Source organism: Microcoleus sp. F4-D5, from assembly GCF_036704885.1.
Taxonomy (GTDB): Bacteria; Cyanobacteriota; Cyanobacteriia; order Cyanobacteriales; family Microcoleaceae; genus Microcoleus.
Genome location: NZ_JAUBSX010000014.1, coordinates 1 through 57671 on the forward strand (window position 1 = coordinate 1; position 57671 = coordinate 57671).

General features: G+C 44.9%; 42 protein-coding genes and 1 pseudogene (1 of these 43 running past the window's edge). 27 read left to right on the forward strand and 16 right to left on the reverse strand.

Translation table 11 applies throughout. From position 1 onward, the window contains the following. Positions 1-74: 74 nt before the first annotated feature. A complete protein-coding gene (locus QUA80_RS09145) occupies positions 75-377 on the reverse strand; it encodes a transposase family protein (protein WP_333423430.1) in 303 nt (100 codons plus the stop codon). 60 nt (positions 378-437) lie between these two features. Between QUA80_RS09145 and QUA80_RS09150 the strand changes: the two genes are divergently transcribed. From QUA80_RS09150 to QUA80_RS09160, 3 genes are read left to right on the forward strand one after another with little or no spacing between them, the layout of a single operon-like run. After that, positions 438-749: a hypothetical protein gene (locus QUA80_RS09150; RefSeq protein ID WP_333423432.1), complete on the forward strand. Its 312-nt coding sequence runs from the start codon at positions 438-440 to the stop codon at positions 747-749. Positions 750-762: 13 nt separating this feature from the next. Further along, the gene (locus QUA80_RS09155; protein ID WP_333423434.1) at positions 763-984 is read left to right on the forward strand and encodes a hypothetical protein; all 222 of its coding nucleotides are present in this window, start codon (positions 763-765) and stop codon (positions 982-984) included. 2 nt (positions 985-986) lie between these two features. Beyond that, positions 987-1172 carry a hypothetical protein gene (locus QUA80_RS09160; RefSeq protein WP_333423436.1) on the forward strand — a complete coding sequence of 62 codons (186 nt, stop codon included), beginning with the start codon at positions 987-989 and terminating at the stop codon, positions 1170-1172. 520 nt (positions 1173-1692) lie between these two features. Here the strand turns inward: QUA80_RS09160 and QUA80_RS33755 are convergent. Beyond that, a pseudogene (locus QUA80_RS33755) lies at positions 1693-1842 on the reverse strand (hypothetical protein); the annotation flags it as partial. Here QUA80_RS33755 and QUA80_RS09165 point away from each other — a divergent pair. The 3 genes from QUA80_RS09165 (at position 1817) to QUA80_RS09175 (ending at position 3337) form a co-directional block, all read left to right on the forward strand. Continuing rightward, positions 1817-2251: a hypothetical protein gene (locus QUA80_RS09165; protein WP_333423438.1), complete on the forward strand. Its 435-nt coding sequence runs from the start codon at positions 1817-1819 to the stop codon at positions 2249-2251. The pseudogene QUA80_RS33755 and the gene QUA80_RS09165 sit on opposite strands and share 26 nt — an antisense overlap. Before the next feature lie 356 nt (positions 2252-2607). Beyond that, positions 2608-2781: a hypothetical protein gene (locus QUA80_RS09170; protein ID WP_333423440.1), complete on the forward strand. Its 174-nt coding sequence runs from the start codon at positions 2608-2610 to the stop codon at positions 2779-2781. A gap of 175 nt (positions 2782-2956) precedes the next feature. Next, a complete protein-coding gene (locus tag QUA80_RS09175) occupies positions 2957-3337 on the forward strand; it encodes a hypothetical protein (protein WP_333423442.1) in 381 nt (126 codons plus the stop codon). 241 nt (positions 3338-3578) lie between these two features. Here QUA80_RS09175 and QUA80_RS09180 read toward each other — a convergent pair whose 3' ends face one another. The 5 genes from QUA80_RS09180 to QUA80_RS09200 all read right to left on the reverse strand — a co-directional run bounded on the left by QUA80_RS09180 (position 3579) and on the right by QUA80_RS09200 (position 7443). After that, positions 3579-4592, reverse strand: a complete 1014-nt coding sequence (locus QUA80_RS09180; protein WP_333423598.1) for a glycosyltransferase — start codon at positions 4590-4592, stop codon at positions 3579-3581. Positions 4593-4621: 29 nt separating this feature from the next. Then, positions 4622-5203, reverse strand: coding sequence for a serine acetyltransferase (locus QUA80_RS09185; protein WP_333423444.1), 582 nt, complete (start codon positions 5201-5203; stop codon positions 4622-4624). 197 nt (positions 5204-5400) lie between these two features. After that, positions 5401-6411 (reverse strand): glycosyltransferase family 2 protein, encoded by a 1011-nt coding sequence (locus tag QUA80_RS09190; RefSeq protein WP_333423446.1) that lies wholly within the window; start codon positions 6409-6411, stop codon positions 5401-5403. Between the two features lie 269 nt (positions 6412-6680). Next, positions 6681-7109, reverse strand: a complete 429-nt coding sequence (locus tag QUA80_RS09195; RefSeq protein ID WP_333423448.1) for a hypothetical protein — start codon at positions 7107-7109, stop codon at positions 6681-6683. Positions 7110-7224: 115 nt separating this feature from the next. After that, positions 7225-7443 (reverse strand): hypothetical protein, encoded by a 219-nt coding sequence (locus QUA80_RS09200; RefSeq protein ID WP_333423450.1) that lies wholly within the window; start codon positions 7441-7443, stop codon positions 7225-7227. A gap of 847 nt (positions 7444-8290) precedes the next feature. Between QUA80_RS09200 and QUA80_RS09205 the strand changes: the two genes are divergently transcribed. Next, a complete protein-coding gene (locus tag QUA80_RS09205; protein WP_333423452.1) occupies positions 8291-8533 on the forward strand; it encodes a hypothetical protein in 243 nt (80 codons plus the stop codon). Between the two features lie 312 nt (positions 8534-8845). Here QUA80_RS09205 and QUA80_RS09210 read toward each other — a convergent pair whose 3' ends face one another. Next, positions 8846-9763, reverse strand: coding sequence for a histone deacetylase (locus QUA80_RS09210; RefSeq protein WP_333423454.1), 918 nt, complete (start codon positions 9761-9763; stop codon positions 8846-8848). Positions 9764-9840: 77 nt separating this feature from the next. On the opposite strand from QUA80_RS09210, the gene QUA80_RS09215 reads away from it, so the two are divergent. The 4 genes from QUA80_RS09215 to QUA80_RS09230 all read left to right on the forward strand — a co-directional run bounded on the left by QUA80_RS09215 (position 9841) and on the right by QUA80_RS09230 (position 18803). After that, positions 9841-10350, forward strand: coding sequence for a hypothetical protein (locus QUA80_RS09215; protein WP_333423456.1), 510 nt, complete (start codon positions 9841-9843; stop codon positions 10348-10350). 677 nt (positions 10351-11027) lie between these two features. Continuing rightward, complete coding sequence (locus QUA80_RS09220; protein WP_333423458.1) at positions 11028-15764, forward strand: response regulator; 4737 nt, start codon at positions 11028-11030, stop codon at positions 15762-15764. After that, complete coding sequence (locus QUA80_RS09225; RefSeq protein WP_333423460.1) at positions 15712-17739, forward strand: adenylate/guanylate cyclase domain-containing protein; 2028 nt, start codon at positions 15712-15714, stop codon at positions 17737-17739. Before QUA80_RS09220 ends, QUA80_RS09225 begins: the two co-directional genes overlap by 53 nt. Before the next feature lie 173 nt (positions 17740-17912). Next, the gene (locus tag QUA80_RS09230; RefSeq protein ID WP_333423462.1) at positions 17913-18803 is read left to right on the forward strand and encodes an alpha/beta fold hydrolase; all 891 of its coding nucleotides are present in this window, start codon (positions 17913-17915) and stop codon (positions 18801-18803) included. Positions 18804-19368: 565 nt separating this feature from the next. Here QUA80_RS09230 and QUA80_RS09235 read toward each other — a convergent pair. After that, positions 19369-20250, reverse strand: coding sequence for a Cof-type HAD-IIB family hydrolase (locus QUA80_RS09235; protein ID WP_333423464.1), 882 nt, complete (start codon positions 20248-20250; stop codon positions 19369-19371). A 356-nt stretch (positions 20251-20606) separates the two neighbouring features. On the opposite strand from QUA80_RS09235, the gene QUA80_RS09240 reads away from it, so the two are divergent. From QUA80_RS09240 to clpP, 7 genes are all read left to right on the forward strand, one after another. Then, positions 20607-26126, forward strand: a complete 5520-nt coding sequence (locus QUA80_RS09240; RefSeq protein ID WP_333423466.1) for an ATP-binding sensor histidine kinase — start codon at positions 20607-20609, stop codon at positions 26124-26126. A gap of 60 nt (positions 26127-26186) precedes the next feature. Next, positions 26187-27599 (forward strand): adenylate/guanylate cyclase domain-containing protein, encoded by a 1413-nt coding sequence (locus tag QUA80_RS09245; protein ID WP_333423467.1) that lies wholly within the window; start codon positions 26187-26189, stop codon positions 27597-27599. Positions 27600-27682: 83 nt separating this feature from the next. Further along, the gene (locus QUA80_RS09250; RefSeq protein WP_333423469.1) at positions 27683-28897 is read left to right on the forward strand and encodes a heparan-alpha-glucosaminide N-acetyltransferase domain-containing protein; all 1215 of its coding nucleotides are present in this window, start codon (positions 27683-27685) and stop codon (positions 28895-28897) included. A 777-nt stretch (positions 28898-29674) separates the two neighbouring features. After that, positions 29675-33565 carry an adenylate/guanylate cyclase domain-containing protein gene (locus tag QUA80_RS09255; protein ID WP_333423471.1) on the forward strand — a complete coding sequence of 1297 codons (3891 nt, stop codon included), beginning with the start codon at positions 29675-29677 and terminating at the stop codon, positions 33563-33565. Between the two features lie 479 nt (positions 33566-34044). Beyond that, positions 34045-36207 carry a carotenoid oxygenase family protein gene (locus QUA80_RS09260; RefSeq protein ID WP_333423473.1) on the forward strand — a complete coding sequence of 721 codons (2163 nt, stop codon included), beginning with the start codon at positions 34045-34047 and terminating at the stop codon, positions 36205-36207. Positions 36208-36249: 42 nt separating this feature from the next. After that, a complete protein-coding gene (locus QUA80_RS09265) occupies positions 36250-36432 on the forward strand; it encodes a hypothetical protein (protein ID WP_333423474.1) in 183 nt (60 codons plus the stop codon). 19 nt (positions 36433-36451) lie between these two features. Continuing rightward, on the forward strand, positions 36452-37084 hold the full coding sequence (gene clpP / locus QUA80_RS09270; RefSeq protein ID WP_333423599.1) for an ATP-dependent Clp endopeptidase proteolytic subunit ClpP: 633 nt from the start codon (positions 36452-36454) through the stop codon (positions 37082-37084). A gap of 214 nt (positions 37085-37298) precedes the next feature. Here clpP and QUA80_RS09275 read toward each other — a convergent pair whose 3' ends face one another. Next, the gene (locus QUA80_RS09275; RefSeq protein ID WP_333423476.1) at positions 37299-38252 is read right to left on the reverse strand and encodes a hypothetical protein; all 954 of its coding nucleotides are present in this window, start codon (positions 38250-38252) and stop codon (positions 37299-37301) included. 643 nt (positions 38253-38895) lie between these two features. Between QUA80_RS09275 and QUA80_RS09280 the strand changes: the two genes are divergently transcribed. From QUA80_RS09280 to QUA80_RS09300, 5 genes are all read left to right on the forward strand, one after another. Further along, entirely contained in the window at positions 38896-39036 is a 141-nt protein-coding gene (locus QUA80_RS09280; RefSeq protein ID WP_333423478.1) for a hypothetical protein, read from the forward strand. Between the two features lie 104 nt (positions 39037-39140). After that, the gene (locus tag QUA80_RS09285) at positions 39141-41507 is read left to right on the forward strand and encodes a ribonuclease R family protein (RefSeq protein WP_333423480.1); all 2367 of its coding nucleotides are present in this window, start codon (positions 39141-39143) and stop codon (positions 41505-41507) included. A 404-nt stretch (positions 41508-41911) separates the two neighbouring features. Then, positions 41912-42535 carry a flavin prenyltransferase UbiX gene (locus tag QUA80_RS09290; protein ID WP_333423482.1) on the forward strand — a complete coding sequence of 208 codons (624 nt, stop codon included), beginning with the start codon at positions 41912-41914 and terminating at the stop codon, positions 42533-42535. Positions 42536-42542: 7 nt separating this feature from the next. Next, positions 42543-43559, forward strand: a complete 1017-nt coding sequence (locus tag QUA80_RS09295) for a LapA family protein (protein WP_333423484.1) — start codon at positions 42543-42545, stop codon at positions 43557-43559. Positions 43560-43581: 22 nt separating this feature from the next. After that, positions 43582-44133, forward strand: a complete 552-nt coding sequence (locus QUA80_RS09300) for a shikimate kinase (RefSeq protein ID WP_333423486.1) — start codon at positions 43582-43584, stop codon at positions 44131-44133. Positions 44134-45048: 915 nt separating this feature from the next. Here the strand turns inward: QUA80_RS09300 and QUA80_RS09305 are convergent. Both QUA80_RS09305 and QUA80_RS09310 read right to left on the reverse strand, forming a co-directional pair. Continuing rightward, positions 45049-45492, reverse strand: a complete 444-nt coding sequence (locus QUA80_RS09305; protein WP_333423488.1) for a hypothetical protein — start codon at positions 45490-45492, stop codon at positions 45049-45051. 67 nt (positions 45493-45559) lie between these two features. Then, positions 45560-45964: an NIL domain-containing protein gene (locus QUA80_RS09310; RefSeq protein WP_006635751.1), complete on the reverse strand. Its 405-nt coding sequence runs from the start codon at positions 45962-45964 to the stop codon at positions 45560-45562. A gap of 179 nt (positions 45965-46143) precedes the next feature. Here QUA80_RS09310 and QUA80_RS09315 point away from each other — a divergent pair, with 179 nt between their 5' ends. From QUA80_RS09315 to QUA80_RS09330, 4 genes are all read left to right on the forward strand, one after another. Then, complete coding sequence (locus QUA80_RS09315) at positions 46144-46746, forward strand: thioredoxin family protein (protein WP_333423490.1); 603 nt, start codon at positions 46144-46146, stop codon at positions 46744-46746. Positions 46747-47147: 401 nt separating this feature from the next. Then, a complete protein-coding gene (locus tag QUA80_RS09320) occupies positions 47148-50375 on the forward strand; it encodes an efflux RND transporter permease subunit (RefSeq protein ID WP_333423492.1) in 3228 nt (1075 codons plus the stop codon). Between the two features lie 470 nt (positions 50376-50845). After that, entirely contained in the window at positions 50846-51970 is a 1125-nt protein-coding gene (locus QUA80_RS09325; RefSeq protein ID WP_333423494.1) for a hypothetical protein, read from the forward strand. A 342-nt stretch (positions 51971-52312) separates the two neighbouring features. After that, a complete protein-coding gene (locus QUA80_RS09330) occupies positions 52313-53494 on the forward strand; it encodes an RtcB family protein (protein ID WP_333423496.1) in 1182 nt (393 codons plus the stop codon). 117 nt (positions 53495-53611) lie between these two features. Here the strand turns inward: QUA80_RS09330 and QUA80_RS09335 are convergent, their stop codons facing one another. The 4 genes from QUA80_RS09335 to lpxB form a co-directional block, all read right to left on the reverse strand. Beyond that, complete coding sequence (locus QUA80_RS09335; RefSeq protein WP_333423498.1) at positions 53612-53983, reverse strand: DUF4278 domain-containing protein; 372 nt, start codon at positions 53981-53983, stop codon at positions 53612-53614. Between the two features lie 243 nt (positions 53984-54226). After that, positions 54227-54571: a BON domain-containing protein gene (locus tag QUA80_RS09340; protein ID WP_333423500.1), complete on the reverse strand. Its 345-nt coding sequence runs from the start codon at positions 54569-54571 to the stop codon at positions 54227-54229. 635 nt (positions 54572-55206) lie between these two features. Further along, entirely contained in the window at positions 55207-56469 is a 1263-nt protein-coding gene (locus QUA80_RS09345; protein WP_333423502.1) for a DNA cytosine methyltransferase, read from the reverse strand. Between the two features lie 136 nt (positions 56470-56605). Then, on the reverse strand, positions 56606-57671 hold the 3' portion of the coding sequence (gene lpxB / locus QUA80_RS09350) for a lipid-A-disaccharide synthase (protein ID WP_333423504.1). The gene runs 107 nt beyond the window's last position; only the last 1066 of its 1173 coding nucleotides appear in the window; its start codon lies off the right edge, out of view; its stop codon occupies positions 56606-56608.

A 57671-nucleotide genomic window follows, 5' to 3' on the forward strand; every position in this document is an offset into this window, starting at 1 on the left:
GTTGCACTTACCACCCGTGCGATCGCGATCGAAACCCTCAGATGGTGAACCTTTCAGCACTTATTCAGCAAGCCCTAGTTAAATGTATCATTAGCTGTAGACTCACTTACTCCAAACTGGATGCCCAGAAGTTGAAATGTTGTCATATGCCTCAGATAGACCAAGGTTAAAATTATTTGTTCGGGAAGAGATAGTTTCGGTTTTCGACCTCCTCCACCCGCAATAATTCTCACTTTCTTTGCTTCTAGTAAAGCTTGTTTTTCATGATGTAATCGTTCGGCATTTTGGAGCAATTGTTGTAACTCTTCATAGGCCAGACCAATTAATCGCTGTGTTTCTTTATGATTTTCTTCAATATGATTCAGGATGTCGCTCATTTTTCTGTGTAAAAAAAGGTCTCTTATGTTCTTTTACCACATAATGTTACTATTTTTGAGATGTCTATTGAAGGACTGCGAGTTTTACTCAAAGGCGGCACAGCTATTCAAAGTTTAGAATCCGCCTTTGACATCCAACGTTCCCTACCTCACGGTCATGTCGCGGCAGTGTTGGGAACGCTCAAAAATCTCGGACTCGAATCACTGATTGACAATCGTTCAAGTCGCCAACGAGATTTAGTTACCGCGATGATAGTTGCCAGAATTATCGACCCAAGCTCCAAATTAGCCACTGCACGCGGGCTATCCACAGATACACTCAGCAGCACTCGCTTGAGAAATTTTAGGAGTCGAAGACGCAGACTCCGATGAGCTGTATGAAGCAATGGATTGGCTGGGCGAACGACAAGAGAAAATCGAACAAAATTTAGCGGCCAAACATCTTAGTGAAGTTCCGTTTAATTCTCAGGAGATGTCACTTCCACTTATTTTGAGGGAACCACCTGTCCCCTGGCTCAATACGGCTATTCGCGGGACAAAAAGAAAGGAAAATTACAAATTATCTTTGGTTTACTCTGTAACGCCGCCGGATGTCCCATCGCCGTAGAAGTGTTTGAAGGCAACATCAATGATGCTTCAACCTTAAGTCCACTCCTGGAAAAAGTGCGTCATCGATTTGGCATTCAACAGGTAATATTAGTGGGCGTTCGAGGTGTATTAACCAGCGCTCGTATTGAAGAAGAACTCAAGGGGGTTAAAGGTTTAGACTCGATTACAGAATTAAGAGCACCGTAAATCAGAGAATTGGTAGAACAAGAAGCGATACAACTGTCACTGTTTGACGAGAAAGATTTAGCGTCGATTCAATCGCCAGATGATCCAGGAGAAAGGTTAATCGCCTGTCACAACCCGTTTTTAGCCCAAGAGAGAGCCGAAACAAGCTGACGGGGTGACAACCCCGTCAGAACTCAGAGCAGGTGAGGCGTTGACCAACTTGTGATAAAAAAAGATAGGTCAGACGAAAGTTACCCATGACCTATCAAAAAATATGCTCCCTCAATTTTATCAGACGCATCTCCAGCAACAGTTAACTCGGACTCAGTTTTTAATATTAGGTCTCTTGCTCCATGTCCTGCAATCAGAAAGGCAAGTTAAGTTGGAACGGTTAGCCCGAATGTTTCCACACCCGATTACGATCGAAAGTCGGCGTAGGAAATTACAAAGATTTTTGGAGCTACCCCAATTAACACTCAACCTTCTTTGGTATCCTCTGATTACTTATTGGTTAACTACCTATTGTCAAGCAGGGCAAAGGTTAACAATTGTGATCGATCGCACGTTTCGGGGGTGTTATCAACATACTGATGGTAAGCCTGGTGTGGGAGCAAAGAGCCATTCCCTTATTTTGGACTTTGTTGCCCAAATTAGGAAGTAGTAACGTGACAGAGCAAATGGACGCGATTGCCCAAGTTTTGCCACTCTTAAAAAATTATCAAGTAGTGGTTCTAGGAGCTCGAGAATTTTGCTCAGTCGATCTGGCTAACTGGCTCAGGACAGAGAACTTGCATTTTTGTTTGAGGCTTAAATGCTCTCATTGTATCGAAACAGAGCCTCAAAAATGGCAATCCTTAAAAAAAGTAGGATTAGTTCTCGGAATTTCTCTCTATTTTCCAAGTATCAAAGTCCGAAAAACTCAACCAATAGCAGGGTTTGATGTGGCTGGTAAATGGAAAAGGAAATATCGGGGGGTGTCAGTTAAGGAAGGTTGGTTTATCCTGACAAATCTGGGCAATCTGTCCGACGCGTTCGCAGAATATAAAAAGCGGATGGGCCTTGAAGAAATGTTCCGAGATTTCACTCATTGGAGGCTATGATTTAGAGGGAACTGGTTTAAAAGGCAAACGCCTTATAGCGCTGATTCTGTTGATAGCGATCGCCTATAGTAGTGCTGTCATACAAGGTACAACTCTCAAAAAGAAACCAGCTAAAGAGTATATTGTTCGCCCTAAAGAGTCAAAAAGAAAGTATCCTCGCCGGAGTACATGGGGCAGTGGTCTAGATAGCCAACAATGGGTTATATATCTGGACAAATACGTTGCAGAAGTTCAAGAGTTAATGGCATTAACCCCTCAGAAACGCTGTTTTTATCAACGGGGGATGAGGGCCGCAACTCTCATCCGGTCTAGTTCCTAGCTATCTTTGTCACCCCCCCAGCGAAACAAGAGAAGCTTTGCTACAAGCAACTCAGAAAGAGTTAGACAAAATTGTCACCGCCACAACTCGCTCTAATCGTCCGCTTCGGGGAGGTGAAAAAATTGGGGTGAGGGTGGGAAAAGTCATCAATCGCTATCAGGTTGCAAAGCATTTTGAGTTGAAGATTACCGACAACAGCTTCAGCTACTAACGCCACCACCAAAAAATTCAAGCGGAAGCGAATTTAGATGGCATCTATGTGATTCGCACTTCAGTCCTTGAGTCGGTATTAGGTGATTCCTCAACAGTAAAGGCTTACAAAAGTCTGTCTCAGGTCGAACAAGCATTTCGCTGTTATAAAACTATTGATTTGAAGCTGCGTCCGATTGATCACCGCGCAAGCCGATCGAGTTCGAGCGCACGTATTTTTATGTTTGTTAGCTTATTATGTGGAATGGCAGATGCGTCAAAGGTTAGCACCCTTGTTATTCTTTGATGAGGAGTGGTTAGAACCCGACTCCGAGGATTCTGTGGTTGTCCCGATTAAATCTGACACTCCGGCTACACGGAAAGCTGCCACCAAACGTACCCAAGAAGGTTGGACGGTTCAAAGTTTTCGGACATTACTGACGAATTTATCGACGATTTGTAAAAATCGAGTGCAGCCGAAATTAACGGGGGTTTCAGTTAGTTTTGATAAGCTGACGACGCCTAGCGCCTTGCAACAAAGAGCGTTAGATTTACTGGGGGTCGCGCTCACTTTGTAGTCATGTAAAATCTCAGGCGATCGCCCAATTGCCCGCAGTATCAGGGGCTGGTTACGGAACTCCCCCGCATACGGGGGAAGTTCCGTATAAAGCTTATAGGGCAACCATTATAGCCTCATTGTCGCCCCCTGAAGATGCCCACTCAGGATTTCACTGTTCTACAATTAGTAAAACTTTTAATTTTCGCTCGCTCCTTTGTTTGCTACTCAGGGGTGGAGTTTCTGGGAGGTTAACTGTAATTCTAGCTGGCTGAATTAATAGAGTTGGTGGTTTTGTATTCGATCAGCTTGCTCTGCTGCCCCAGCAATCGGCGCTGGTGAAACTGGATTTGACCTTGTAGCTGGGGAAATTTGGCTAATACACATGACAAAGCGTAGATGGCTGCGTCTTTAGTTGTGAGATGCCGATGCTTTATATAATAGTTATAGGTGCGATAGGTTGCTAAGGGGTAGCCACTCAATAGTAACAAGCTCCAGCCTTTTGTCGGCCATGTTATTGCCAAGGCTAAGGCTGGCAAGACTAAGCCCCAAAACCAAGTGCTGCGCGTTTCTTTGACCCAATGGCGCTCTGGTTCGCTGCCGTGCATCCAGGAACCTTCGGCGTAGGCGTAACCCGCTCTTTGAGCCCGCTTCCACCACTGAACAAAACTGGTCATTTGCGCGTCGTGCAGGGTCATTTCTGCGTCTAAGCGAAGAATTTTCCAACCTTTTTGGCGAAGTCGCAAGCACAGTTCGGGTTCTTCGCCGGCTATTAGTGCGGGATTGAAACCTTCGACTTGCTGAAAAGCTGTGGCGCGCATCATGGAGTCGCCACCGCAGGCTTTGGTTTCGCCGATGGGGGTATCCCACTCGATGTCGCACAATTGGTTGTAAATGGTTGCTTTGGGGTATCGTTCGCGCCTCCGCCCGCATACTGCTGCTAAGTCGGGTTTGGCTGCGAGTTCGCTGTAGGCTCGATCGATCCATCCATCAACTACTTCGCAGTCACCGTCCACAAATTGGACAAATTCGATGTCTGGCGCTAGTTCCAGCAAGCGGGCAAAGCCTTCGTTTCTGGCGCGTGCTGCGGTAAACGGTATAGATAAGTCTAGTTCTACTGTATCGGCTCCGCTCGATCGGGCTAATTCCAAGCTACCGTCTGTTGAGCCAGAATCGACATAAACCACCAGAACTACTTGGACCTTCGCTGATAGCAAGCACGCCCGGAGGCGATCGCCTTCATTGCGTCCGATCGCCACCAATCCAACTTTGTGCAATTGAGACATAATCAATGCTATCTAATAATTTAAGTATTTTTGTCTTGAATTTGTTTGGTTGCAATCATCTTCGCCGGAATGCCAACGGCCGTTTGACCGGCAGGAATGTCTGATAAAACTACGGCGTTTGCTCCGATATTTACGTCGTCTCCCAGGTTTACTTTTCCGAGGATTTTTGCACCAGCGCCGACGTTAACCCGATCGCCCAATTGAGGAGATTCTAGCGGCTTGTCCAAGTAGCGATTTCCCAGGGTTACGCCTTGGCGGATAATGCAGTCGTCGCCGATCGTGCAATATCCGTGAATAATAATAGCACCTTGATGTTCGATCACCACGCGGCGACCGAGCTTTACAGTGTAAGGCAAATCTATGCCGTAGGTGTTGCGAACTTTTCGGTATAGCGATCGGTAAAGAATGCTCAAAGGAGCGCGAAGTAATTTCGGTTCAACTTGCATTCTCCATACACCAAAGCGCTGAACAGCTACCGCCCTAAATCCCGGCTTCGTCCAATCGCGACCGTGAGCGATCCAATCTTCTTGAATCTGTTGCCACAATCCTAGTGCAGGAGCTTCTACTTGATTTTCACTTATTAAGTCCGTCTGAGTTACCATAAGCTTTACTCAACACTCTATCTGATTTTAGCTGTTTGTTGATACAACAATAATCTGCTGTTTTTGAGATTTTCAATGTTGTCGGATGCACCGAGTTTATTTTATGAGGAATACCAAGCTTTTTGCTTTCTCAGGGAATGATTGACTGGCCATATTTAACACATTTGAGCGAGCTGATACTTGTTTGCAAAAATACTTTAAAAATTTTTCGATTCTTCTATCGAACCTCCTTTGAAAAATACACTATTGAGCAAGAAATCCTGGAGGTAGTTTGGCGGGTCGTTGTCTGGCTTGCCTTGTACGGCGCGGCGCACCCGGAACGCAGCAAAACCCGAAGCCCAGCACAGATCGGTTAAGGCGGCGTAGAGAAAGCCATAGTTTTTGATAAAGTAGCGGCGCCGGGAATCAAACCAATACTGGGGCATTCGCTTGCGGGCGGCTTTGGTGTCGGTGACGCCCGAGCTTTGACCGACTAAGTGGACAACGCGACTTTCAGGTACATACCAGCAACTCCAGCCAGCTTTGTTTGCTTGCAGGCAAAAGTCCATTTCTTCGCAGTACATGAAATAAGCTTCATCCATCAAGCCAACCTGTTCAAATACTTCGCGGCGGACGATCATGCTGGCTCCAGCCACCCAATCAGTTTGGCAGATTTCTTGAGAAATCGGAGGGACGGCGACCCTGTTTTTCAATAACTTCGACACAGGGCCAAGACGCCAGCCGAAATCGAGTTCGGTCAAAATGTTGTGAAACCGAAAAGCTGACTCTTGGGGCGTGCCGTCGGGGTTCTCTAAACGGCTGCCGGCGATTCCTGCTTCGGGATGAGAGTCCATGAAATCGACAAGAGCTTTCAATGCGCCGGGGCGAACTACAGTGTCTGGGTTGAGCAGCAGGAAGTAAGGGGGAGGATTGGCCGATTGCAGTACGGGACGGATCAAGGCATTGTTGCCGAAGGCGAAGCCGCCGTTGCGGTCTAGGGGCACGAAGGATGCCCATTCGCTCCAGCCTTCTGCGGCGATGGCGGAGGCAATGTCTGCGACTGAGGTATCGCCTGAAGCGTTGTCGGCAATTGCAACGCGGGTATTTGGGAGCGATCTAATTTCGCCGACTAAAGAGTGCAAGCAGTCGATTGTCAGGCGGGGCGTCCTGTAATTAACAATGACTACGAGTAAGGAGTACGGCTGACTAGACGCACTTGCATTCGACATAAGGGCAATACTCTTTATAAACTTTTTTAGCTCAGCTTGTGGTTTTTGACAAGTCTAGGGCGATCGCTATTTTTAGCTCCGCCTCCTACTTTAGCACCTGTAAAGGGACGTGCAGTAGATTGTGAAGTTTCGCATCAAAACTCTCAGCCCGGAGTCGAACACCCGGCCACGAAAGGCTCCGAGAGCAAGAGACAACAACTCAAATTGAAAGTTGCACTCCCCAAAGCCACGAGCTAAATTCAAACTTTGGATGACTGCAACATCTTCAATCAAAGCTGCCACCGTTGGCGGTGCATTTCTTGGTGCGTCATACTGTGAGCCTGCAGGAGAGATGCCTTGCCCATACTTTGAAGCTGAGGCAAGTTTTGCCCCGACCATTCGATCGAACCTGCTAAGGCTACAGGGTCGTTAGAATTAACTATTACACCAGTTTTATGGTTGTGGATGCGCCCAGTCCGTGAAGAAGCGTGGATAACGTGACCTCGTGCTTGTCGCTTTGTCAGTAAACTCTGCTGGTATTCCGATTGTGTGAATATAGTCAGACCGGCATTATTTACGCACCAGCGATTCACTATTTCCGATACGTAAGCGATGATTCTGTCTTTTATTTTTATGGTTGTGCCTGGTTCCAGACACCACGGTGCGGACTCGACTACGAGTACGTAAAATTTTCCCTGAATCAGGGCTATTGGTGTCACTAATCACCCCATAGGAATGGGCCAGCCTGCTACGCAACTATGTACAATAATCTGCTTTGCCGATCGCACCCCAAAGTTTAGCAACTGTCGCAGGCAGCGTCAATATTGCCTCGGCCTAGCTGTTTGGGGAGGGAAGGTCGATGAATTCAACGTTAGAAAACGATGGTTCGCGGGTGACGACAATTGCATTTCCTGGGGCTGTTTCTTGTTGGCAGGGACTTGCTAAGGTGAAGTTTTTAAGATATCTGAAGTGTTCCGTTAGGTCTTTTGCCCGCATCGGTTCGAGATACCTGTCACCTTTTTCATCGCAGGTGGAGCTGACATTAATCACCATCAAATAACGCTTGGTAATATGTTCTATAAATTATAAATCCTGTGTTTTTCCTAGTTGTTCTGAGTTGTTTGAATTAACTTGCATACGTGACATCATATTTATTGATTAAACGCTCGTCTATAATGAACTATAAATTGTCTGGCTCCAAAATTTGTGCGACCGCTCGCGCTGTCTGCCGTTCATTTATGTGGTATTATACCAATTTCCTAAAAGAGTGCTAAAGTTACTAGGTGTCCTTTTTGTGAATTAGTACCGAAATATAAGGAATAAAAATGTCAGTCCTGTGCCAAAATTGAAATTCGGGAAACAGAATCAGAACTGAAAGCTCTTCTGAGGAAAGAGAAAGATGCGACTCGCCACGAAAAACTGCAAGTCCTGTATTGGCTCAAGACCCAAACGGTAAAAACCGTATTATCGGCTGCTGTGCAGCGCGCGGGAAGCATCGTAGCACAATACAAAAATGGTTGTCTAGCTACCCTTGCGGGGGGAATAGAAGAATTATTATTTCAGAAACCCCGTTCACGAAGACTAAGAATAATGAATCCTGAAATTGTAGAGAGATTATCAAATCAATTGCAAGAGCCAGAAGGATTCAGTAGCTACAAAGAAGTACATCAATGGTTGACAAGCTGCTGTGAAGTAAAAGTGGCATATCGGACAGTACATAAGCGGGCAACATATAGGCGATGGAGGAAAATTCAAAGTCCCGCATCCCCTGAGTGAAAAACAGAAAAGTTGCGGGCAGTAGAAGAATTTAAAAAAAACTGTCATCTCTAATTAAAAGCAGTATGAGCAAGAGTGAGAGCTTTTTTAAAACAGTGGAAACAAGTGCGATTTTGTAGTAAAAATGAAAGTGAAATGGTTGCATACAATTCAAATAAGCAAGTTAGCTGGTATCGGAAGAAGACCGCAAGAAAAAGTGCAAGTTAATTTTATTTATTTGTGGTTATATGTCGCACTAGAGCCGCTAACAGGAGAGGGATTTTTTTACGATTTTACACATCTAGATACAGTTTGGTTTGAGAAATTAGTAGAGCTATTTGTCAGTAAGTATCCTCTCTCTGGATTTACATATAAAACAAGTAGATAATGTCGGTTTTCATAACTCTTTAAATCTGATTACCTCTCTTAATGTGATTTTATTGTTTCAACTTGCCTACAGCCCGGAAGTAAACCCAATAGCCAAACTCTGGGGCAGATAAAATAACAATTGAAATGGTTGAGATTTGAACAAATAGAAGAGTTGAGAGCTACGCTGCAAAAAGAGTTAAAAAAGTAGACGTTGGAAGTCATTGCTTCTTTAACGGGATGTCAATTTATTTTAGAAACCATATCTGTAGAACGACTTTAGGAAACTGATACTAACTAAATTTATCTAGATTTTTGTCGTAATTTACAAATCTTAAAGTTTATATTGCCTGTAGGCTTGACTTGCGGCTCGGTGCAGCAGCGAATGCCGGTAAACTAACGCATTCATATCGTCGGAATAGCCACCGCCAATCACGCAGGCAACGGGATAGCCACCAGCCAAACACGCCATCAAAACTTGCATTTCCCGGCGAAATAACCCCGTATCAGTTAAAGCTAATTTTCCCAGTTTGTCGCCGTGATGAGGGTCTACTCCGGCATCGTACAAAACTAAATCAGGCTTGACATTTGAAAGCAAATCTGGTAAAAAATTATCCAATGTTTGTAAATATTCGTCGTCCTCCATGCCGACAGGTAAAGATACATCTAAATCGCCCTTTTGTTTAGTGCCGGGAAAATTGACTTCGCAGTGCATCGAGAAAGTAAAAACGCTGCTGTCATCTTGGAAAATTACTGCGGTTCCGTCTCCTTGATGTACATCTAAATCGACAATTAAAACTTTGCGAACTAAACCCAATTGTTGGAGGACGCGGGAGGCGATCGCCAAATCATTAAAAATACAAAAACCAGACCCAAAAGCAGGGAAGGCATGATGAGTTCCGCCTGCTGTATTGCAAGCCAAACCGCACTCTAAGGCGAGCTTTGCAGTTAGTACCGTCCCTGCAACAGCAGTGCAAGTGCGGTTAGCCAGGGCCAAACTCCAAGGCAGACCAACTCGCCTCAGAGCTTTGTTCTCAAGCGTGCCGTTGCAGTAAGCTTGAACGTAGTGTTGGTCGTGGACTAATTCAATCCATTCTTGAGGGGGAAGTTCGGGAGCGTGAAATTGCGATTTATCTGCTACCCCGTCCGCCAGCAGCATCTGGTAAAGCATCCGGAACTTTGCCATCGGGAAGCGGTGATCCGGCGGCAGGGGTGCAACGTAATTTTCGTGGTAGATAATTGGTAAGTCCATTAAAATTATTGTATAACAAATGAATCTTCCATTGAAAGCCTGCAATTTCAAATTTAAAGTCGCTGGAGAACCTGTATATGCAACAACTAAAAACAGTCTGGCAGTCCGGCAGCACCGACCCCGAAAATGCTGACAATCTCGATAATATCAGTCAGTGGTGGGGAAACCTCAACGGCAAAGAAATTAGCTGGGTAGAGCGACTGATTCCGCAAATCGGCGGTCTGAGCGAAATTCACTGGCCCCCCCAGCGTTTTGACGAAACATTTGTGATAGTCAATCCCCAAATTCGTGAGGATACTCTCTATTGGTACAAACGCGGTTCTCCTGTCCAACGTCACAACACTGTTCAAAAATTAGAACTAGACAACTTGCAACAGCACTTGTACATCTATCCTCAGTTAGAATCGGAACTTGTAATTCGCATAGGAAGTGTCAACGTCAAATATCAAACACTTGAATTAAACAATCCAGAAATCGCCTTAGGAGAAGATAATATTCTTCTGCTGTGGGAGGCTGACCAAGAACTAGAAATTAAAATTAACTTCAGCAATGAAAATATTGCTAAGCTTAAGGAATTGCTGGGTTAGAAAATACTGCAAAAAGAGTTGAGACGGCAGGCTTTGGGTGCGGGATGAGCGATCTATACTCTTAGTTACCTATAAAGATATTAAGACTTATGCGCGGGTGCGTCAAAACCAGATTTTTTTCACGAAAAGATGCGTTGCAGCCCGGGGCAACAGTAAACAACTCGGTGGTCGATCGCAGCCAAAGCCCAGTTTATTCGCCTTGGGGCGCGTCCAGGTGCATATTTCTGCTAAAACCCTTTGAAGGTAGCAGCAGAATGTCAAGAAGCTTGCGTTATCCTCCTGGGACTTTTAATGCTAAAGTCAAGCACAAAACTGTCTCGGGTGCATCAACCGGGTTGTACGAAAATACTTCGTCGCAGCCTTGGAACAGAGGTAAAAAATCCGGTTTCTTTGGTCGGGATTGCCTAAGTCATGATATTTTTTGGCAAACTTAATTTTTACAGCAAATCCGGGGATTTTTTACAGTCATAAAATATGGCTAACAGCGGTTAATTTGAGTTGCTAACTTAAGATAAGCATCAAAAAAAAATGAATAGAAGGTGCGTTATTCGCGAGCTAATACCTTAAATTAATCCTCTTTTTGCGTAAGTTAAAAAAGTTGGATGAATAAGTTTTGCTGGAATACAAGTGCTAGATTTATTAAACCATTGATCGCTGCTAACACTAGAAAATTGAGAATGGCAATACAAAAGATGGTGATCGAAAAAGAAAATATTCACATTTTAATTATTGATAACCAGCCCAACCACCTCCGGTTTCTATCAAATATCTTGACGAAAGAAGGGTATAAGGTTCAGCGGGCAATTTCGGGAGAAATGGCGGTAAATGCTAAGTTTACTGTTCTCCCCGATTTGATTTTGCTAGATATTGCCATGCCCAAAATGAACGGCTACGAAGTCTGTGAAAGACTGAAAGCTAACAAAAAGACTCGGGAAATTCCGGTAATTTTCTTAAGCATCTTTAATGAAACTTTTCACAAAGTCAGAGCTTTTGAAGTCGGTGGTGTTGACTACATTACTAAACCTTTTCAAGTAGAAGAAGTTTTAGTGCGTATCGAAAGTCAATTGACTATCCAACAGCTATCGAAACAATTAAAACAGCAGAATACCCAACTGCAACGAGAGGTAGAATTTCGCAAGCAGACAGAAAAAGCACTCCGGGAAAGCAAAGAGCAGTTGCAAAAATTAGCGCTAAATATACCAGGAGTTATTTATCAATTTGTGAAGAGTTCAGAGGGGAGCTTTCAATTTGAATATATTAGTTATGCTTGTCGGGATATTTACGAATTAGAGAGTGAGGATATTTTGAAAAGTCCTGAGTTGTGCTTCGATCAAAATCATCCGGATGACCAACACTATCTGGTAAAACAAATTGCTATTAGCGCTAAAACTTTAGAACCTTTTGCCTTTGAATGGCGGATTGTTACACCGTCGGGGAAACTCAAATGGCTGCAATCTAATTCTCGACCAGAAATGCGCAATAATGGCGATATTGTTTGGTATGGCGTACTTTTTGATATCAGCGATCGCAAGCAAGCAGAAATAGAAATGATAGGAGCTAAGGCTGCTTTAGAACGGCAAGTGCAGCGAGAACTGCTGATTGCAAAAATAACTCAAGAAATTCGATCGAGCTTGCAGCCAGAACAAATATTTCAAATAGCTGCAACTCAAATCGGTTTGGCATTCTGCGTCAATCGCTGTTTGATTCATACTTACGTTACTACCCCCCAAGTCGATATACCTCTGGCGGCCGAGTATCGCGAACCCGAGTGCGAATCTATTCGGAACGTACCCATTCCAATTTGGGGCAATCCTCACGTCGTACAAATGATGATACAAGATCTGGCGATCGCCTCCAACAATGTTTATTCAGACCCTCTTTTGCAAGCTGTTCAACCACTTTGCCACAAGGTTGGGTTGAAATCGATGCTGGCAATTCGCACTTCCTACCAAGGCAGGGCAAACGGCGCTATCTGCTTGCACCAGTGCGATCGCTACCGGGAATGGACGTGCGATGAAATCGACTTGTTAGAAGCTGTGGCGGCTCAAGTAGGAATTGCGATCGCTCAAGCTAAACTGATCGATCGAGAAAAAAACCGGCTGGTGCAGCTCGATCGGCAAAATAAACTGCTGCAAGCAGAAATTCGCACCCGCATCTGCGCTGAGCAAGCTCTGCAAGAATCTGAAGCAGAATTACGGGCTATTTTTGCCGCCATGACTGACACAGTTTTAGTGAGAAATGCAGAAGGGCGCTGCATCAAAATCGCCCCGACAGCAACGGCAAATTTGGTGAAACCTCCAAGCGAAATGATTAACAGAACTGCTCACGAAGTCTTGCCGGAACCTGTGGCAGATTTGGTATTAAATGCCATCCAACAAGTTCTGAAAACGAAGCAAAGTATCAATGTTGAATATAGCTTTACAGTTGGAGATCGCGAAGTTTGCCTCGACGCTAAAGTTTCTCCGCTTTCTCCAGAATCAGTGATTATCGTAGCGCGAGATATTAGCGACCGCAAACAAACAGAATCTGCACTCCGAGAAAGCCAGCACTTCATTCAGGCGATCGCCGATTCCAATCCTAACCTATTGTACGTTTACGATTTAATTGAACAGCGCAATGTCTACAGCAACCGACAAATTGCGGCCATACTAGGGTACAGCGCCCAAGAAATACAAGATATGGGCACAGAAATGACGCCAACGCTGCTCAACCCGGACGATTTGCCGGAGTATTTTCAAAGCGTCCAAAAAGTGGAGCGAGCCAAAGACGGCGATGTCATTGAATGTCAATACCGGATGAGGCACAAAAACGGTGAATGGCGCTGGATGCACAGTTGGGATACAGTATTTCTCAGAACAAGTGATGGTAAACCCAAACAAGTTCTCGGCACCGCTAATGACATCACAGACCGCAAATTAGCCGAAGAGAAACTGCTAGCATCGCAGCAAAGAATCTCATTTTTATTGCAGCAAACACCGATCGCAGTTATCGAGTTAAACCTCAATTTAGAAATTATCACTTGGAATCCCGCGGCCGTTGCTATTTTTGGCTACAGTGAGCAAGAAGCGAAAGGGAGAGTCGCCTCCGATTTGATCGTACCTGAAAGCTACCACGAGCAAGTATCTGAGATTTTCAATCACGGCTGGAACGCCAAATCCAGCGTCACTTCCAAAAATCTGACCAAAGACGGCAGAATTATCATCTGCGAGTGGTACAATACTCAGCTAATTGATGATAACGGTACAGCGATCGGCATTGCTTTAATGGCTCTAGATATTACCGAACGCAAGCAAGCAGAAACCGAACTGCAAGAAAGTGCTTTACGACAAAGAGCGATCGCCCGCATCATTGAAAGAATGCGGCAGACTTTAGATATCCGAGAAATTTTTCACGCCACAACCCGAGAATTGCGCGAAACCATGAAGTGCGATCGAGTCGCCATTTACCGTTTCAATCCAGACTGGAGCGGCGAATTTGTAGCCGAATCCCTTGACCGCAAGTGGGTTTCTTTCATCCAATCACAAGAGAGCGATTCTAAGCTTACTGAAGACACTTTAGATAGCGAAGTTTGCGTCGTCCAAAAGTTATATAGCACTTCACAAGAAGTCCACGATACCTATTTGCAAGAAACCCAAGGCGGAGCCTACAGCCGAGGTATAACTTACCTTTGTGTTCCAGACATTTACAAGCAAGGCTTTGATAATTGTTACATCGAATTGCTAGAAAAATTTCAAGCTAAGTCCTACATTATTGTGCCAATCTTCTGCGGCAAAAAGCTCTGGGGGCTACTAGCATCCTATCAAAATTCAGCTCCCCGCCAGTGGAGCGAATCTGAAATCAACGTTGCAGTTGATGTAGGCACTCAGCTAGGAGTAGCATTGCAGCAAGCCGAATTGTTCGCCCGGACTCAAAGGCAGTCAATGGAACTGATTAAAGCCAAAGAAAACGCCGAAGTTGCTAACCGCGCCAAAAGTCAATTTCTCGCTTCCATGAGCCACGAACTCCGCACGCCTCTCAACGCGATACTCGGTTTTTCCCAAGTAATGGCTCGCAACAGTTCCATAACAGAAGAACAAAAAGAATACATAAAAATTATCAACCGCAGCGGCGAACATTTGCTCGATCTCATCAATGATGTTTTGTCCATGTCTAAAATAGAAGCAGGTCAAATTACCCTCAATAAAAGCCGCTTCAACCTATACAACCTTCTCAACAGCCTCAAAGAAATGCTGCAACTAAAAGCCAACTCAAAAGGCTTGCACCTAATCTTTGAACCTACTGGCGATTTGCCGCTTTATATTCAAACAGACGAAGCTAAATTGCGGCAAGTTTTAATTAACCTACTCGGGAATGCCATTAAATTCACTCAAAAAGGAACAGTTACTTTACGTGTCAGCAGCCAAGTAGAAAAGAACACCACAGTCGTCGAAAAAAACTCCCAATTATATTTTGAAATTATCGACACAGGCCCCGGCATTTCTCCGTCGGAAATTTCCACATTATTCAAGCCCTTCGTTCAAACCGAAACCGGTCTGAAATCAATGCAGGGAACTGGTCTCGGATTGCCGATCAGTCAACAGTTTGTCCGGATTATGGGAGGTGATATTGCTGTTAAAAGTCAACTCGATCGAGGCACAACTTTCACCTTTAATATCCAGGTTAACTTAGCAACAGAAAGCGACGAACAAGAAAAAACAGCGGTCAAACAAGTTATTGGTTTAGAAGCGGGGCAACAAACTTATCGGATATTAATAGTTGAAGATGTAGCGGAAAATCGCCAACTGCTGGTTCAGCTCCTCGTACCGCTGGGATTTGAAGTCCGCGAAGCAACTAACGGTCAAGAAGGAATTGCTTTGCATTCAACTTGGAAGCCGCACCTGATCTTAATGGATATGCTAATGCCAGTGATGGACGGGTACGAAGCGACAAGACAGATCAAGCAAACTCCAGAAGGTCAACAAACAATAATTATTGCTCTGACTGCCAGTGCCTTTGACGAGCAGCGGCAGATGATTTTGTCTGCTGGTTGTAACGATTTGATTTGTAAACCATTTCGGGAAGATATACTCTTTAAAAAGATAGCGGATCATCTGAACGTGCGTTATATTTATCAGGAAGAAAACTCATCTACTTCTTTTTCAGCACCGACACTGCTCCAAAGTTTGACTACCGAGGATTTGAGTGTAATGCCCACAGACTGGGTGGTAGAATTGTACCGAGCAGCACTTTGCGTTGACGACAAGCGTATCCTCGAACTGATCGAGGAAATTCCCGAAACTGAGGCAAATCTCGCTAAGACTTTAACAGATTTAGTCGATAATTTTCGGATAGATATCATTATCGATTTAACTCAATTATATTATGATGAACGACCATCCATTACCAGCAACTCCGAGAGACATTCTGATTGTTGATGATATGCCGGACAACTTGCGGCTGTTAGCCACTATGCTGACAGCTTACGGCTATCAAGTCAGGAAAGCTATTAACGGACAACTGGCTCTGCAAGGGGCGCAAATATCTCCTCCGGATCTAATTTTACTAGATATTAATATGCCGAAAATGAACGGGTATGAAGTTTGTGAGAATTTAAAGTTAAGTGAAAAAACTAAAGATATTCCGATAATTTTTATTAGCGCGCTAGATGACGTGCTGGAAAAAGTTAAAGCTTTTCAAGTAGGAGGAGTAGATTATATTACTAAGCCGTTTCAAGTAGAAGAAGTCTTGGCCCGCGTCGAAAACCAACTTTCCCTTCGTTCGCTGCAATCGAAACTGCAACAGCAAGCTAGAGAACTGCACGATCGCAATTCTAGATTGCAGGAAGAAATCGCAGAACGGCAGCGGGCTGAAGAATCAATCCGGTTTTTGCTGGAAACTACGCGGGCGATCGGCGAAGCTGTAGATTTCCACTCAGCTTTAGAAGTAATTCTGCACCAAGTTGGCGAAACAATCGGATGGGATGTAGGAGAAGCTTGGATTCCCGATGCAGAAGGAACTGTCCTGCAATCTGCCCGGGGCTGGTATGCTAGCAACCCCAGCATGGAATCGTTCCGCCGCCAAAGCGAACAACTGACATTTGCCAGGAATATAGGGCTGCCGGGACGAGTTTGGACATCCAAGCAACCGGAATGGGTAGAAGATATTTCCCGGGGCTACCCGCATTTTCTCAGAAGTAAAATAGCACTAGAACTCGGATTCAAAGCGGGTTTTGGGATACCGATTTTGGTAGGCGATGAAGTATTAGCAGTGCTAGTTTTCTTTAAAATTTCATCTTGCCGTAAAGACGCGCAATTTATAGACGTTTTTAATGCTGTCGGCACTCAATTAGGTTCTTTAATTCAGCGCAAACAAGCAGAAGAATTGCTGCGTATTGCTGAAGAAAGATATCACAGTATTGTAGAAAATGCGATGGAAGGCATTTTTCAAAGCACGCCTTTAGGAGGCTATATCAGCGCTAATCCAGCCTTGGCAAAATTGTACGGTTATGACTCGCCAGAAGAACTGATGTCCTGCATTAAAAATATTTCTCAGCAACTGTACGTTAACCCGGAACGCCGCCTCGAATTCGTGGCTGCTATGGAGGCTGAAAATGCTGTTTTGGGCTTTGAATCTATGGTATATCGCAAAGATGGGCGTCGGATTTGGGTGTCAGAAAATGTTCGGGCTGTTCGAGATTCAAAAGGTGAGCTACTCTACTATGAGGGTACTGTTTCTGACATTACAGAGCGGAAATTAGCGCAAGAAGCGCTAAAAGTTCAACAAGAACAAAGCGAGAAGTTGCTGTTAAATATTTTACCTAAACCAATAGCCGAACGCTTGAAGGCGGAGCAAACTACAATTGCTGACAGTTTTGCCGAAGTAAGTGTTCTATTTGCAGATATTGTTGGCTTTACTGAGCTCTCGGCGAGAATGTCTCCCACTGAGTTGGTAAAGCGCTTGAACGTGATTTTTTCCCACTTCGACCAGTTAGCTGAAAAGTACGGTGTGGAGAAAATAAAGACTATTGGCGATGCTTACATGGTAGTTGGGGGATTGCCGACGCCCAGAGATGACCACGCCGAGGCGATCGCCCAAATGGCCCTGGGAATGCAGGCAAAAATAGCAAAATTGTCCGCCGAGACAGGGGAAAAACTGGCAATTCGCGTCGGCATCAATTCCGGGCCGGTAGTTGCGGGAGTAATTGGTGTGAGCAAGTTCACCTATGATTTGTGGGGAGATACGGTGAATGTAGCAGCGAGGATGGAAGCTACGGGTTTTGCAGGCAGCATTCAAGTTACTGATGTTACTTATAAGCTTTTGAAAAATAAGTATCTGTTTGAGAAGCGAGGCGTGATTCCAGTAAAAGGTAAGGGGGATATGATGACTTATTGGTTGCTACAAAACAAGTAAAATTTGGAAATTGGGATTTTGAAGGAAGAAGGAAGTATGTTTATTTATTTAACCTGATATCTCGCACCCTTATCAAGAGTTGAATGTTCTTGTGGGGCGTTGCTCCGACGCCGCCGAGAGAGGGATTGTGCTAGTATGATGAAATAAGTTAACGAAAATTTACATTAAGAGTCGTGACAGCACAACAGCTAGTATCTGCAACGAGTTTTGAAAAGCTAATTTGGACTTGGAAAGGTCACAAAATCCAATATACCGTCCAAGGAACCGGTCGCCCTCTGATCTTGATTCACGGATTTGGGGCTTCGATCGGACATTGGCGGCAAAATATCCCCGCACTCGCGGCAGGCGGTTATCGCGTATTTGCTGTGGACTTGCTGGGATTCGGCGCTTCCGCCAAACCGGCCCTCGATTACACTCTGGAACTGTGGGAAGAATTGCTGACAGATTTCTGGGCTGATCTGGTACAGGAACCGGCTGTATTTGTCGGGAATTCGATCGGCGCTTTGCTGAGTTTGATGGTAGTCGCCAACCATCCAGAAATATCAGCAGGCGCAGTCTTAATCAACTGTGCCGGCGGGCTCAACCACCGGCCCGACGAACTGAATTTCCCGCTGCGAGTAGTGATGGCGACTTTTACTAAATTAGTTCGATCGCCCCTGATCGGCCCGTTTGTCTTCAACAACATCCGCCAAAAACACCGCATCCGCAACACCCTGCGCCAAGTCTACAGAAACCCCGAAGCCATCACCGACGAACTCGTAGAACTCCTCCACGCCCCCTCCTGCGATCCCGGAGCTCAACAGGTGTTTGCGTCGATTCTCACGGCCCCAGCAGGCCCCCAACCGTCAGAACTGCTGCCCAAAGTCGATCGTCCGTTATTGGTACTTTGGGGCGCAGACGACCCCTGGACGCCAATCGCCGGCAGCCAAATTTATCAACAATTGGCCGCCAACGGTAAACCAGTGAAATTTGTGTCAATTCCCAACACGGGCCACTGTCCCCACGACGAGCGGCCGAGTGAAGTCAACGCTCTGATTTTGGACTGGCTGCTGGAATTGAAGTAAAATTTTTCTGCTCGCTCCAACCCTTGGGCGATCCATCAAAACTCTTACATTGCAAAGGTTCTGCCTCGCTCCACCGCACCGCCACCCAGGCTGCTGCCGACTCAAAAAACAATTTTTATAAAAAGTATTGACACGCTTGTCCTAGTCAGCTATATTGATGGACGTGTGAGGAGCGAACCAGTAAGAGCACCGAGACGAAACACGGCCAGTCGTCGGTGCTCTTTCTGTTGGAACCCATTTTCAAGAGTTTGAAATTATCTATAAATTGACATCAAGAATATCTTTAAGCCCGCCCCGCTTTCTTGATTTCTTCCTTGGCGTTCTTAGCGTCTTCGCGATTCGTTAAATAAATATTCCGATGTTGCATTGCAAACACAGTAATTAACTGGACTTAATCTCAACACATCAGAAAGTCTGGATTTTTTTACAATCAAAACTTGATTGCATAGAACTCAAAACTACACAGTTATATAATAACTTCAAGATTGTCGCTGGGTCGGGGCGGGTCGATCGAGATTTTTTCAAATGCCGGCAAACCCGCCCCTGCGGTATTGGTGTAAAAATATTAACGATCGCTCAAAACAAATTGTTCGATCGCAGCCGCCACCCCGTCTTCCTCAACATCCGGTGCCACCCAATCAGCAGCAGCCTTCACCGCATCAGGAGCATTGCCCATCGCCACGCCCACACCCGCGTAGGCAATCATTTCTAGATCGTTAAAATTGTCGCCGATCGCCATCACATTCGCCGCCTGCAAACCCAAAAGTTCCTCCGCTAAATACTGCACGGCATCTCCCTTGTTTGCCAAAGGATGCGTAACTTCAAAAAAAGTAGCAACAGATCGAGTCAAATAAAGCTCCGCAGGCGTGTAGCGCTTCCTCATACTGCTGAGCAAGCCGTCGAGTACCCCCGGATTCTGGCACAAAGCCAAAACTTTCGTCGGTTCCCCCGGAATATCTCGCCGCAAATCCTCAATCACATTTGGTTCAATGCCCGCTCGTTCGGCATAAATTCGGGTAGCTGCAGTAATTTCGGGCACGTAAAGTTGGTCGTCAATGTAGAAATGGATCGAAAGGAGCGATCGCAAATGCGCTTCTTCAAAATAATCTAACAGTTGCAGAGCAGTTTGTTTCGACAGCGGCAAGTGCCGCAGCCGCTTTTGAGTAGCCCGATCTTGAATCCAGGCGCCCTGGTAGCAAATCAGCGGCAAAGTGGAACCGATGTCGCGGTGAAAACGCAAAGCTGAGCGGTACATCCTGCCCGTAGCGACGGCCACTTTCACTCCCCGCGACGAGGCCGCCAAAATTGCCTGCTTGACGGGTTCTCGGATGGTATTTGACAAACCTGCGATCGTGCCGTCTATATCCACTACCAGCAATTGAATGTCTGCGGTGCCAAAAGCGCGATCGGTCGCCTTAGCTGGATTTGAGGCAGTTATGTTCTGCATGATTGTTTTTAGATTTTAGCTGTTGAGTTGCACGCACCAGTTTATTTTGGCACTGGCGCGATAGCAAAGTGCGACTTCTGATTTTTTGAAGACTAAAATATAGATAAATAAATAAGCGTCAAAAAAAGTATCTAGGAGGAGCATTTAGAGACTGGTTTAGCTCAGCTATACAATAGCAGCCCTTGTACTACCGTAAAAACCACCCTCGACCTGCGATCTGTATTTCCACTTACTGAATAATACCAGTTACAAAAACAATGCAACTGTAGGCAGTATCCAAAGCTTTATATCATCAATCATTCCCAATCTCAAATCTAAACTCGTATAACCGCACTTTTCTAATCACCCCAAACAGCATGATTACCATTCCGGGATACCGCATTGACGGAGAACTTTATACAAACTCTCACACAGTTATTTATAGAGGGATACAGCTTGAAGAACAAAAACCCGTTATCCTCAAAACTCTCACGTCGCCATACCCTAACCCAGCGCAAATAGCTCAACTATTGCACGAAGCAGAAATTCTTAAAAATTTGAATTTGCCAGGAATAGTCAAGCTTTACAAGTTAGAACAATACAATCACTTTCCTGTTTTAATTTTAGAAGATTTTGGCGGCATTTCCCTAAAAAAAATTCTCAGTAACAACCAGTTAGAGTTACAGCAATTTCTGCAAATTGGCATAAAACTAGCAGAAACTATCGGCCAACTCCACGAAAACCAGATCATTCACAAAGATATTAAACCGAGCAATATTATTGTGAATATCGAGACGGGGGATGTCAAGATTGCTGATTTTGCGATCGCCTCCCTGCTACCACGCGAAAGCCCCACCCTCAGCCATCCTCCTTTACTCGAAGGCACCCTCGCCTATATGTCTCCTGAACAAACGGGACGCATGAATCGGGCGATCGACTACCGCACCGACTTTTATTCTTTAGGCGTCACCTTTTATGAGATGCTCTGCGGTGAATTGCCTTTTAAGGCGATCGATCCGATGGAATTAGTCCACTGCCATATTGCCAAAACGCCACTTTCTCCTTGTGACAGCAGAAAACAAAAAGTAGAAAGCAGAACCATCGAAGGCAGAATCAATCAAGCAGAAACCGAGGAGATTCCTCAAGTCATTTCCGATCTGGTCATGAAACTCTTAGCAAAAACCGCCGAAGACAGGTATCAAAGTGCTTTCGGACTTTTGTACGATTTAGAAAGTTGTCTGGCTCAACTGCAAACAACAGGCGAAATTTGCCACATAACCCTCGGCGAGCAAGATCGGTCAAGTCACCTGCAAATTTCCCCAAAATTTTACGGGCGAGAAGCAGAAGTTAATATGGTTCTCAGTACCTTCGATCGGATGAGGCGGGGCAATACAGAAGTTGTGCTGATTTCCGGTTCAGCAGGTCTGGGCAAATCGTGGTTAGTATATGAAATTTACAAGCCGATTCGGCGGGAAAACGGGTATTTTATTGACAGCAAATTTGAGCAATTTAAGCGTGATATTCCCTACGCTTTTTTCCTAGAAGCTTTTCGAGATTTGTTGCGGCAAATTTGCACCGAAAATGCCGCCCAAGTCACTGTTTGGAAACAAAAAATTTTAAATGCTATCGGCGGAAACTGTCAATTAATTATTGAAGTTATTCCCGAACTTGAACTGATTGTCGGTCCGCAGCCTCCCGTGCCAGATTTAGGAACAAATGAATCTCAAAATCGCTTTAATTTAGTATTTCAAAACTTCATCCGCATCTTTACTCAAAAAGAACACCCCCTGGTCATTTTCCTCGACGACTTCCAGTGGATCGATTCAGCATCTCTCAAGTTAATACAACTGCTAGCAACTGACCTGAAAACTCAATATTTATTAATAATTGGAGCTTATAGAGAAGAGGAAGTAGATGCTAATCATCCCGTAATGCTGACCGCCGAAGCAATTAGAAAAGCAGGTGGCACTGTGAGCGCGATCGCCCTTCTGCCCTTAGATATTAGCAGCGTCAACCAATTCATTGCTGATACTCTCAACTGCTCACCAGAAAAGACCCTAACTTTAGCAGAATTGCTTTTTCATAAGACCGGAGGAAATCCATTTTTTTTAACTCAATTACTAAAATCTCTATACTCAAAAAAATTATTACAGTTTAAATTGATACCAGCCGCTAATTTAGACGATCTAGCTGAAAATAACATTTCTGATTTAGCCCAACAAATCCCAGAGCGAATTGTGAAAAAATGGCAAATCACAGGCGAGTGGCAGTGGGATATCCAACAAATACAAGAAATGGGAATAACTGACAATGTTGTAGAATTAATGATAGACAACATTCAGAAACTTTCAGATAATACGCAGGAAATACTCAAATTAGCCGCTTGTATCGGCAACAAATTTGCTTTAGAAATTCTCTCGACAATCGCCGAAAAACCTCTGGCGTCCGCAGCAACAGACCTCGGGGAGGCACTTCATTCCGGTCTGCTTTTGCCCGTGAATAACGCCTACAAAATTCCGATCGCACTAGCAGCAAGCACAGAAGTAACAGACACAATATCTAGAGATTTTACAGATGAATTGTCCCTACCAGTTGCTGATGCTGCTAAGGCGACTTACAAATTTTTGCACGAACGAGTGCAGCAAGCAGCTTATGCTTTAATATCAGATTGTCAAAAACAAGAAACCCATCTCAAAATCGGCAGATTTTTGCTAAAAAACGCGCCTCCAGAGCAATTAGAATATCATATTTTTGATATTGTCAATCAACTAAATTTCGCGAAAACAATCCTTAGCAGCGAATTAGAAAAGTTTCAATTATGTCAATTAAATTTAATTGCAGGCCGCAAAGCAAAAGCAAGTGCAGCTTACGAACTCGCCCTCAAATATTTAACTGTGGGTATTGAACTGCTGCCCCCGGAAAGTTGGCAAACTGACTACGACTTGACTCTTGCACTCTACGAGTCAGCGGCAGAAGCAGCTTACCTCAATACCGAGTTTGAATCAATGGAAAAATTGGCCCAAGTTGTCCTGCAATACGCCAAAAATGAACTAGACACAATCAAAGTTTTTGAAATCAGAATCATAGCTTGTGCGATGCAAACCAAACTCCAAGAATCGGTAAAAATTGGTCGGGAAGCACTAAAAATGTTAGGAATAAACTTTCCACAATCGCCGATTCCCCTCCACATTCAGCAAGCACTTGCTAAAACCACAGCTTATTTAACCAGAATAAAAATAGAAGATTTAATTAATTTGCCCGCCATGACAAATCCGCACAAATTAGCAATTATGCGCGTGCTTTCCAGTATGTTTTCAGCTACGTTTATAGTTGAACCTGTGCTGCTGCCGCTAATTGTGTGCGAGCAAGTTAATTTATCTATCAACTACGGAAATTCTGCTTTTTCTGCATTCGGCTACGCTAATTATGGAGCAGTTTTAAAAGCAATAGTTAGAGATATTGAATCCGGCGAACGCTTCGGTCAATTAGCTTTAAATTTGATCGATAGATTAAATGTTTTGGAATTCAAAAGCAAAACACTTAATTTAGTAGCATTCATTTTGATGAACGGCAAGCATCACGTTAAAGACTCTTTACCATTGTTAGACGAAGCCTATCAAAGCGCGCTAGAAAATGGAGATTTAGAATGTGTCGGATATTCGGCAGTAAATATTTGTCAGTCTTTGTATTTCATCGGTCAAGAATTGCCCCAACTGGAACGAAAAATGGTAAGTTACAATCATTTGCTGTTTCAACTCAAGCAAGAAACTGTGTTGACTTGGAATCAAATATATCGGCAAACTGTTTTGCAATTGATGGGAAAATTGGAAAGTCCCGACCATGTATTAGGTGAAGTTTACAGCGAAGAAACATTGTTGTCGCTGCTGTTGAAAGCTAACGATAGAGTGGGACTCCAGCACTTTTATTTGCAGCAATTAATACGAGCGTATTTATTTGCAGATATCGACCTAGCGCTAGAAAATGCAGCCAAAGCCGAAGTTTATTTAGACGGATTTTCAGGCTTTATTAATGTTTCTGAATACCAGTTTTACGATTCTCTAGCCCGGCTAGCAGCATATCCATCTGCAACAAACGATGAACAAGAAGAACATCTTTTTTACGCAACCAGTAACAGGAAAAAGCTGCAAAAAAAAGCGCTTTCTGCCCCGATGAACCTTCAGCACAAATGCGACTTAATTACTGCCGAAAAAGCACGAGTTTTGGGCAATATTGTGAGAGCAATGGAATATTACGATCGTGCAATTGAAGGAGCACAACAAAACGGATACATCCACGTACAAGCACTAGCTGGAGAATTGGCAGGAGCATTTTATTTATCCATAGGACGAGAAAAAATTGCTAAAACTTACTTAACAGAAGCGCGTTATTGCTACCAGCGCTGGGGAGCAACAGCCAAAGTAGCGCATTTAGAATCAAAATACTCGCAGTTGCTAAATTCAGCCTCAATTTCAACTAATATCGAAACTCACAAATCTACCAGCAGCGCTTCTACTACGAGCGACAGTGCCGGCGTGCTAGACTTGACCACAGCAGTTAAAGCATCGCAAACCTTAGCCGGGGAAATAGTTCTAGACAAACTGCTCGCAAAAATGATGAAAATTGTTATTGAAAATGCCGGGGGTCAAAGAGGATTTTTAATACTAGAAAAAGACGGTCAATGGGTGATTGAAGCATCAGGCTCTGTAGATGTCGAGCGCTTCAGTGTCATGCAATCAATTCCTATAGATTTTGTAGAAGAGGATGGAGAACTAAATTTACTGGCAGTTGCCGTCGTCAACTACGTCGCCCGTACCCAGGAAAGTATAGTTTTAAACGATGCCACCCGCGAAGGACAATTTACTCGGACACCCTATATAATGGCCGTTCAACCTAAATCAATTCTTTGCACTCCTTTAATCAACCAAGGCCAACTGACCGGCATTCTATATTTAGAAAACAATCTGACTACAGGCGCTTTTACGCCAGACAGATTAGAAATGTTAAAACTGCTGTCTTCTCAAATTTCTATCTCCATCATAAACGCCCAACTTTACGCCAACTTGCAGGAATTTAATCACAACCTCGAAGAGTTAGTACAGCAGCGTACCTCCGAACTGTCCCAAACTTTAGAAGACCTAAAATTAGCCCAAAATAAACTTGTAGAATCGGAAAAAATGGCAGCCTTGGGAGGGTTGGTTGCAGGTGTTGCGCATGAAATCAATACTCCCATCGGCATCGGCATCACCGCGGCCTCCTTGCTAGCTGAAAAAGTCACAAAATTTTTTGAGCTTTATAGCAACGGTCAAATTAAACGCTCCGAGTTAGAAAAGTTTCTGGATACCGCCATGCAAAGCAGTAATATGATCTTATCCAACCTTACGCGGGCCGCCGACTTGATTCACAGTTTTAAAGAAGTGGCAGTAGATCAGTCAAGCGAGTTAAAACGCAAGTTTAATGTTAAAAACTATCTCGAGGAAATTTTGATATCCTTAACCGCAAAACTAAAAAGAACTAAGCACAAAATAAAAATTAAGTGCGATGAAAATATTGTAGTGGACAGTTACCCGGGGGCGTTGTGTCAAATTGTGACAAATCTAGTGTTGAATTCGCTAATTCACGCTTACGAGAGAGAAGACGAAGGAATTCTGGTTTTTGATTTCAAACTAGAGGGCGATCGGCTAATATTTGAATATGCTGATAACGGCAAAGGAATTACCCCAGAAAATCTCAGTAAAATTTTTGAACCATTTTTTACAACCAAAAGAGGTCACGGCGGCACAGGATTGGGACTGCACATTATTTACAACCTCGTCACTCAAAAACTAAAAGGCACAATTCACTGCGAAAGTCAAGTAAAGAAAGGCACAAGATTTATGATTGAATTCCCCGCTAACTAAAATTAGCAATTAGTTATTATACGGGCAGTTTTAATATAATTCTATTTAGGAGGACTATAAATGTCAGAAGCTAGTAAAAACCTGTTCGCTGCAGGCAATAATGAATTAATAGCTGCGGGCGACGACGAATTAATATTTGCAGAAGAAGACGAAGTGGAAGAAAAGCCAACACAAGCCAGTTGGAAAATATTAATTGTAGACGATGAAATAGAAATTCACAATATTACCAAACTTGCCTTAAATGAATTTACATTTGAAAACCAACTCATCACATTTATCAGCGCTTACTCAGGTAAAGAAGCCAAAGAAATGATCCAGGCTCATCCAGATATAGCATTGATTTTACTCGATGTAGTTATGGAAACAGAAGAGGCAGGATTGGAAGTAGTCAAATACATCCGCGATATTTTAGATAATAAACTAGTGCGGATTATTTTGCGCACCGGACAACCGGGACAAGTGCCAGAAGATGTAGTAATTGTCAGCTACGATATTAACGATTACAAAACTAAAACCGAACTGACAAACAAAAAGTTATTTACCACGGTAGTAACCGCACTGAGAGCATTTCGTGCCCTAACTCAAATCGAAGCTAGCAAAAGCGAACTAGAAAAAATTGCAACAGCTTCCGCCCGTTTTGTACCGCGCGAATTTTTAAAATTTCTCAAAATTGAAAGCATTGTTGATGCCAGATTGGGAGACTCTGTACAGGCAGAGATGACGATTATGTTTGCCGACATTCGCTCATTTACAAGTCTGTCAGAGAGTATGTCTCCCCGAGAAAATTTTGAATTTCTTAACTCTTATTTAAGCAGAGTTGGCCCGGTTATCCGCCAGTACAATGGTTTTATAGATAAATACATTGGTGACGGGATTATGGCTTTGTTTCCTAACAAACCTGAAGATGCTGTGCAAGCAGCAATTGAGATGCAGCAGCAAGTAAAAATTTATAACAGACACAGGCAAAACAGCGGATATCAACCTATTTCGATAGGGATTGGCTTGCATACTGGAACTTTAATGTTGGGTACTATTGGCGAAGCGGAACGGATGGAAAGTACGGTAATTTCCGATGCTGTGAATTTAGCTGCCCGGGTGGAAGGATTGACAAAGCTTTACGGAGTTGGTATTGTAGCTAGCGTTCAAACTTTGTGCCGGATCGACGATCCTCAACATTACAAGTGCCGATTTCTCGATCGCGTTCAAGTAAAAGGAAAACAAACACCTGTTGCTGTATTTGAAATTTACGATGGCGACTCGGATACCATGATCGAACTAAAAGCACAAACCCAAACTTATTTTGAACAGGGAATTTTTTTTCACTACCAGCAACAATTCGCCCAAGCAAGGCAAATGTTTTTGCGCGTCTTGCAAGTCAATAAGTATGATAAGGCCGCAGCTTTTTATGCAGAACGCTGCGATATGTTGATGAAGAATGCACTCATTATGACTCTGGAAGGTATTGAAATTTAGCTGCTATGTAATGGGTAATTGATAATTGGTAATTAGTAGTTTTTCTTTCTGCCTTCTTCCCTCTTCCTTCTCTCTTTTCCCCCATGCGTTTAAAATCCCTTGATGTTTTTCGCGGAATTGCGATCGCCTCCATGATTCTCGTCAACAACCCCGGCAGTTGGAAACAGGTGTATCCACCGCTAGAACACGCAGTATGGCACGGCTGCACCCCCACAGATTTAGTATTTCCATTTTTCTTGTTCATTGTTGGCTGCGCGATGTCTTTCTCGCTGTCTAAATACACTGAAAATTATAAAAAATTAAATGCCGAAACATCCCAATCGTTACAAATAGAGGAATCAAAAAACGCTGATAAAAAACCTGCTTCTTTATTCCTTCTTCCTGCTTCAAATGTTTACTGGCGAATTGCGCGCCGGGCCGCGATTCTGTTTATATTAGGATTGCTGCTAAATACATCTTCGATCGCCCTTGACATACTTCTCAACAGCGCCCCCGTGGAAAACTTCGGTAAAATCCGCATCATGGGAGTATTGCAGCGCATCGGCTTAGCTTATTTCATCAGTGCGATCGCCATTCTCAACCTTTCCCCCCGCAATCAAAAACTGCTCGCGATCGCCTTGCTTTTGGGCTATTGGGCTGCATTAACCGTAGTGCCTGTAGGGGGGTACAGTGCCGGCGAACTCACGCCAGAAGGAAATTTAGGGGGATATGTCGATCGGCTAATTCTCGGTAGCCAACACCTGTACAAAGGCGGCCCCTTCGACCCCGAAGGATTGTTGAGTACCTTACCCGCAGTAGTCACAGTCCTAATCGGCTACTTTACAGGAGAATGGCTGCGCGTCCAGCCAATCAAAACCCGCACCAGTATCAACTTAGCAATCTGCGGCCTCAGTTGCGTGGTAATCGGCCACTTGTGGGGATTTTTATTTCCGATCAACAAACAACTTTGGACAAGTTCTTATGTAGTATTTACCGCTGGTTGGGCGTTGCTATTGCTAGCAGCTTGCTACGAAACAATTGAAGTGCGGGATTGGAAATGGGGGAGGCCGTTTGAAATCATGGGAGTGAATGCACTTTTCCTGTTTGTCGCCTCCGGTATAGTCGCCAGAATCCTCTTAAAAACTCATATTGGCAGTGGGGGGAATGCTCCAACAACTTACACTTGGATTTATGAAAACTGGTTTGTGCCGTGGGCGGGGCCGCTGAATGGTTCTCTAGCATTTGCCGTCACTGCGGTCTTATTTTGGTGGTTAATTTTGTATGGAATGTACCGCCGCGGTTGGGCGATAAAAATTTGACTAAAACAGTTGAGTAATACCAAATTCGGGTTAAATATTTCCTCAGCCATTAACATAGCTTGCGATCGAGCTTAAGCGGGCGAAGTTTCTGGGGGCCATCATAAATGGGGTAAATAACCCGGATTTGGTATAACAAGTAGGTGGTTGGCAAGTAATAAGTAACAAAACTTGACCATCAAAGGCTGTTTGTTTATAATACTCTTTATAATACATTTATAGGAATTACGAAAAAATAACCTATTTCTGTCATTACGATCCAAGCGAAGTAATCGCAACCGTTTGTTTTGATCCTGATAGTGCGTAAGTCCTAATTTACTTACATCTTTCACCCAAAAATAATGTTGATATCAATTCCCTGTTATTGGAGCAGGAGTTGCAATCCTAAAATGTCAGTTAATTAATAATACGCATACTATCGCAGGAAGATAAATAGCCTCTATTACTTGATAAATTAGTTCAACAGATTGGCGTAAAAAACCTAACATTTTCACTTGATATAGCAATTATAAATGAGTCGTAAATTTTTGAACCCACCCCAACCCTCCCCGAACCCGCTCGCTCGGGAGTAAGAAATTCACAAATGATGCGAGGATTGTTATATCAGGGTTTTAGGTTTTTTCCGCAATCCCTACCTAGATGTTAACTAAGCTAGGGACGGCTTACGAAATAAAGCCTATATACATAGATTCCGAATCTATGCTGTCTTCAGGATGTGGAATTTGTTAGACTCTTTGAAGTCGGCCGCCAATTGTACTATTAGTCTCTGTGTGTCGAATTATGCCTACTTTTGTTGAAAACCTTGCCAGCTTTTTACCGATTCGTGTCTTAAATTGTTTTGCTGCAGACCCTACTGCTCTGGCTTCTCCGGCTAGTGGCTCTTTTGAGGCAGCAGTTTTGTTTGTTGATATCTCGGGTTTTACTGCTCTTACTGAACGTCTTGCTCAAAAAGGTTCTATTGGAGTTGAAGAATTAACGACTCATTTAAATGCTTATTTTGGTCAATTAATTGAATTAATAATAGCACATAAAGGGGATGTTGTCAAGTTTGCTGGGGATGCTATGTTGGCGATTTGGCCGGCGGAAAGTTTGTCTTTAGATCTTGCGACTTATTGTGCAGCGCAATGTGCTTTGGCGATTTTAAATGATTTGGGTGAATATCAAGCGGCAAATGCCCAGTTGCGATTGCATATTGGTATTGGGGCGGGTGAGTTAAAAGAGTTTTACATAGGTGGAACGAATGCCCGATGGGAGTATCTTGTGGCGGGGGAACCTATTGCTCAAGTGGCGCTTGCAGAAATGGCTGCGGGTATAGGTGAAGCTTGTTTGTCGCTGACGGCTTGGGAGTTAATTAAAGACCTGTTTGTGGGACAATTATTAGCTTCAAATATGGTGCGGTTGGAGGGATTTAATCTTTTAAAATCTGTTGCAGATAGAAGGTTTATAAATCTAGTTGAATCGGCTCCGATCGCGATTTCATATCGGATGCAAGAACGAATAGAAAAATATGTAAGTTTGGGGGTTTTGCAGCGTTTAAAAGTCGGTCAAACTGATTGGTTAGGCGATTTGCGACGAGTGAGTGTGATGTTTTTAAATTTGCCGGGGATAGATTATGATGCGGAGGGGGCTTTAGATTTTATTTCAACTACACTTAATGCAATCCAAAATATTTTGCAAGTTTATGAGGGGACTTTAAATAAGTTTTTGGTGGATGATAAAGGTAGTACATTGGTGATTGGTTTGGGTTTGCCCCCATTTTCGCATGAGGATGATTCGGTGCGTTGTGTGATGGCGGGAATGGCGTTATTGGAAAACTTAAGAAGTTTAGGATTGCAACCGAAGATAGGGATCGCGACTGGTACTTGTTATAGTGGTGTAATTGGCAGCGAGCAACGTCGAGAATACACGATTATCGGGGCGGTTGTGAATTTAGCGGCGCGATTAATGCAGGCTGCGAAGGACGGAATTTTGTGTGATCGGCGGACGTTTGAGTTTGCCAAAGAAAGAATAGAGTTTGAATCGTTAACTCCGATTAAAGTTAAAGGTATAGAAGAGGTAGTGCAAGTATTTTTTCCGCTTGGGGAGGTGCGTAAAGATTTGCCTTGGTGGATGACAGGAAAAACGCAAAAGTCAATTGTGGGGCGGGAAAAAGAACGGTTATTGTTAGGGAATAAATTAAAGAAGTTGAAAGCGGGTATTTCTGCGGTGGTTATGATTTGTGGAGATGCAGGAATTGGCAAGTCTTGTTTGATAGAAAATTTGCTTTTGCAGGCGCAAGAATTGGGTGTCGGAAGTTTGGTTGGTACGGGGGATGCGATCGCTCGTTCGAAGCCTTATCATGCTTGGAACGGGGTATTTAGTCACTTGTGGGATTTGTCTTTTTTACCCGATTTAGAGGCGAAAAAACGTCAGATTTTAGATTTATTGGAAGATGAACGGCAATGGTTGGAAAAAGCAGCACTTTTAAATGGGGTTTTAGGTTTAGATTTGCCGGATACGGAGGTGTCGGCTGGGTTGGTGGGGCAGCCACGGGCGGAAGCGACGCGGGATTTGTTAGTGCAATTGTTGCAGGATTCGGTGAATCGCTCTCCTAAGTTGCTTGTTTTCGAGGATGCCCATTGGTTGGATTCGTCAAGTTGGGCGCTGATTTTGGAGGTGGCGCAGAAGGTGAAGCGCTTGTTATTGGTGATAGGGAGCAGACCAATAGGTGAGCCGATGCCGGAGGAATACGATCGACTGCTGACGATAGAAGGGGTAGAACAGTTGCATTTGGAAGCAATGCCGGCTACAGATACGCGACTGTTTCTGTCTCAGCGTTTGGGGGTAAAAAGTTTGCCCGATCGCCTGGTGGAGTTAATTGAGAAAAAAACAGAAGGAAATCCGTTTTTTAGTGAGGAATTGGCTTATGGTTTGCGCGAGGCGGGGGTGATAGAAATTCATGATGGGGAGTGTCGGATTGCTGCTGGGGTTGGTAATTTGAATGAGCTAAATTTTCCTGCTACGGTGCAGGGGGTGATTGCTTCGCGGATCGATCGGCTTTCTCCTAGCGAACAGCTTACATTGAAAGTGGCGAGCGTGATTGGTAGGTCTTTTGGATTTCGGCTGTTGCGAGATATTCATCCGATTGAGGATGATAAGCCTGAGTTGCCTAATTATTTGATGAAGTTACAGCGGTTCGATCTTACCCCGATGGAGACGCCGGAGCCGGATTTGGGGTATATGTTTAAGCATATTATTACTCAGGAAGTGGCTTATGGTTTGATGTTGTATTCACAGCGCCGGCAAGTTCATGAATTTTTGGCGTTGTGGTATGAAAGAAGTTATGAAGAGTTGTCGGGGTTTTATGCGATTATGGCGCATCATTGGAGTAAAGCCCTGGTTGCAGAAAAGGCAATTTTTTATTTAGAAAAGGCGGGGGATCAGGCGGTGCGGGCGCACGCTTTGCGGGAGGCGCTGGGGCTGTTTACGGAGGCGTTGGAGTGGTTGGAAACGTTGCCTGATACGGTGGAGAGAAAAGAGCAAGAGTTGCGGTTGCACATTGCTTTGGGTGCGCCGCTAACGGCAATTAAAGGTTATGGTTCGCCTGAATTAATTAACACTTTTACCAGAGCGCGGGAATTGGCGCAAGAACTCGGAGAAACAGCTAATTTTTTCCCCATGTTGTGGGGGTTATTTGCAGCCCATATTGGGCAAGGAGATACAAAAACAGCCGGAGAATTAGCCCAACAACTTCTTTGTCTAGCGAACAATTCCGAAGATTCGGCTATGCTGGTAACCGCTCATCATTCTATGGGTGCGAACTTGCTTTATATGGGAGATTTTATTCAGGCTCAATTTCACCTAGAACGGTCTTTATTCTACTACGATGATCAAAAACATTCCTCCCTTGCTTTTATTTATGGGCAAGATTCGGGGGTAGCGAATTTTGCTCTTCTATCAATATGCTTGTGGTTGCGTGGTTATTGTCGGCAAGCTCTTGAGAAAAAGGAACAATCCTTGAGTTTAGCTAGAAAGATAGGACATCCGTTTTCTTTAGCCCTTGCTTATTGCTATGAAACTCAGATTTATCACTACTTACAAAATCTTCCTAGTACGAAAAAATATGGGGAAAGGACGATTAATTTCTGCATGAACAACGAGTTTCCTTTCTGGGGGACTTTGACGAGTATTATCGTGGGTTGGGCAAACCAGCAGTCAGGAGAAATCGAGTTAGGTTTGACACAAATGCAGCAAAATTTAACAGCTTATTTAAGCCTGGGGACAAGATTAGGACAAATTTATTATATGAAGTTGACGGCTATCGGTTATCTGAATGCTGGTTTGGTGGAAGAATGTGTAAGCTTGATTGATAAAGGTTTGGAACTAGCCGACCCAACGGGCGCTTATTGGAAAGCCGAACTCTACCGGATCAAAGGTGAAGCGTTAATTATGCAATCAAAAGATGCAGAGGCGGAAATTTGTTTTCATAAAGCGCTTGAAGTTGCTCGCTCTCAAGGTGCCGTGTCTTTGGAACGACGGGCGATTATAAGTTTAAGCGAATTTTTACACCGCTGTGGCGAAACCGAAGCTGCACAGAAGTGTATGACACAGCTCGATTTAAATGCTGAAGAATTTGACCCAGTGGATCGTGAAAAGGGGGTGACATTGCTTACAGCGATCGGTTATTGTTGAGCTATCCAGCCAGATGGCTGCTTAAACTATAGTTCTTGACGAAGATTATAAACATTTAGTAGCGCAAAAATGCCCAGAAATTCAAGAATTATTTAAAAAATAAGTTGACCCGCATTTTCAACCTAAACACTCCCAAGTTTAAAGTGAGATAAGGAGTCAATAAAAATATCAAAAAATCGTCACCACCTCTGTAGTCAAAAATACAATTCTTTTTACTTGCCAGACTGTCTATCCTAATTAGGGAAGTTTGGCAAGTAATTTTTGTAATTTTTAAATAGTTAACGAATGGTTTTAGAGTGCAAAATTTTGTGAAATAGCTGCGGTGACGAATTAGTACCGATTTTAAATTTTAACCGATATCCTGTTTTTACCTAAGTGTGGTAATCTAAGAAATGTGCGATTTGGTTGTGTCCGCTTAACCATTATCATTAACTCTATCGCTTAACATATTGTAAGTAAAATTTCTTGAAAGTACAACCATGAATTTAAACAAAAAAAACTCTGAAAAGAAAAAATTTCCTCGCTCTATATTATCAGTTAGTCGGGAAGAATTTGGACTTCCAAAAGATAATCCAGATGCTAAAAGTTTGCCTCTTCAACTGCTAGTTAAAGACGAACGAACTCTACCCCAAGACTTACACGGTCATGTATTTATTATCTCAGCCGCAGGATCGGTAGATTCTCACCGTCTTTTGGAGAGTAATATCGTCTTTCCGTCCAGCGATGGTTCTACTCCTTTTTATAACGGGGATGGGATAGTTTACCGTATTGACTTTGACAACCTTGAACAAGGAATTTTTCTAACAACTCGGCTTCTGAAAACTCCGTGTTACTATGCTGATATAGCAACTGCAAGGTGTTTTCCAGATTTTAAATTTCAAAATTTTGGTATTATGCGGATGTCTAAAAAACTTGGTACTCGTAACCAGCTTAATACAGGGTTTCTTCCAATGAAATATTCTGAGGAGGAAGGTGAGCGTCTGCTGGTAACTTGGGATATGGGGCGTCCTTATGAGATAGACACAAAAACTCTTGAAATCGTAACCCCTGTTGGTTGGAATGAAGAGTGGCGGGCGATGAATCCTCTATTATCTCGTCTGCCATTTCAACCGGATTTTTGCTTTAAATTAGTTCATTCTTCCGCTCATCCTTGTTTTGATCCTAAAAGCCAGCAGATGTTTACCGTTAATTGCGGTTGGTCAGTTTTGACTTTTATGGCTCAATCAATGCAATTTATTATTAGTGTAATTAAGGATTTTTATAATTCTAGTAAAATTTTTAGTAATGTCAACAGGACTGCTTATAAGTATATAATAAAAAGGGTTTTCAAAAAGATAAATGTTTTCGATCATTATGTTGATCTAATTGCTTGGGATGGAAAAGCACAGCTTACTAGATGGAATATAACATACAATGATAAGCCACTCCAAATTAAACAAAGTATTCATCAAATGGGATTGACCGAAAATTATGTATTGCTAGTTGACACAGGGTTTAAATTTTTATTGGAAGAGCTTTTGCCAGCTACAACAAACAAAATAAGCAAAAAAATGAAAAAAATAGTCAAAAATCTTATAGATTATCCGCAATTACCTGATACCGATATATATATTATTAAACGTACTGATTTGAAACCAGGCAAGAAGAATATTGAAGCCCATAAAGTTGTCATACCCCGCGAGACGACACACTTTTTGGTAGATTTTAAAAATCCCAAGCAACAAATTACCCTTCACTTGGCTCATATTTGTGCCTGGGACACAGCCGAATGGATTCGTGATATCGATTTCGATAGTACCGACGAAACAACCCTCTCAAATAAACAGCCTCCCATGTACGGGATGACTGTAGGGCCATTGGATATTAGCCGTATGGGATGCTATGTCATTGATGCAGAAAAGGCAAAGGTAGTAAGATCGGATCTAACCAGCGTTTATCAAGATAATTCCCCTGGTCAACAAAAAGAAAAGAAAGAGTTTTGTCAGTACACTTGGGGACCGGCGCTTTATGCTTACCAAGACAACCAACCTACAAGAAAGTTTCAAGATATTTACTGGAGCTTTTTTGGTTGCTGGGAGGATATTTTCACGGAACAAGGCTTAAAAATGTACGCACCTTATAAATATCGAGAGGTGCCGGTGCCAGAACTACTTGAACTTACCAAAAAAGGAATCAAGTCTAATTTATTGAGGTTGCATATCAAACCTTTGGAAAGCGTCAAAGAGGGTGAAAACAGATTAGAGATTCAAGATATTTATCAGTTTGAAACTGGTTATTTTGTAAACTCACCTCAGTTCATCCCTCGCAAAGCAGGAGGAGATGGTAGTTCTACGGATGGATACATTATGTGTGTTGTTTATCACGGCACAGATGAGGAACCGGATAATGGCAATCAAATCTGGATTTTTGATGCGACAAATCTGAAACAAGGGCCCTTGTGTAAACTCTGGCATCCTCAACTTAATTTTGGAATTACAGTACATACAACCTGGTTGCCAAAAATTGCTAAACGGACAGCTACTTACAATATTCCTGTTGAGGAAGATTATCAAGATTTAGTGGCACAGCAGCCAGCAGAAATTCAAGAATTATTTGAGAAGGAAATTTACCCGCATTTTAAATCGAAAAACCCCTCAGTGTGAAGTGCGATAAGGACAGATTGACCTCCTCCCCGGCGTGAGGACATGGGGATTCCTAAGAATCGCTTACTTAGGTTTCTGCTTCGTAATCGATCGCCCTTGGATCGGAAATCCGATCGCACCCCCGCCACAACTTCCACAAATTACCGCCCCAACCCCGCCCAAATCAAGGATTTTGCCGATTTCTCGGTCGCCCGCCACCGATCGCTAACTATAACTGAACCCTAATCGCTAAAATTAAAAAAAGATACGTAATAGGCAGGCCCGGTCAATGATCCCAACCGTTATAGAACAATCCGGTCGCGGCGAACGCGCCTTTGACATCTACTCGCGACTCCTGCGCGATCGCATCGTCTTCTTGGGCCAACAGGTTGACTCAGACTTGGCTAACCTGATCGTTGCCCAATTGCTATTTTTAGACGCCGAAGACCCCGAGAAAGATATTTACCTCTATATCAACTCCCCAGGGGGTTCGGTAACAGCAGGTATGGGCATTTTTGACACGATGAACCACATCCGCCCCGACATTTGCACTATTTGTCTCGGTTTGGCAGCCAGCATGGGCGCTTTTCTGTTGAGTGCCGGCGCTAAAGGCAAGCGGATGAGTTTGCCTCACTCCCGGATTATGATCCACCAACCTCTAGGCGGTGCTCAAGGACAAGCAACCGATATTGAAATTCAGGCAAAAGAGATTTTGTACCACAAACGCCGCCTGAACGAACATCTTGCCGCCCATACCGGTCAGCCGCTTTCCCGCATTGAAGAAGATACCGAACGGGATTTCTTCATGTCCGCTGAAGAAGCAAAGGACTACGGATTAGTCGATCAAGTCATTGATCGCCGTCCTTCTGCCAGCCGTCCGATCGCCGCTGTCGTCTAAATGAAAAGTTAAAAATCAAAAATGAGGAAATATTCTTCATTTTTGATTTTTAATTTTTAACAGTCATATAGCAGTTTTCAGTGGAGTGAATTACAGATGCTGGGACGCCTGATACGGCCTCACAGTTAAATCCTTACTGTATTTCATACAATTGAAAACTGCTATATGTAGCTTTTTCTAAAAAAACATCACACCTAGAAACCCTACATAATTACTAGGGCAAAGATTCGAGATATTGCAGGAAGTCGAGCAATTCTACTTGATTTAAGAAATGGCGCGCTTCTTTGCCATAACCTTGTTTGAGATAATCTTTTCCTTGGCTGGGAGTCCAGTTCAACCGCTTGATTTCCTCAGTGGTTCTGCTGTAGATTTCCAGATATTCTAGGAAGTCTACCAACTGTTCGCTAGAAAGCTCTCTCTGCGACGATTTGCCGTAATTGTGTTCGAGACAGTCAGTTTCTTGTTTCTTAGTCCATTTCAAGCGCCTGAGGATTGCCTCTATTTGGGCGATCGTATCAGAATTATCCTCGATCGCATCGCTCGGAATTCCCACTGCGATCGGTTGCAATTCCCTGACTTCGGCCGCACCCTGTCGCAGTTCACTTTGGCTAGCAGTCGGCACATCCAGTTCCGCGATCGGTTCGCCGTAGCTGGAAGAAAGCCAAGCGTCCGAGTCTAACTGCTTCGGTACAAATCCAGTAGCCTCAGCCCGATCGACCGTTGGCGGCAGCGGTTCCGGTACAGGTGCGATCGGCTCTTCATTTAATTTCGCTTCTGTCTTGACAAAATTGCTTTGATGTGTTTCAGGAAATTTGTCAGCAACAGGCATTTCTAGAACCGGAAGAGGAACACTTGTCGGCCCAACAGGAACCGGAACAGCAGGAGGAGGGGGAGGGGGAACAGCAGCAACCGAAGCAACCGGAGCAACCGGAGCCGGATCGACACTCGCGATCGCACGATCGGGCGGAGCAAATCCGAGGACAGCGAGCGATCGCAACCGGGCGAGGTCTTCAGCACCCTCAACAGACTCAGCAGCCGACATACCCGTAGCGAGAGTTTTGCCGTCAACCTGAACCAGACAGCGAACAACAAACTTACCGTGATGAACAGTCAGCAACTCACAGATTAACTGTCCAGCGGGATAAAGGGCACGAAATTCAGCAAACATAATTTTTTGACCCCGAAACCAGAAGGGGCTTATGACTTAAGTGTAGTACAGCCTAGAGAAAACAATTTTCTGAAAGCACATATTCAACATACAATAAATGAAAGGTGAGTCATCCGCGCAACCTTTCACGCCACTAAACCCTATCCCACATCCGGCCGTTTAAGCTAATAAGCACCGGGCGTCATTTCTACCTATAGGAGATGACACAGCAAGTAGGCAAAAGTAGTAAAAGTCTCCGGTTTTGTGTACCTTGCACTTTCTACAGCACAGATTGCTCCCGACCCGCTCGTTGCACCTCTGTCCGCAAAGGCCGATCGCGTGCAAAAAACAGCGGTACTGCAGCGGTTAGCTACTAGCAATTTTGTCTTGAGCCGGTAAATCCTTTGCTAAAGCAAGAGGCAAGAGGCACTTCAAAAGGAAGAAGAAAGAAGGAAAAAAGCAGAAGGAAACAGGTAGAAGGAAGAAATGCAAATTTTCTCCCTCTCTATCCCTCCATCGGCTCATCCTCGACTCAAGCCGTCGCTTTCAGCATCGAGCCATCTTCTCAGAACCGACAGGGGCTTTCTAATTCGCCAAGTGCTCGGCGCTGCTGCTGAAATAAAAGCAAACAAACCAACGCTAAAAAATTGTATTGGGGAATAGGGTGCGGGACTGTTTTCTGCACCGTCAGCAGTCAGTTAAAGACAGACAGCAGACAATTAGCACTTTCGCCGGTGTCGGGAGAGAATCTCAAAAAATCCCCGCCCTCAAACAAGGCGGCTGTGCTCGCGTCTCCACCTACTAACCCGCGCATTCGTTGGAAAGCAGGCACAGCGAAGGCGGGAGAGGGCGTGGCTGATTTCGCCAAAATTTAGACTAATTGCTGGAAACAAGAGGATCGATCGCTACATGGAATTTTCTATCGCTGCACTGCTGGCAAATTTTACAGAAGACAAATTAGTGGCGCCCAAAGCATTAGAGAAAAAACTCGACTGCAACGACGCCACCAGTCAACTCAAACTTCAAATCGCATTAGAAGCTCTAGAGAAAATTGGCATATTAGTCAAAGACAAAGGCCGCTATCGCCGAGTAGCTGAAGACGACGTAGTAGAAGCAAAACTGCGCTGTTCGAGCAAAGGATTTTGCTTTGCCATTCAAGACGCCGAAGGGTCAGAAGACGTTTACGTGCGGGAAAGTCACCTCTCGACAGCTTGGAACGGCGATCGAGTCTTAGTCAAAATCATCAAAGAAGGCAGCCGCCGCCGCTCGCCCGAAGGCGAAGTCATGCTCATCCTCGAACGCGCCAACCCCTCGGTACTGGCGCGAGTCAAGCAAACCTCCACTCCCAACGGCCGCCTCAGCTACAGAGCAATTCCCCTGGACGATCGCCTGCTGTTTGAACTAGACTTGCTCGCAAACGGCACAAATCTCCAAGAGGCGATCGACCACCTAGTACACGTCGAAGTCAAACGCTACCCCCTCGGCACCCATCGGCCAGTCGGCAAAGTAGTACAGATACTCGGTTCCGACGCCGAAGCCGCTGACGACCTCGACATCGTATGCTGCAAGCACGACTTGCCGCGATCGTTCCCCGCCGCCGTCATCAAAGCAGCGGAAAATTTGCCCAGCAAAGTCAAAAAAACCGACATCAAAAAACGCCTTGATTTGCGTAACATTCTGACTGTTAGCTTCAGCAAAAACGAACCCGGAACAAGCAACAGCGAAAACGATCGCCCTCAATCCCAGGAGGAAAATCTCTCTGAAGGAGGAGGCGAAAACGAGTTTGACCCGACATCATTCCTCTCCGATCCGCCAGTGGAACGCGCTTTGTCGATCGAAACCCTGAAGCCCGGCCGCTGGCAAATAGGAATCCACATCAGCGACGCCGCCGAGTACGTGCAGCCAGAAACCCCGATCGACCGCGAAGCCCGCAAGCGAGGCACAGCCGCCCATCTGGGAGAAAAAATCATCGCCGTACTGCCAGAAACCCTCAACGAGCGCTGCTCCCTGCTGCCAGACACCGAACGGCTGGCCTTCAGCATACTGCTGACCCTAGACGAATCAGGAGAACTCCTAGAATACGAAATTCAAACCAGCGTCATTCAAATTGACTACCACCTCACCTACGAGCAAGCTCAAGCAATTCTCGAACCAGGCGATGCCGAAGAGCACCCTTTATCCTCCGCCCTCCGTCCTTTCCTAGATCAAATCTCGGCAGCCTCACAGGCTGCCAGACAGACAAGGCTCAAGCGGGGAGCTTTTGAACTAAATTTGCCCGACGCTAACTCTCACTTCGACGACGAAGGCGAATTAGGAGCCTTTGCAGTCGCTCCCCCTGCCCAGTCGGCTGTCTCAGAGTTGGTGGTACTGGCCAACCAAGCCGTAGCCACTCACCTGCAAGCCTTGGGAGTCCCAGCAATCTACCGCGTCCAGCCGATGCCAGACCCGGCAGACATTCAAGAGTTCATCAAACTCTCCAACAACCTCGGAGGCGAACTGTATCTCGAAACCGAAGAAGAAGTTTTGCCCTTGGACTTTCAGCGATTTACCCAGCAGTTTGCCGATCTTAAGTCCGAAAGAGTTCTCACCTACCTGCTAGAAGACACCATGAAGCCCGCTGTTTACAGCACCACTCCCAAGCCGCACTTCGGTTTGGCGCTGTCAGAGGGTTACACGCGCTGCACTTCGCCGCTTTCCCGCTACGCCGATTTGCTGGTGCTGCGGGTGTTGCAAGCGGTGTTCGAGCAAGGCCGCAGCAGCCGCACAACACGGGCTAAGGAAAAAGTAGACTTGCACCATTCCTCCTGTCACGGTCAAATTACTTGGAACGTCCTCCCCCCAGATTTGCACCACGAATTTGAGACAGAGTTTGCATCGGCCGTGGTACACCTGACGGAACGCGAAAGAGTTGCTGAGGATGCCGAAAGCGATTTGCAGGGATTGAAGAAAACCGGATTGATGAAAGAACGCACCGGACAAACTTTCCAGGGTTTGATTACAGGCGTGCAGTCTTACGGTTTCTTTGTGGAAATTGAGGTGCGACCGCCGGAGAGCGACATCTTGCGTGTTGAGGGATTGGTGCACGTTTCTTCGCTCAAGGATGACTGGTACGAATATCGATCGCGCCAGCAAACTCTAGTGGGCCGCAAAAACCGCAATCAGTACCGTTTGGGCGATCGGGTAGAAGTTCAAGTCAAGAGTGTTGACTACTACCGCCAGCAAATTGATTTAGTTGCAGTTGGCGGCGGCAGTCAAGCTTTTGATGATGATGAATAATCCGTTGACAGTTGAGAGTTGACAGTTAACTTTTCTCAATACTTAGTTGTCATTGTCGGGCAACTAAGTATTAAGAAGTGGGCGGCCAACTAGACTCACCAATTATCAAGAAATAATTAACGACTAACATCAAATCCGGTAGCACCGTCGGGCGTCAAATCCAGTCAAAACTCAACAATCACGGACGGTGCAACCGGATTCGTTCTAATTTATCAGCGTTAATCTGTGTTAATCTGCCCTCATCTGCGGTAAAAAAAATATAATTTCTCAGGCCGCCCCGGACAAGGGATTGACGCAGATTCACGCCGATGAAGCTCGGAGATATCGGAATAATTTCAATGCTAACAAGTTCGATCTAACCACTAATTACTAACAACAGTCAACCGTCAACTAACAAATAACTAATGACGAATAATTACCCGCTAATCCTAGGAGTGACCGGTGCATCGGGACTGATTTATGCGGTGCGAACTCTGAAGTTTCTGTTGGAGGCCGATCGAGCTATTGAACTCGTGGCTTCCAAATCTACTTATATGGTTTGGCAAAGCGAACAGAACATCCGAATGCCCGCAGAACCGACTCTGCAAGAAGAATTCTGGCGGGAACAAGCAGGAGTAGCCACAATGGGTAAACTCCGGTGCCATCCTTGGCAAGATGTCGGTGCTAATATTGCTAGCGGCTCGTTTCGCACTCAAGGGATGATGATTATTCCCTGTAGCATGAGTACACTAGGAAAATTGGCGGCTGGCTTGAGCTCGGATTTGCTCGAAAGAGCGGCCGACGTTCAGCTCAAGGAAGGGAGAAAATTGGTACTCGTGCCTCGCGAAACGCCTTTTAGCTTGATTCACCTGCGGAATTTGACTGCCTTGGCAGAAGCTGGAGCTAGAATTGTACCAGCGATTCCCGCTTGGTATCACAATCCGCAAACTATTGAAGATTTGGTAGACTTTGTGGTGGCTCGCGCTTTAGACCAGTTGGGGATTGATTGCGTTCCTCTCAAACGCTGGAAGGAAGAAGAAGGGAGTTAGTTGACAGTTGACAGTTGACAGTTGGTTACTGGTTATTGATGATGTGTTAGTTTCAACTAGCAATTCCCAATTAGCAATACTTCGTCTGCGCTCAGCACAAGTGCCCAATTACCAATTACCAATTACCAATATTTTTAATATGCGACCTGTATTTTTGCTAGTAATTGTGGCGGGGCTGACTATTTTTGCCCTGCAAAATGTCGAGCCGGCATTATCGCTGGTATTTTTGGGAGTTCGATCGCCTGCTTTGCCCTTATCTATCTGGATTCTGCTGAGCATGGCGGCGGGAGTTGTCACCTCTTTATTGATTTCTGGTTTGCTCGCTTTTTCAAATTACTTATCTCAAACACGAGAGCGCACCGGCCGCGACAGTCGCAGCCGTCCCGATACTTTCCCAGAGGACGGGAGAACACCTTACACGCCACCTCCCCCTCCTAGAAAACAGGAAATTGACCCGTATCTGAATTCGGAAAATAGCAAAACTCAGGCTGCTTCCTACCGAACAGAGTACGGTACGCCGGCGAGTTACAGTGCCCGGACTTTCCAGCAAGAAACTCCAAACCCTGCTGGGGCGAAGGATGACGCTCAACCGGGGACTTATGCAGCGGCAGACGATGAGGATGATTGGGTCTCAGATGGCTCAAAATCCGGCTCTCAAGGCGGTGATGACGATTGGGGGGACGATCGCGATTTTTCCGATCGACCGCAAATAAATGACGTTGCAAGGGCAAATCTGAGGGATTACGAAGCTAAACAGGAACCTAAAAGCAAGTCTTGGACTGGCTCGGTATACTCTTACGGGTATCGAGATCCGAGCCAGTCTGGGGTTGGGCAAACTGAGTCTGTCTACGATGCGGAGTATCGGGTGCTGGTTCCCCCGCAAGATGCGATACCTAAGTCAGGTGGCGGGGAAGTACCGAACAATCCTAGTGTGGAAGCAGAGGATGATTGGGGATTGGATGAGGATGATGAGTTTGAGGACGACGAACCCCCCAGTGGCGGGCGGATTGACTTGAAAAAATAGAAAAATATCGGAGGATTTGGCAGTGGATTGGTTGAGGGGAGTGAATATCTATCTCGTCGGGATGATGGGTGCGGGAAAAACAACGGTGGGGCGGATTTTGGCAAGAAAATTAAAATACCGTTTTTTTGATACTGATGAACTAATTGTTCGAGTTGCCAATCAGTCAATTGCTGAGATTTTTGAGCGAGAAGGGGAAGAGGCATTTCGGGAACTAGAAACTAAAGTGCTCGGCGAATTGTCTGCTTATAAAAATTCGGTCGTGGCTACGGGCGGCGGCATTGTGACGCGATCGATGAATTGGAGTTACTTGCACTACGGTATAGTGGTTTGGCTGGATGTGCCTGCAGATCAACTGTACGATCGATTGCGTTCGGACACAGCTCGACCCCTACTGCGGGAGGGCGAGATCAAATCTAAGCTGCAAAGCCTTTTGAACGAGCGAGAGCGTTTCTACACTCAAGCAGATGTCCGAGTCTGTACAGGTGCGGGCGAAAGGCCTGAAGCAGCGGCGGCTAGGGCGATCGAGGAAATCCAAAAAGTTATCAAACCAGAAACCGGGCATGATATAAATTAATACGCTCAGAAACCGGGTTTCTGGGAAAATAACAGGTTTCTGAGGACTTTTGATACCAGTAAAAAAAATAGTGCAACAGTAAGAAAGCTCCAAACCACCAGCTTCATCAGTGATTCCTCAAATCTAAAATCTAAAATCTAAAATCTAAAATTGTATGACTTCGGTAAAAATACTGATTTTTGCCTTAGTGTATCTGTTTAACTGTCTGATGTTTGCGAATCAACCGGGTTTGAGTAGATGCGATGCGTAAGTTTTATAAGTATGAAAATGTGGCGATGCGGAGATTGTATGCAAAAACTAATGGCAGACTCGTCTGAGGCGTTAAAGTCGGCTGTTGAGTTCTCCCTAAAAATAAAATGGCCCCACCGCTGAAGGGCTGTAGGGCGCAAGGACAGTTAAACGCTAACTTGATTGTCGGGAAATTTAGCATCAATGCTATCGTCCTATGTGACGATTTTACGATCGTCCATTCACTCATCAATTCTCCCGTATCAAAAAATGTAACCCAGCACCGATCGAATTTAAGCTGTTCTATTCTAAAAACAATACCTCATGCATTCTGACGAGCAGCTTCCTAAAGCTGCTTTTTTATTGCGATCGAGTTTTTGGCTGCCGGAGTTCCGGGTTCTTGGGAATAACATATTGAGCGACAGTCGCTACATCTCAATACTGCCATAGCGGTTTTCAGTTGCACTCCAGGTTCGTCGGTAATAGGTAATAGGTAATTGGGAATAGGCAAGGGGAAACGGGGAATCGGTAATTGAGAAGCTGTATCTCGCGAGGGTTGAAACACGCATTAATCCGGGTGGGGATTGAAAAAAACGAGCTGTATTTATTGATGGACAATCCGATAGTTGTCGGCTAAATATCTGTTGCGAGTTGGAGAATTTGCTTGGGTAAATTTCCTAGGCTCAATTAATAGAATACGAGCCTCCCTGTTTTTAACAAAAACTCCATCGCTCCGCCCAACCCCACACCTGTGAAAGAAATAGTAGCTAATACCGCAAAAGCCCGCCAATTCTTCCAACCAGACATTTGAATATCGAGTCTTGCCAAAGCTCCGGCTGAAATTAAGAGCAAACAAGTAGCAAAAAGGTGCATCCAGGCAAAAACTACCACTGCCACCAAAGCTCCTACAATAATAGAAATAAAAGCACCCATATCACTCGAAAACCACTGCACAATTAAGGCTTTTATGTTTTTCAGAGGGAACGACAAGGCGACAGCCAACACTAAAATTGAAGCTATGGCTAGAAACCAAGTCAGGTGCGGGGGAACATCAAACTCAGATAATTTCCAGCCAAAAGTGAAATAAGTAACAAAAAGTAGAGTTAGGGAAACCCAAGAGTTTTTTTTCATCCAATGGCACAATTAGGAGAACCAGGCAAAAAAAAAAGATGATGCTCCCGAGGAGTTTGTACAAGACCTAGAGGTTAGTAGAAATAGCTTGTACCGGACAGGTAGGGATGCACTGCTCGCACACGATACACCGCGATCGAGCAAAACTTAGTTTAAAGCTTTCGGGGTCAAGGGTCAAGGCTTCTGTCGGGCAAACTCCCGTACACAAACCGCAGTGAACGCAGATATCTTCGTCTATGAGTATTTCCCGGCTGGCTAGGGAAACGCCGATGTTTTGCGATCGCATCCAGTCGATCGCCGCTTCTAGTTGGTCGATGTCCCCTGATAACTCTAGCACCAGTTTGCCCACTTGATTCGGAGCCACCTGAGCGCGGATAATGTTGGCTGCAACATTAAAATCCTTGGCTAGTCGATAGGTGACAGGCATTTGGATCGATCGTTGCGGAAACGTCAGCGTCACCCGTTTTTTCACCCTGCAAGTCCTCGGTAATTTACAAACAATCTTTGTTATCTTCTGTTTTAGCGCACTCGATCTAAATTACTGCCTTTAGCACAAATTTTTATGAGATGGGTCTGATTATCTCAAAATGTGCTATAATCTGAATCTATTATTTAAAATAAAAACATAGAAATCAAAGCGCAATTTATTTTATGACTCAGAATTCGCCCAAGTCAACAGTCGTCCCCGCCGCCAAAAATCCCGAAACAAAAGTCGCCACGCGCCTCAGAAACTTATTGATTGTGTTAGCAGCGATCGCCCTTTCAACATCCATCTTCTTAGGGCTGCAAACCCAAACACCGTCAAGCAGTCTCACCGACATGGCAAAAGCTTCAACGCCTTTAGAAACGGCTTTGGTAAACGGCAAACCGACACTCATGGAATTTTATGCTAATTGGTGCGGTAGCTGTCAGGCAATGGCTAAGGATCTGAGCGAAATCAAACAGAAATATGCTGAACCGATGAATTTTGTGATGCTGAATGTAGACAATGACAAATGGCTGCCAGAAATCACCAAATATCGAGTAGACGGCATTCCGCACTTTGTCTATTTGAACGATAAAGGCAGCGCGGTTGCTGAAACGATCGGCGAAATGCCTCGCACTATTATGGAAGCTAACTTAGAAGCTTTAATAGCAGGAAAACCTCTGCCACACGTCCAAGCAGGCGGTCAAGTTTCTAATTTTACTCCCCCCACAGCGCCTGTGAAAACAAGTAGCTCCGACCCCCGCGCCCACGGCAGCCAAGTACAGTAAATGAAGTCATTAGTCATTAGTCAGTAGGAATAAGACTGTAGGGGCGGGTTTTACAAACAATCTGTGGGTAACACCAACAATATAGTAAACCCGCCCCCACTCCGGGCGGTAAATCGCAATTGCTTTCGATCGATAAAAAAGCCGATCGCAACTTATGTCAATTGCGGTTTTGGGCGATCGACTACCTCTAAAGGAATATTCAAAAAAACATTTGTGACAATTTATTAAAATTTATTATACTACTTGTCAGGTGCGGAGCGTAAATATTCTCTCAATCCCGATACACAATACAGCCTGACCGAAAACAATTTGGTTGCCAGCGCCCCGATTCATTTTTTCGCAGGCTTACTGGCGCGGTAAACTTTTCAATCTAAAATCTAAAATCTAAAATCTAAAATCAAATGACCCCCGACAAAACCGGATTCAGTATTAGCGGGACCGCTATCCGCCGCCACATCGGCACTCTGATGCTGACACTTGCTATTATAATCGTGGGCATTTTCTACATCACTCAACTGCCCGTTGACTTGCTGCCCTCCATCACCTATCCCCGCATCGGCGTGCGCTTAAACGCCCCCGGAGTCTCCCCAGAAGTCGCAGTTGACGAAGTTACCCGCCCCCTCGAACAAGGACTTTCCGCCACTGAAGGCGTCATGCAAGTTTTCTCCCGGACTCGCGAAGGACAAGTCAGCGTCGATTTATTCTTCAGACCGGGGGGCAACATCGACCAGGCCCTCAACGACGCCACCGCCGCTGTCAACCGCATCCGCAACCGACTTCCCGATACAGTTGAATCGCCCACTCTCTCCAAAGTTGACCCTTCCCAGCAGCCGATTTACGAATTTGCCCTGACTTCCAACTCCTTGCAAGGAGTTGATTTGCGCGTATTTGCCGACGAAGAATTATCCAGGGAACTCAACGTAATTCCAGGAATAGCAGCAATTGACGTTGCCGGCGGCGTGCAAGAAGAAATTCAAGTAAATATTGACTTAAATCGCTTGCAATCTTTAGGGGTCAGTATTTCCGACGTTTTATCAGCCCTCGAATCCCGCAACATCGACACTTCCGGGGGGCGGCTGCGGGAAGAAGCAGCGGAACCTTTAACCCGCACCGTCGGGCGGTTTCGGAATGCAAAAGAAATTCAGGAAATTTCTTTTCAAGCATCGGGTTCCAATCCGCCAAAACGAGTGTTTTTGCGCGATTTTGCTAAGGTAATTGACGGTACAGAAGAAGAACGAGTTAAAGTATTTCTCAATCAGAAATCAGCCGTAAAAATTAGCATTCAAAAGCAGCCGGACGCGAATACAATCTCAGTTGTAGACGGCATCAAAAAGCGGCTAGAAGAATTAAAAGAATCCGGGGCAATTCCCGAAGGCACGACTATCGTCAATACCTTCGACGAGTCTAAGTTCATCCGCGATTCTATTAGCAATGTCTTATTTTCGGGTTTAACCGGGGCTGTTTTAGCCGGGGCAGCAGTTTTGCTGTTCCTCGCTTCCCTGCGCCAAACTTTGATTATTGTCATAGCAATTCCCCTCGCAACTTTAATGGCGATTATCCTGATGGGAGTTTTTGGCCTATCTCTCAACGTCTTCAGTTTGGGCGGTTTGGCGCTGGGGGTGGGAATTGTGGTCGATAACTCGATCGTGATGCTGGAGAATATTGTCGAAGGAACCAGCAATACAAACAGTGCCAACGGCAAGCAGCGTTTAAGTAACAAGCAGTTGATTCAGCAAGCAGAAAAAAGCAGCCAAGAATTAGAATCAGCTTTATTTGCTTCCACCATGACTAACTTAGTTGCCGTACTGCCATTTTTGCTAATAGGCGGCTTAGTTTCCTTGCTTTTCAACGAATTAATTCTCACCATCACCTTTTCCGTCGCCGCCTCTCTGATTGTCGGATTGACAGTTGTACCGATGATGGCTTCTCGGCTGCTAGCGCTGCGGGTATCCAGCGGTTTGAGCAACTTTTGGCCGCTGCGCGCATTCGATCAAGCTTTTACCAATGCTACCGCCGGTTACGGTAAATTTTTATCGGGCATAGTGCGGTGGCGGTTGATTATCCTTGCAGTAGCGATTATTGGATTGGGCGGCGGCAGTTGGCTGATGGCCGGTCAAATCCCCCAGGAAATATTGCCCAGAATTAATACCGGTCAAGCGAGATTGTTTGCTTTGTTTCCTGCAGGCACAAATTTGGCAACCAACCAAAAAATCATGGCCGAAGCGGATAAAATTATCCTCAGCCAACCAGAAACTCTGTACACTTTGACGACAGTGGGCGGTCTGTTGTTCGGCAACAATACGGTTGAGAATGTGCTGCGCGGCGGCTGCAACATTACGCTGAAACCTGGCACCAATACATTGGATTTTGTGCAGCGAGTTACGCAAGAATTGAATAAAAAAATTGATTTGCCCAAAAATACTCGTTTGCGCCTGAATCCAGAAAATGTGCGGGGTTTGATCTTAACTAATTCGCCAGTGCGCGGCGCTGAAGTTGATGTCCTGCTTCAGGGCGAAAACGAACAAATATTGCAGCAAGCCGGCCGCGAGATATTGGCAACTTTGGATCGGAAGGTAACTTTAGCTACTTTTCGCCCGGATGCAGACCCGCAGCAGCCGGAAGTGCAGATTCGCCCCAACTGGGAACAAGCGGAAATCTACGGGTTGAATGCGAGGCAAATCGGAGAGGCGATTCAGACAGCAATTCAAGGTTCTGTTCCCACGCAATTGCAGCGGGGAAACCGTTTGGTTGATGTGCGGGTACAGTTCGATCGCGCTTCTGTCCAATCGATTTCTGCACTCAAATTTATCCCTTTAACTGCTAGGGATAACAGCATTATCCGCTTGAGCGATGTGGCGAATATTGAACTGGGAAAAGCGCCTGGGGAAATTCAAAGGCTGAACCAGCGCCAAGTTTTCCTGATTGCTGGGAATGTTAATAAGGGCGCGAGTTTGGGCGACGCTTTGAAACAAGTGGATGAAGTTTTGTCGGAAATCAAATTGCCACCAGGAGTGCGAGTGATACCTAGTTCGGCGGCGGAAACTAACCGGGAATTGCAAAGTTCGCTGATTGTTTTGGGATCTTTGGCGGCGTTTTTGGTATTTGTGGTGATGGCGGTGCAGTACAATTCGCTTGTCGATCCGCTGGTGATTATGTTAACGGTGCCGCTGGCTTTGGCTGGGGGGATTTTGGGGCTGTATGCGACTAAAACTGCGATCGGCGCAACGGTGATTGTGGGGGCGATTTTGCTGGTGGGAATTGTGGTAAATAATGCGATTATTATGGTGGAGTTGGCAAACCAAATTCAGGAAGATGAAAAGGTCGATCGCACGACAGCAATTCTCAGGGCGGCACCTCAGCGCTTGCGTCCGATTTTGATGACAACTATTACCACAGTTTTGGGTTTATTCCCCCTAGCTTTGGGCATTGGAGACGGTTCGGAATTCTTGCAACCGCTGGGTGTGGTGGTGTTTTCCGGTTTGTCGCTGGCAACTTTGCTGACGCTGTTTATTATTCCCTGTTTCTATATTTTGCTGCACGATTTGTTCGGGATGTTTGCAGCGAAGAAGAAACCGCAGGCGGTTGCTATTCCCCTGCAGAAGGCGGGGAGAAAGAATGCGAATTTGTAATAATTTAGTGCCAGCAAATACGCGCTTTTCCCACAATCCGACAGGGAATTAATTCCCTGCTTCATAGCGAAAGTCGGTTAAAACCGACTGTAGATTTTGACGGGAAGTGCGATCGATTTTAGTCCTCTTGAGCGAGGACTTTTGCTATGAGACAGGGAATTAATTCCCTGTCGGACTGTCGGTTAAAACCGACTGTAGATTTTGAGGAAAAATACGATCTATTTCAGTCCTCTTTGAGAGGACTTTTGCTATGAGACAGGGAATTCATTCCCTGTCGGACTGTCGGATTTACCAACAATACCGCTACTGCATTCGATCTTAAGTTAACGCGCCGAGAATTAGTCGGTAAGGTGCGTCAGTAAACAGTCTCTGACTCCCCAAAGAAATTCCACACTGACGCACCCTACGATAAATGCTGCAAGATTTCAGTTAAAATAGAGCCTATCTACGCAGCATATCTAAATATTTTTATGCTAATTTTACCAAAACATGAAATACAAATTGACTGGTCGTTCTCATACATAAACCAACCCATTAATTCCGAGTGGGCGACGATTGTCAGTGGCGATCGCAAAAAAGTCTCTTTAGTCGATCGCAACTTGTCGCCAAAATACGAATACCAGCTTCCCGACGAAATTAGCTGTTTAGCCATCAGTCCCAAAGGCGATTTGCTGGCAGCAATTATGGCAAATGGCAATCATTTAGCAATTTTGACAGCAGAAAACCAGCTAGTTTTTGAAGAACAGCTACCTAACCCTCCTGTCAAGTATTTTAACAAGAATGGATTTGAGGACTGCTGGTTTGATGCAGACGGTGTGCGTTTTTGGTGTATCAAATTAATTGAAGGCGAGGAAGTCGAGATTCAAATTCGCGATACTAATTCATGGCATATCCAGCGAAAAATTAGGCTCAAAGACCCTTTTTATGGCCGTGGATTCTTGTTTCAACGACACCCAGAAAATCAAATTTTAGCTGTTTGGACTACCGAGGGTCAGGGCGAATCGCAAATCTATTGGCTTTATGATGATGGTATGACAATTCATGCCGTAGAAGTTCTCTGTGCCGATGATTACATGGGGCCTCCAGAATTTCACCCTGCTGGTGGCGAATTTTTAATAGTACATGATTGCGGCCGAAAAATCAGCCGATTCAGTTTTCCTGACCGCAATCTACTGGGAATATGCGAATGGCCTTGGCCTGGGCTGAGTGACGGTTTTGGTAGCTATATGTGCTACCTTTCAGACGATCGCATTCTAGTTAATACTGATGAAGGGCTCATGTATCTAATCGATATTAACAAAATGGAAATATCAGATCAACTAATTTTAATCGGTCATGAACCGCGTTCGTCTAAAGAACTTTATCCTAATCTCAAGGATGTTGAAGAAGTGCTTTGTGGCGACTTGCGCTATTTCTATCGTTTTGATTCAGATAGCATTCTGTCCGTTCATTCACAAGTCCTGAGTCAAGAACCTGACTCTAAACAGAAGACATTAGTTATTTTTGGGGGAAAAGAGCTGTTTGGTTCGCTGGCGAAGGTACAACAATCCGCACCCTACAGTAAATTATTCATTCAATCTTTAGGCATTTCTTAAGGATTTTCAATACAAAACGCTTCTTGTGCCGTGTTAGCTTTTCACTCGCTTTCCCACAATCCGACAGGGGTTGAAACCCCTGCCTCATAGCGAAAGTCGGTTAAAAACCGACTGCGGATTGTGTGGGAAAGCCTTATCGATTTTAGTCCTCTTTCAGAGGACTTTAGCTATGAGACAGGGAATTCATTCCCTGTCGGACTGTCGGATTTACCAACAATACCGCTACTGCATTTGATGTTCAGTTGAGACGCCTAGAATTAGTCAATAAGGTGTGTTTGACATCCAAAACTTTATGTTACAATAATACTACATAACAAACTGGCAAAACAAACTTAAACAAAAATGCCCTACGAAAAATTAGACATCTCAGCCCCAAAACCCGTGCTATCTTGGGCAAATCACGCCCTGGGCGAAAAAGAAACCAAGATGGCCGCCAACGTAGCATCTTTGCCCTTTGTATTCAAACACGTCGCACTAATGCCCGACGTACATTTAGGAAAAGGTGCTTTAGTCGGTTCAGTCATTGCCACAAAAGAAGCGATTATTCCGGCTGCTGTGGGCGTGGATATTGGTTGTGGCGTAATTGCTTTAAAAATGCCTTTCACCGCCAACAAATTAGAAGGCAAACTCAAACAAATTCGACTCGATATCGAAGCCGCAATTCCCGTGGGATTTGCGGAAAACAAGGAAGTAGAAAAAACAGTCATCAACTGGCAGGGATGGCGAGAATTTAAGGAACTTCATCAAGGCGTGCAGCACCAAGACAATAAAGCTTTAAAACAAATGGGTTCCCTCGGCGGCGGCAATCATTTTATAGAGGTTTGCGTTGATACTGAAAACTTTGTTTGGCTGATGCTGCACTCTGGTTCTCGCGGCATTGGAAATTTGCTCGCACAGCAGCATATCGACACTGCTAAAGATTTAGCTAAACTGGCAGAAATTAATCTGGCTGACAAAGATTTGGCTTATTTTGTAGCGGGTACGCCGGAGTTTGCGGCTTATTGGCACGATTTGCAGTGGGCGCAAGATTATGCTCGTTTTAATCGCGATGTGATGATGAATCGGTTTAAGCGAATTGTGGAAAAGCACGTTGCGGGCGGCAAATCTGTTAAGCCGTTATTAGAGGTGAATTGCCACCACAATTACGCGGAAAAAGAGGTGCATTTTGGAGAAGATGTGTATGTGACTCGCAAGGGTGCCGTGCGCGCGGATGTTGAGGATTACGGGATTATTCCGGGTTCGATGGGGGCGAAGTCTTTTATTGTTAAAGGGAAGGGAAATGCTGAAAGTTACTGTAGTTGCAGTCACGGTGCAGGGCGCTTGATGTCTCGCAATCAAGCTAAAAATGTATTCACTCTGGATGATTTTGTGCGGCAGACTGAGGGGGTTGAGTGCCGGAAAGATGAGCAATTTTTAGATGAAATTCCGGGGGCTTACAAGCCGATCGATCAGGTGATGAGTCAGCAGTCGGATTTGGTGGAAGTTGTGGCGACTTTGAAGCAGGTGGTTTGTGTCAAGGGGTGACAGAAACTGGTTTATTTGTACTTCTACCTGGAAAGTGCTTTATGGGAAGAGGGGGGAAATCAAGCCGCTGTTGATTTCCCCCCTCTTGACAAACGCTTTGTTTTTTGATTCTTTTCTCTAACACACCATCTGTCTCGACTCCATTTCTAGCAAGCGCAGCAGTGTTTCGTCGCCCTTGGCTTTGGCTGCTTCCTTTCTACGATCGAGAATATTGCAAATATTCGCCCGGTGCACTTGCGCCACTTCCACAACTGTTGGGTAATATTCCACCGCCGCTGAGGCGCGAGCTGCTGCGACATCCCGATCGCGAGCTTGAGAATCTTTCTTTGTGGTATAGTTTGTGCCGCCGTATTTTTTGGGGTTGGGAATGTGTCTCGGATACCGATAGTTCCAGTTTTGGCCCCGATATTTGCCCGCCACTTCGCCTTCGATCATATCAACTGTCGGAATGTCGTACTCGTAGTTTGAGCCGCGATAAGTGAGTTTCATATTTTTTGATCCTTATATTTATCGAGATAAAAAGGGCAGTCAGGTCAGATTTGGTTTTCTTCGCTAAAACTTTTTTAGTTTCTGTATTCAATTATACTGTTTTTTTAGATAACTCGCTTTTTTTTACAAAAATTAATATTTTGAGTGGGAGACGGCAAGAAAAAAACCCGCCGCAGCGGGTTTAATCGAGTTTTTGACTGATTCGAGCAGCACCCGGAGCGAAACTGGTTCGGTTCCGAATAACTAGCCGACTGTCACCTGATCGGTTTGCACGTCTGTGGCACCTTCTTCAGCAGAGGCGATCGCCACCAACTTGTTGAGAATTTCCTGACTGGGAACTTGACCTTTGAGAACAACCGTGCCGCTGAGCTGAGCCACATAAACAGTCTCGATATCAGCAACTTCTGCATCGCTGTCAAAAGCTAAAGCAACCCGCTTCGCTAAGCCACTTTCGTCAAAATTTCCGTCTGGGCCGACTTTAGCAGGAGCGATGGATTGCGCTTGTGCTGCTTGCTGTACTACTTGTGCCATCGGTTCAGCCGGGGCTTCAGGCTTTTCGAGTCCGAACAGTCTTTTAAACCAACCCATATTAGTTGAGTCTCCTGAAAATACACTTTTTACACGATAGCTCTAGAATTCCAAAAGACTCGTAATTGTTGCAAAACTCAGCGAAATTTATCAAAATGTTTTATCGGGAGACTTTCACAATCTAAAATCTTAAATAGTATTTAGATGTTGATGTTGCTATTTGATGTATAGGACGATCGCTACGCCACCGATAGCAGACCAGTAGTCGAAATAGTTGCCCCACTGTCACCTTAAAAAACTGCACAATGCCCCGGAATACATTCCCGGTTTGTTGAATTACCGGGGACATCTCGTGCGGGTCATCGAACTGTGTCTACTGATACAAGGGACGGTAGCCCGCGCTTAATTGAGGGTAGTCCTGCATGAGTAGCGATCCGATTCGATCTAACCCGGTCTGTAGAAGCAGATAAAAGGCAAAAATCACTAATTGTTTACCAATTAGCAATTAGCAATTAGCAATTTAGGACTGACGCACGATTGTTTAGAAAGCGGGTTTTTTTACGAAAATACGTGTTTTAGACCGCACACGGGCGTAAAAAACCCGGTTTCATCAGTCCCGATGCGTCCAGGACTGCAATTCTCAAGTCCCAATTATTACTCACCAATTCCCAATTAGAGATAGTTAAATCTAATGCTTAACTTTTTAGATAATAGTGTTCTGCTTCCGACCAATTCAGCTTCAGCAACGAATCATCTCCCCATGTCAGCTTGAGACTCGGCTTAATGGCTGTCACGCCCAAAGCGCTAATAATCTGCGCTGCTACAGCTTTCGCCAATAGTGGCGGTACAGAATTTCCGACTTGGCGAAAACCGTGCCATTTTGTAACGTGAAATCTAAACCAGTCAGGGTAGGAATGCAGCCGCGCAGCTTCTCTGACTGTAATGCACCGAGGGGCGATCGGGTGAATCGGTCTCGGCGAAGTATAAGCCCCCCTCGCCCTGTCGGTTCCCGCCCTGAGAGTGTTGCAAACTCCCTGGGGGTGAAGCTTGTAAAAACGGCTGATCGGCTCTTTTTCGCCGTGTTTAGCAGCCTGAAACCTTTCCATACATTCCTGAGAATGTTTAGTTCGCAAACTACAAGAGAGGATTTGTCGATCGTACTCGCGATCGTAGGAATAATCATCATCCAAACCATCGATTCCGCGCATTATACTCGCATAAGTGCTGCACTTTCCGTACTCCGCGATTACCCAATCTCGGTGCAGCAACTCGCTGTAATTTTCCACTTCCGGCAAATCTCCAATCGCATCCCAAACTGTCGGGACAGGAGGTAAATTAACTTTTTTATACCGTTTAGGAACTTTAATTTTCGGGAGTATAGTCGTTTGATGAGGATATTTTGGCAGCTCATAATCTTGTTTGCATCCAATCAGAAACAATCGTTTTCGAGCTTGCGGCACTCCGTAGTGAACGGCGTTTAGAACTTGATAGTTTTCTTCTACTTGATAGCCTGCTTCCATAAAATAGCTAATTAAAAGCTTCAGGAGTTCTTTGTGTTCTCCTGATGCAATTCCCGGCACATTTTCCATTACAAAAAACTTGGGTTTTAGCTCCAAAACTAAGCGTTGAAAGTGAAAAATTAGAGAATTTCGCGGGTCGTCCACATCGCGCTTGCCCATCATGGAGAATCCTTGACAGGGCGAACCGCTGATTACTACGTCTATCTCGCGCCGCCCGATCGCCGATTTTTTCCGAATTTCTGAGCCCGTAAGCGCTGTGACATCTTTGCACAGAATAGAACACAGCGGGAAATTAAACTCGTGTGTGGCGCAGTGAATAGGGTCAATTTCGACTGATGCAAGTACATCAAAACCTGCTTGTTCAAAGCCCAGGGTCATGCCGCCCGCGCCTGCAAATAAATCAACAGCGATCGGTCGCTTTTTCCGATTGCTTGGCATAACATTTCAATAAAAAAGTTGCTTTAATAGAAATTAAGGAAATCAACCGCGTTTCTGGTAATAAATCGTGGGTTTGTCCACAAGCCAGCCACAAAGTAAGCGGGTTTATACATAACCTTTCAATACAAAAATTGCTTTAATAAGCAGTATTTAATTTGACATTTTTCATTATTTCCGCAGCGGCCCGATCGCACACACCCACATCTCCGAGACTTTCGCGCATTTCCCGATAACCTGCTTTCATTTGCTGGCGCCGATCGGCATTTTGTAGCAATTCCAGTGCGTGGTTCACTATATTTTCCGCAGTCGCCTCGTCTTGCAGCAACTCCGGGACGATCGGCTTCATTTGCACCAAATTGGGCGGAGACATAAAAGGAATCGAAAATTTCAGCACGTGGCGAGCAATAATCGCCGTAATCGGACTGACGCGGTAGGCGACAACTTGCGGAACGTCGAGCAAAGCTAGCTCTAGATTAACAGTACCAGATTTAGCGATCGCCAGATCGGCAGCGGCTAATATTTCCAGAGTTTGATTTTCTAACAGAGTAGCCCGCAAACCGTAATTCTCGATCGCCTGTTCGATTTTGCTGCGAAAAGCTTTGTTAGCAAGCGGAATCCAAAAATGAACTTCCGGCAATTTAGCTTGAATAATTTGAGCTGCCTCAAATATAACCGGCATCAGGTACTTGAGTTCTTGGTGTCTGGAAGCGGGAATTAGGGCGATCGACACCTGTTCCGGCACAATTCCCAAAGTTTTGCGGGCAACTTCCCGGCTGGGCGCAGATTGCATTCTATCCACCAAAGGATGACCAACCCAACTCACTTGAGCTCCTTTGTCTCGATAATAACAAGCTTCTTCGGGGAAAATTGCCAAAAGTTTGTCGCAAATATTGACAATCAGATCGGTATTGCGAGGAGAAATCGACCAAACCCATTCTTGAGGTGCGATGTACCAAACTACCGGCAAATCAGGCAAACAGCGGCGGATGTAGCTGCCAATACCGAGATTTGGAGTCAAATAATCAATCAATACAACAGCATCGGGGCGAAAGTTTTTGAGATATTGTTTAGCTTTTTGCTGAACTTGGATCGTGGGCAAAATATACGGCACTGATTCTATGAGGCCCATAGAACCAATGCCCACAGTATCGCCTAAAATAGTAGCACCCGCTTCCGCCATACGAGGGCCGCCCAATCCGGTT

What these genes read in the sequence shown, in the direction of transcription:
- QUA80_RS09235 (WP_333423464.1), bottom strand. Translation starts at nt 20,250, where the DNA reads ATGCAGAACATAACTGCCTCAAATCCAGCTAAGGCGACCGATCGCGCT.
- QUA80_RS09200 (WP_333423450.1), bottom strand. Translation starts at nt 7,443, where the DNA reads ATGGTGATTAATGTCAGCTCCACCTGCGATGAAAAAGGTGACAGGTAT.
- QUA80_RS09265 (WP_333423474.1), top strand. Translation starts at nt 36,250, where the DNA reads ATGGGGATTCCTAAGAATCGCTTACTTAGGTTTCTGCTTCGTAATCGA.
- QUA80_RS09345 (WP_333423502.1), bottom strand. Translation starts at nt 56,469, where the DNA reads ATGCCAAGCAATCGGAAAAAGCGACCGATCGCTGTTGATTTATTTGCA.
- QUA80_RS09155 (WP_333423434.1), top strand. Translation starts at nt 763, where the DNA reads ATGGATTGGCTGGGCGAACGACAAGAGAAAATCGAACAAAATTTAGCG.
- QUA80_RS09320 (WP_333423492.1), top strand. Translation starts at nt 47,148, where the DNA reads ATGACCCCCGACAAAACCGGATTCAGTATTAGCGGGACCGCTATCCGC.
- QUA80_RS09240 (WP_333423466.1), top strand. Translation starts at nt 20,607, where the DNA reads ATGATTACCATTCCGGGATACCGCATTGACGGAGAACTTTATACAAAC.
- QUA80_RS09330 (WP_333423496.1), top strand. Translation starts at nt 52,313, where the DNA reads ATGCCCTACGAAAAATTAGACATCTCAGCCCCAAAACCCGTGCTATCT.
- QUA80_RS09190 (WP_333423446.1), bottom strand. Translation starts at nt 6,411, where the DNA reads ATGTCGAATGCAAGTGCGTCTAGTCAGCCGTACTCCTTACTCGTAGTC.
- QUA80_RS09245 (WP_333423467.1), top strand. Translation starts at nt 26,187, where the DNA reads ATGTCAGAAGCTAGTAAAAACCTGTTCGCTGCAGGCAATAATGAATTA.
- QUA80_RS09285 (WP_333423480.1), top strand. Translation starts at nt 39,141, where the DNA reads ATGGAATTTTCTATCGCTGCACTGCTGGCAAATTTTACAGAAGACAAA.
- QUA80_RS09255 (WP_333423471.1), top strand. Translation starts at nt 29,675, where the DNA reads ATGCCTACTTTTGTTGAAAACCTTGCCAGCTTTTTACCGATTCGTGTC.
- QUA80_RS09210 (WP_333423454.1), bottom strand. Translation starts at nt 9,763, where the DNA reads ATGGACTTACCAATTATCTACCACGAAAATTACGTTGCACCCCTGCCG.
- QUA80_RS09145 (WP_333423430.1), bottom strand. Translation starts at nt 377, where the DNA reads ATGAGCGACATCCTGAATCATATTGAAGAAAATCATAAAGAAACACAG.
- QUA80_RS09335 (WP_333423498.1), bottom strand. Translation starts at nt 53,983, where the DNA reads ATGAAACTCACTTATCGCGGCTCAAACTACGAGTACGACATTCCGACA.
- QUA80_RS09260 (WP_333423473.1), top strand. Translation starts at nt 34,045, where the DNA reads ATGAATTTAAACAAAAAAAACTCTGAAAAGAAAAAATTTCCTCGCTCT.
- QUA80_RS09275 (WP_333423476.1), bottom strand. Translation starts at nt 38,252, where the DNA reads ATGTTTGCTGAATTTCGTGCCCTTTATCCCGCTGGACAGTTAATCTGT.
- QUA80_RS09185 (WP_333423444.1), bottom strand. Translation starts at nt 5,203, where the DNA reads ATGGTAACTCAGACGGACTTAATAAGTGAAAATCAAGTAGAAGCTCCT.
- QUA80_RS09315 (WP_333423490.1), top strand. Translation starts at nt 46,144, where the DNA reads ATGACTCAGAATTCGCCCAAGTCAACAGTCGTCCCCGCCGCCAAAAAT.
- QUA80_RS09220 (WP_333423458.1), top strand. Translation starts at nt 11,028, where the DNA reads ATGGCAATACAAAAGATGGTGATCGAAAAAGAAAATATTCACATTTTA.
- QUA80_RS09225 (WP_333423460.1), top strand. Translation starts at nt 15,712, where the DNA reads ATGATGAACGACCATCCATTACCAGCAACTCCGAGAGACATTCTGATT.
- QUA80_RS09205 (WP_333423452.1), top strand. Translation starts at nt 8,291, where the DNA reads ATGAAAGTGAAATGGTTGCATACAATTCAAATAAGCAAGTTAGCTGGT.
- QUA80_RS09215 (WP_333423456.1), top strand. Translation starts at nt 9,841, where the DNA reads ATGCAACAACTAAAAACAGTCTGGCAGTCCGGCAGCACCGACCCCGAA.
- QUA80_RS09290 (WP_333423482.1), top strand. Translation starts at nt 41,912, where the DNA reads ATGACGAATAATTACCCGCTAATCCTAGGAGTGACCGGTGCATCGGGA.
- QUA80_RS09340 (WP_333423500.1), bottom strand. Translation starts at nt 54,571, where the DNA reads ATGGGTTGGTTTAAAAGACTGTTCGGACTCGAAAAGCCTGAAGCCCCG.
- QUA80_RS09305 (WP_333423488.1), bottom strand. Translation starts at nt 45,492, where the DNA reads ATGAAAAAAAACTCTTGGGTTTCCCTAACTCTACTTTTTGTTACTTAT.
- QUA80_RS09250 (WP_333423469.1), top strand. Translation starts at nt 27,683, where the DNA reads ATGCGTTTAAAATCCCTTGATGTTTTTCGCGGAATTGCGATCGCCTCC.
- QUA80_RS09325 (WP_333423494.1), top strand. Translation starts at nt 50,846, where the DNA reads ATGCTAATTTTACCAAAACATGAAATACAAATTGACTGGTCGTTCTCA.
- QUA80_RS09150 (WP_333423432.1), top strand. Translation starts at nt 438, where the DNA reads ATGTCTATTGAAGGACTGCGAGTTTTACTCAAAGGCGGCACAGCTATT.